This is a genomic window from Candidatus Enterococcus ikei (assembly GCF_017316105.1).
Taxonomy (GTDB): domain Bacteria; phylum Bacillota; class Bacilli; order Lactobacillales; family Enterococcaceae; genus Enterococcus_L; species Enterococcus_L ikei.
On the sequence record NZ_JAFLWD010000042.1, the window covers coordinates 1 to 57,671 of the forward strand.

Sequence of the window (57,671 nt, forward strand, 5' to 3'; positions counted from 1 at the left end):
GTTTTTCACACACTCTTTTTTTGGGGTTAAGATCTGAATAAGAATAATTATCCATTCTCATATTTCTTGATCAGTTTTTTTGCTTTGGTTCCCATCACCGTATAGTATATAGCGCTAAACATAAAAAACATCATTGGCATTATCTGTAGTAAGAAAAAGAATGTTTGCATAAGAATCATTCCAAATAGTTGTAGGCCAGTATATTCCCAAAGACTTGGGGTTAAATACCAAGAAGAAATATTTTCAAAAGAAGGCTGAACGATAAAAAAGTATACAATCATTAGTCCCATCAATAACATAGCTTGATTATATAACCGCTTATAGCGTTCATTACTTGATGAAGTATCTGAAAATATATCTAAGTCTTGATTTTCACTATTTAACGGTAAAAAAAATTGAAAACCACTATGTTTAGTGCCGCTGATATGCTGCCAACCACTATCTTCAAATAAGGTTAGATAAGCCATATAATCAGCCTTCTTTTTGAATAGTTGATAATCAATTCTATAATTCAGAACTTTTGAGGCTGTCTTTTCAAATGTATAGATTCCCCATGCATTATATTTTACTAATGCCCAGCCTTCGTTTGCCATTTCATTTAAGTAGTGTTCTTCATTTTTTATATCAATAAATAATTTGAACTTTTTCATTTGGTCCTCCTATAATAATTGATCAGCAAGTGCTACTAATTCTTTTAGTCGTTTGACTTCAAGTTTTAAAACATCTTTGCCAGTATTTGTTAATTGATATACCCGCCGTCGCTTATCTTCTCCAGGGACCTCACAAATCAATTTTTGTTTTAATAAATTTTCTGTTGCACCATACATTGTGCCTGCCGCAATACGTACTCGACCATTACTTATTTCTTCGACTTTTTGCATGATGGCATATCCATGTGAAGGTTCAATCAGTGATAGCATAATATAAAAAGTTGTTTCAGTTAGAGGCAAGATTTTCTTAATATCCATTTATCATACACCTTTATATCGTTATTTTTATACAGGTTAACTGTATAGTTTGATTATATATCGTTGAACTGTATAAGTCAATTCTTTATTCAGATGATTTTTGCATATAACTATTATTTATGATAAACAAAATGAAAATTACTGAAAAAAAGTTCAAGAGACCCAACTTACAAATTTATCCTTAAAATGCATTTTAAGCCTTTTTTAATCCTCAGAATATTTTTTGTCGATTAGATTCAAAATTGCTTAGAAACGAAATTAAATGGATAAATTTGTTTTTTGACGTAAAAAAGAGTATAATATTAGAGTAAAAGTGAAAACAAAAAAAGAGGGATGCATTTTGAAAAAGACGATTGTTTTAGAAACTGATTACATGACACTAGGTCAAGTCTTAAAAGAAGTCGACGTTATCAGTAGTGGCGGTGCTGCCAAATGGTACTTAGCTGAGAATAGTGTTTTCGTGGATGGGGAATTAGAGAATCGCCGCGGCAGAAAATTATATGCTGGTATGATGCTCGAGATACCTGAAGAAGGTACTTTTTTTATGGTCAAAAAAGGCGAGGCAGTCGATGAGACTGAATGAAATCGAGGTACAGCATTATCGAAATTATGATGGGCTGACCTTAGATTTTCCTAAAACATTAAATATTTTTCTGGGAGAAAACGCGCAAGGCAAAACGAATCTTTTGGAAAGTATTTATGTTCTGGCAATGACCCGCAGTCACAGAACTAGTAATGAAAAAGAACTAGTCCACTGGGATGATGATTCTGCAAGAATCAGTGGAGTTATTGAAAAAAAGACCGGCACCGTACCTTTAGAGATCATTATCTCCAATAAAGGACGCAAGACTAAGGTCAATCATATTGAACAAAAACGTTTGAGTTCATACATCGGTCAATTAAATGTCATTTTATTTGCGCCGGAAGATTTATCTTTAGTCAAAGGCTCACCACAGCTAAGGCGCAAATTTATTGATATGGAACTAGGCCAAGTCAATCCGATTTATTTATATGATTTGGTTCAATACCAATCTGTCTTAAAACAGCGGAATCAATATTTAAAACAATTAGCTGAAAAAAAACAGTCAGATCTTGTTTACTTAGATATTTTAACAGAACAATTGGCAGAATTTGGCGGAAAAGTCTTGTTTGCTCGTTTAGAATTTATTAAAAAACTAGAGCATTGGGCGAACTTACTGCATAAGAAAATCAGCCATGAAAAAGAAGAATTAGCGATCGATTATTTTTCAAGTATCCCATTAGATAAAGACGATTTTTCACTGGAAGAGATCCAAAAGCAACTGCTGCAGAGCCTTTTAGATAGCAGAAAACGTGAACTGTTTAAGGCAAATACCTTTTTAGGTCCTCATCGAGATGATCTGATTTTTAATGTAAACGGACAAAACGTCCAAACATATGGATCGCAAGGTCAACAAAGAACCACAGCTCTTAGCGTGAAGCTTGCGGAAATTGATTTAATGTATTCAGAAACAGGAGAATATCCTGTGTTGTTATTAGATGATGTCATGAGTGAGTTAGATAATGAACGACAATTGCACCTGCTAGAAACGATTGAAGGAAAGGTTCAGACTTTTTTAACAACGACAAGTTTGGATCATTTAAACAATAAATTAACTGTTGAACCAGATATATTTTACGTTCATCAGGGAGAGATAGAGAGGGAAGCATCTATATGACAGAAGAAGAAAAAAACATGAAAGAACGTGCACAAGAATATGATGCCAGTCAGATTCAGGTATTAGAAGGTCTTGAAGCAGTTCGTAAACGTCCTGGTATGTACATAGGATCGACGAGTTCGGAAGGTTTGCATCACTTAGTTTGGGAGATCGTTGATAATTCGATCGATGAGGCTTTGGCAGGCTTTGCATCAAGTATCCAAGTAGTAATTGAAGAAGATAACAGTATTACAGTTGTCGATGATGGTCGTGGAATCCCAGTTGGTATTCAAGCTAAAACAGGTCGCCCGGCTGTTGAAACGGTCTTTACAGTACTTCATGCTGGAGGAAAATTCGGCGGTGGCGGATATAAAGTTTCCGGTGGACTTCATGGAGTAGGTTCCTCTGTTGTTAATGCGTTATCAACAACATTAGATGTAAAAGTCTACAAAGAAGGAAAAATTTACTTCCAAGAGTTCCATCAAGGTGCCGTCAAAGATGATCTAAAAGTGATTGGCGATACAGACCGTCATGGTACAACGGTTCACTTTGTTCCAGATCCAGAAATTTTTACTGAAACAACAATTTTTAATTTTGATAAATTAGCAACGCGTGTTAGAGAATTAGCTTTCTTGAACAAAGGGTTAAAAATTTCTATTGAAGATAAACGTGAAGAAAAACCTGTCTTGAAAGAGTATCACTACGAAGGCGGAATCAAGAGTTACGTAGAACATTTGAATGCGAATAAAGATGTGTTATTCCCTGAACCTGTTTTCATTGAAGGAGAACAACAAGACATCATCGTTGAAGTATCTATGCAATACACAGATGGCTACCATACCAACTTACTAAGTTTCGCCAACAACATCCATACGTATGAAGGCGGAACACATGAATCAGGTTTTAAAACGTCATTGACGCGTGTCATCAATGATTACGCTCGTAAACAAAAGATCATGAAAGAAAATGACGAAAACTTAACAGGGGAAGATGTTCGTGAAGGATTAACAGCAGTTATTTCTATCAAGCATCCAGAGCCTCAATTTGAAGGACAAACGAAAACAAAACTAGGAAATTCAGAAGTTCGTACGGTTACTGACCGTCTATTTTCTGAGTATTTCAATAAATTTTTGATGGAAAACCCAACTGTTGGGAAACAAATCGTAGAAAAAGGTCTACTTGCTTCAAAAGCCCGTATGGCCGCTAAAAGAGCGCGTGAAGTGACTCGTCGTAAAGGTGCTCTTGAAATCAGTAATTTACCAGGTAAATTAGCCGATTGTTCAAGTAAAGATCCTGAAAAATGCGAAATCTTCATCGTCGAAGGAGATTCAGCCGGCGGTTCAGCAAAACAAGGACGTAGCCGTGAATTCCAAGCGATTTTACCAATTCGTGGGAAGATCCTAAACGTTGAAAAAGCCAGCATGGATAAAATTTTAGCGAACGAAGAAATTCGTTCACTATTTACAGCAATGGGAACAGGCTTTGGTGCTGATTTTGATGTATCAAAAGCTCGTTACCACAAACTTGTGATCATGACCGATGCCGATGTCGATGGCGCGCATATTCGTACACTATTATTGACATTGTTCTATCGTTTCATGCGTCCAGTCGTTGAAGCAGGGTATGTTTATATCGCTCAACCACCTTTATACGGCGTTAAACAAGGGAAAAATATCACTTATGTTCAACCAGGAAAAAATGCTGAAGAAAAATTAGCTCAGATTTTAGAATCCTTACCAGCAAGTCCAAAACCAAGCGTTCAGCGTTATAAAGGTCTTGGGGAAATGGATGACCATCAATTATGGGAAACAACGATGGATCCTGAAAGACGTTTAATGTCACGAGTTAGTGTAGATGATGCAATCGAAGCCGATCAAATTTTTGAAATGTTGATGGGAGATCGCGTTGAACCACGCCGAGCATTTATTGAAGAAAATGCCCATTACGTGAAAAATCTAGATATTTAATTAAGAAGGAGATAGATTCATGAGTGAAGAAATGAAAGAGAACATTCAAGACGTCAATCTGACCAGTGAAATGAAAGAATCCTTCATTGATTATGCGATGAGTGTTATTGTAGCTCGCGCATTGCCAGATGTTCGTGATGGGTTAAAACCCGTTCACCGCCGTATTTTATACGGGATGAATGAGTTAGGCGTAACACCTGATAAACCACATAAGAAATCGGCGCGTGTTGTAGGGGATGTAATGGGTAAGTATCACCCACATGGTGACTCATCTATTTACGAAGCAATGGTTCGTATGGCGCAACCGTTTAGTTACCGTAGCATGTTAGTTGATGGACACGGAAACTTCGGTTCTGTCGATGGAGATGGCGCTGCCGCAATGCGTTATACCGAAGCAAGAATGAGTAAGATAGCTTTGGAAATGTTGCGTGATATCAATAAAGATACAGTAGATTTCCATGGTAACTATGATGATTCTGAACAAGAACCAGATGTATTACCAGCACGTTTTCCTAACTTATTAGTCAACGGAACAACAGGGATCGCTGTCGGAATGGCAACAAATATTCCGCCGCATAACTTAGCAGAAGTGATTGAAGCAACTAGCTTGCTGATGGAAAATCCAGATGTTACAACCAATGAGTTGATGGAAGTTTTACCTGGACCTGATTTCCCAACAGGTGGGTTAGTGATGGGTAAATCTGGTATCCGTCGAGCTTACGAAACAGGCAGAGGCTCAATTACAGTTCGTGCAAAAGTAGACATTACAGAAATGCCGAACGGCAAAGAACGAATTTTAGTGTCTGAATTACCATATATGGTCAACAAAGCTCGCTTGATCGAACGAATTTCAGAATTACACCGTGAAAAACGAATCGAAGGAATCACTGATTTACGTGATGAATCTTCTCGTGAAGGAATGCGTATCGTGATTGATGTTCGTCGTGACGTTAGTGCTTCAGTTATTTTAAATAATTTATATAAAATGACCTCTTTGCAGACTTCTTTTGGATTCAATATGTTAGCGATCGAAAAAGGTGTGCCGAAAATTTTAAGCTTGAAACAAATTCTTGAAAACTACGTTGAACACCAAAAAGTCGTGATTACACGTCGTACAGAATTTGACAAGAAAAAAGCAGAAGCCCGCGCACACATTTTAGAAGGTTTGCGTATCGCTTTAGATCACATTGATGAGATCATCTCAATCATCAGAAATTCAAGAGCAGACGATGAAGCAAAAGCTTCTTTGATCGAACGTTTTGAGTTTTCTGATCGTCAAGCGCAAGCAATATTAGATATGCGCTTACGTAGTTTAACAGGTTTGCAGCGAGATAAAGTCGAAAACGAATACCAAGAACTATTGAAATTCATTGCTGATATGAATGACATTTTAGCTAGACCAGAACGTGTCGTTGAAATCATTAAAACTGAATTAGGCGATATTCGTGATAAATATGGCGACGCTCGCCGTACGGAATTATTAGTTGGTGAAGTTCTAAGTCTAGAAGACGAAGACTTGATCGAAGAAGCTGAAGTTGTTATTACACTAACAAACAATGGCTATATCAAACGTGTAGCTAATAGCGAATTTAGAGCACAGCGCCGTGGCGGACGTGGTGTTCAGGGAATGGGTGTTCATGATGATGATTTCGTGAAAAACCTAGTTTCTTGTTCAACCCATGATACGTTATTATTCTTTACGAATAATGGAAAAGTATACCGTGCCAAAGGTTATGAAATCCCTGAATACGGCAGAACGGCTAAAGGAATCCCTGTGATCAACATGCTAGGTATCGACTCTAGTGAGAAGATCCAAGCGATCATCGCTGTTGAAGGACAAGCAGAAGAAGGACATTATCTATTCTTTACGACTCGTAAAGGTACTGTTAAACGTACAGCAGTTAAGGCATTCTCTAACATTAGAAGTAATGGTTTGATTGCGATTGGTCTAAAAGAAGATGATGAGTTAGTCAATGTTGTCTTAACTAATGGTGAACAAAACATGATCATCGGAACGCATAACGGTTATTCTGTAACATTTGCAGAAACAGCCGTCCGTGATATGGGTCGTACAGCATCAGGTGTGCGTGGTATTCGTCTAAGAGAAGATGATTACGTCGTAGGAGCCTCTTTATTGGACGCTGACACGGAAGTACTAGTGTTGACGGAAAATGGTTACGGTAAGCGGACAAAAGCCTCTGAGTACCCTGTGAAGGGCCGTGGCGGTAAAGGAATCAAGACAGCCAACATTACAGCGAAAAATGGTCCGTTAGCAGGACTTACAACTGTTCGTGGCGATGAAGATATTCTGGTGATCACCAATAAAGGTGTTATCATTCGTTTCAATGTAGATTCAGTTTCTCAAACAGGTCGTGCTACATTAGGTGTTCGCTTGATGAGAATGGAAGAAGATGCAAAAGTTGTAACGATGGCAGTTGTTGAGCCGGAGCCAGATGAAATCGTTGAAGAAGTTGAAGGTGTAGAAGAAGTAGTTATTGAGACTGAAACACCAGACACAGATACGAAGACAGAAGAATAAAACAAATAACCCCCGTTTCAGTCTATTTTAGACCGAAGCGGGGGTTTAAAGTATATACAATTTTTAGGTAAAGCGTTGAACGCCAAGAAATAAGTAGGAATTTCTGAATATATAAATTGAGTTAAGCAGTGTGCTGTTTTTGACAACCGTCATTCTAAATTCAGAAGAATATTTTTTAATTAAATGTCTTTTTTTGATAATTATAAAAAATAAAATTATTAAAAAAAGAAATAAAAACATTTTTGTCTAATTATTTTTTAATATCCGTTGAATATGACCTAATGCTGTGTTAACGTAGTTGTTGTTGCCTTTCATAAAGAAAATTGAAAATAATAAAACAGAGGAGGATCAAGGTTTTTTTTGAAAATGAGAATTAGATTAGTTTTTTAATCGTTTAGAACATAGCAGAAGCTGAATACATAACAAATAGATTGACTATTTTTAGAATTATCAGGAAGTATAATATAAGTTCTTATTAAGTAAGTAAAAATTATTACTAACAGTTTCGTTTGAAATGGGAATTAAAACATGAAAAAAATATTATTTAAAGCAAGTACACTACTATTTTTGGTCAGCTTAGTATATCCAACATACGCTAGCGCATCAGAACTTCCGGAAGACACTTTCAAGGACTTTGACATAAGTTTGCAAGAGCCAAGTCATCTTGGAAAAATCACTACAGATGAGTTAAATAGTTCTTCAGAGATAGTAGAGGACAACTTAGGCGTGAGTGAGACTCTTAATGTATTTGTAGATGCAAAAGACGCTTGCGTTGTAGGAAAAGGAACAGTAATCGATGAGGTATTTATTAAGGAAAAAGTGATCGATCAAATAATAATATCTGGTACTGAGATAGCAAAAGATCAGATAGATATTACTATTTCAAGTCAGCTATTCTCTACAGCTGACGAACAGCATATTACTTATTCTTTGTCTGGAAAATTTACGCGTAGTTTATTGATCAGTGAGGATTTTTCTGTTCAAAGAGATCTGAAAGTAACATTTGAAGATGCTAAACTAACAGCAAAACCAAATCCAGTAACAACGATTTTAGGTACTAAGGACAATGAATATGATTTGTATACTTTTATCAAAGATGTGAAGTTAGGTGAACAAAATCTAATAGAAGATGACTATTCAGTTTTGCTCAAAGATACTGTACCTACTGATACAACTGGTCAAAAAAAAGTGAACGTTCAGGTAATATTAAACGCAGACAAGTCAAAAATGACAGAAGTACAAGTTCCTGTAAACGTTCGTTGGGGTAATAGTATCGCCATTAGTGGTGAATGGACAGGAACTGATGCCCGAAGAATTGTGTCCGTATTGACTCTTCAAAAAGGTCCAAGTTTATCTCTGGAGCCTGGTCAAGGAGCCAGTAGTTTGGATTTTGGTTCGTTGCCGACATTTGATAGCCCAATTTTTTCAACAGTATCATTTTATCATGCCGATGATTTAGGCATCTTAAATTTAAATTTATCCCCTAATCGTCAATTTTCTTTAAAATCCAAAGATACGCCTATACAGATTAAAGAAGCGTGGAATATTGAAATTGGTGAACGGGCGGATATTGCGATAGGTGATATTATTCAGGTCTGGCATGGACGAAAAACTGGAGAAAAGTACGAAAGAGCTTGGCTATATTTTGTTGGAAATGAGAATTTTTTAGATGAGACTAGCGGTCTAAACGATGTTTATTATGAAGTGACCGAAGAAGGATTAAAATTGATACATTTGAATACTTTGTCAACCACTGAAATTAGTGTGCCAATCTATACAAGCGAAAGTTATTTAGATGAACATATTGATGAAATGATTGACTCAAAGGGCCTTTCGACTATCTCGAAAAAATTTATATCCTATCCTGATACCACCAGTTTTGGGAAAAAAGAAGCTGTAATCAGAGTAGAACAAACAATTAGTTCAGGGAAAAAAGTTCAGTATGATTATTCAGTTCCTGTAATTGTAGAAGAAGGAGAGCTGAATTTATCTGTTCCACAAGTACTTACCTTTGATGATTTTACTCTTTGTTCACAAAAGCAGCTTGTTGGCAGGAATAATGAAAAAAATGATCTTTTAGGGTTAACGATAGAAGATAGTCGAGGAGCAGGCGTACAAGGCAATTATGCTTTAAGCTTGGCTATGGATGATGACAGTTTACTAAGTCGATACGTCGTGTATAAAGACGCAAATGATGATCAGGAACAGTTTTTAAATCATTCAGCGATTCCTATTTTTAATTCTACTCTGGAAGATAATCCTAATGCACCTTCTGAAACAGCACCATTACGCACTTGGGACTCAAAAAAAGGATTATTTTTAAGTATACCAGCCGATGAACCATTGAAAGCTCAAACATATACAGGAACGCTTAAATGGACGTTAACTGCTGGACCTTAAATGACACAATAAAATGAAATGATCAATTTAACAAAATTCAATTTATTAGAAAGCTGCAATAAAATTATAGAAAAATTTTACTATCATAAGTGAAATAAAAAGGAGAATATTATATGAAACGAGTAATAATTAGTGGGTTAGTAACAGGAATGTTGTTAGGAGCAGTTCAGGTAGCAATGCCAGCACAGGCAGATGTATTAGAAGGTGAAACAGTTGCTAAAACAACTGTAGAAGGCGGTGAATTGTTGATTTCTGCTACGGATGAAATCAATTTTGGTACCCTTAAATTAGATAATACAGCATCGAAAACAATAAAAAAACCTGGTGAAATCACTGTTACTGACTATAGAGGGAATTACGTAGGTTGGGATGTAACAATAGCGAAAGCAACTGTTGCAACTTGGGATGATGCGATGACGATTGATATTTCTAGTGTTACTAATGCAGTAAATACAGCATCACAACCCTTTGCTTCACAAGCAAAAGCAGAAAGTTATGCATTAGTACAAGATAAATCTTTTGAAGCAACATTAAATGTTCCAAATAGTGTCAAAGCAGCAACTTACAACACAACACTAACATGGACATTAACAAGCGGTCCAGAAGGTAATTAAATAGCTAAAAGAGGCTAAGGCAAATGTCTTAGCCTCTAAATCTGAAAAACAAATTATACGTAAAGATAAAGCGAAAAAAGAGCGTTGATGACATGTGTTTTTGGTAAAAGGGTTGTTTTGAAGCGAACCTCTTTTACTGCTCTTTTTTCTTATTATTTGAATAAATAGCAAAGGAATTTACAAATATGAAAAAAATATCAATTATATTGTTTCTAGGTGTGTCTTCAATTGTATTGAGTCTAAGTCCAATTCTTGTTCATGCAGAAAAAAGTATCGATTTTACAGTCAAACCTCAGATGACGCGTAGTCAAATTGGTGATAATAATAGTTATTTTAACCTCCGTACCTCCTCAGAAAAAAAAGAAGAACTCCCGATAAAAATTACGAATCATGCAAATAAAACGTCAGAGTACATAGTCAGTGTCAATTCAGCAACAACGAATATGAATGGAATCATCGATTACAGTCAGCCAAATGTAAAACAGATCGAAACAAAACATCAATTTTCGGATTTAGTCGAAAAACGAGAACAGACGATTTCTATTGCAAGTGGAGAAGAAAAAATTGTTTACATAGCATTAACGACACCAAAAAGCTCTTTTGACGGTGTGATTCTAGGCGGTATCATGGTCGCTAAAAAGCAAGATGATCAAGAAAATTCAAAAAAAATGATCAAAAATGAGTTTCAATATGCCATTGCTGTTCAACTTTCGGAAAACGATAAAGAAATCACGCCGAAATTGGAAGGTGATGCTGTTCAATTAACACAAATCAATAAAAGAAATGCCATACAAATGATTGTGAAAAACCCTCAACCCAAAGTAATGAAACAAGTTGAAGGAACATTTACCATTACAAAAAAAGGCCAAAATACTGCAATTGTTCAAGAAAAACGAAGTAGCATGAGTTTTGCTCCAAATAGTGAATTTCCTTTATTTACTATGTTGAATGATAAATTTAAACCAGGTGAATATACGTATACACTAAAACTAGTGAATGCTGACGGAGCGTGGACGTTTAGTAAAGATTTTTCAATTGATCAAAAAAAAGCCAGCCAGTTGAATAAAAAATCTGTAGATAAAGCGCCGGAACGTTCTGCATGGATGTATATTATCGTGACTATGGGAATTGTAATTTTAATCCTCGTAGTAGCATTGGGGTATACCTTATGGAAATTTCAAAAAACCAAAAAAGAACAATTAAAATAAAGAAGAAAAGCTTCCACTAAAAGTGACCGAGACAAAACACTTCGAGTTTTATTAACGTCACCCAAAATATAAATAAACGGTGTGAAAAAGTCAGATTCTTCGGCAATTTCCTAAAAACCGCACAATGCATAAAACGCATTGTGCGGTTTTTAGTCTAATTGCTCGAACCTAAACGACTTTTGTCACAGCCTTTTTGATTGAACAGTTAAACAGCAGAAGAGGATAATTTGAATGTGCGACTGAAAAAAGTCATATAGCTAGAATTTAACAGAAAAATATAAATTCAAAAAAAATAAAAATATCGTTTTATTTGTTTTGAGAAAAAGTATGTTTATAATAAAGAGTAATAAGATGTGAGAGGTAAAAATTATGATACAAGAAAAATTATTACTGTCTAAAACTTTTTCAAAACAATTAAATATTGGAACAGCTTTATCAAGTTTTATCGAAAATATCCTCGAAATCTTTGGGGAAAAGACAACTGTTTTTGAACGGAGACCGATAACCTTTTCAGAATATCTTTATGTTGAGATGATCACATTTTCAAATGGTTTTCAGATCAGAACAAGCTTAAAAAGAAATCCTGAAACGTTTGAAATAGATGCTTTTGCATACTCTGAACCCAATCATGTGTATTTATCAAATCTAACTTCAGAAGAATTAAATTTAATGTATTTACTTGTCAAAAAAGAAAGAGAAAAAATTATGAATCAAAAATATTCAGAAGTGAACCAAAAAGAACTGGAGGTAATGTCATCGTTACTGATGAATTTAAAAGTTATCACAGGTGAAATAATCTAGCTAAACGCTGAAAGATTAGGTCAATCAGACGATTTTTAGATGTTAAAAACGCACGAACAAAAAAAGCTCGTGCGTTTCTTTATTTTTCTATGTTTCGACTTATCAAAGTACAACGTCCAACAGCTGTTAGTTCGCCAGCTTCATTAAAAATTTTTCCTTCCCAAACTTGGATCGCTTGTCCCACACGATTTGATGTCGCAATCGTAGTGATTACGCCATTAGGCACGCTTTTTAAGTGATTGATTTGAAGGTCGATACCAACTGCATAAGAATGCTCATCTAACTGTTCATTAGCACCTAAACTACAGGCTGTTTCAATTAAAATCCCATTCATTCCTCCATGTAAAATCCCGTAAGGTTGCTTATGGAAATCTTCTATTTTCATTGTTAAAACAACTTTTTCTTTAGATAGTTCAGTAGTTTCGATGTTTAAATAGTCTAATAAGTGCACGAAAATCAATCCTTTCTTTTTTATAAAAATCATAGTCGGACTACATCGGAAAGCGGTTCTTAGTAATGATAGTAACCAAGTTATTGGTTGAGAACAAGAAATTTCGAGAATTTTTATGATTTTACTAAAATTAATTTAAAAATAACTATTTTATGCATGAAGCTAAAGCTAGTTTTATGATTATATAGTATAATTTCTATTTATATTATAAAGAAAGCTGAGGGATTTTAAATGGGCTGTTTAGGAAATATTATTTGGTTTATTTTCGGCGGATTTTTTGGAGGTTTGACTTGGCTTTTAGCTGGTGTTTTGTGGTGTATTACCATTATTGGAATTCCTATTGGGTTACAATGTTTTAAGCTTGCGGGCTTAAGTTTTTGGCCATTTGGTAAAAGAGTTGTGTATAGTAGCAGTACGACTTCGTTTTTAGTAAATATCCTTTGGCTGATTTTCAGTGGTTTTTGGTTAGCGGTAGGTCATTGTATTAGCGGAATTATTTTATGTGTGACGATTATTGGGATTCCGTTTGGGATGCAGTCATTTAAATTAGCTAAGTTGGCATTGATGCCGTTTGGTGCACAGGTAGTGCCTTCGAACAGTGTTTATATGGAGTAAGGATAAAAAATAGGAGTAGTTGAGCTGAATCATGGCATAGCTACCCCTATTTTTTATTATATATTTCTTTGAACTAGTTCTCCGACTTGTTTTGCTACGGTTGTTGTATCACTGCTGATTTCTTCTAAAACAAAAGATTCAAGGATGCCCATCACGGCGATCCCTAAAAATTTTAAAAGAATTGCCTGATCGATATTTTTGTTGCAATTAGATAGGGGAATGATTTTTTTCTCTAATTCTCCAATTGTAAAATCAAGTAATTTTTCTCGAAAAGACAGTGTACTTTTACTTTTAAAAAGAGCTTGAAAAAAAGCTTTGTGTTCATTGAAATAGTTGAACCAGATAATTGTTCCTTCGATTAATTTTTTCTCTTTTTTTTGATCACAAATAACCCTTAGTTTGGATAAATGCTCATCTACGATTTGGTCTAATAGATCATACTTATCTAAGTAGTGCAGGTAAAAGGTTTTTCTAGCAATATTTGCTTGTTCAGCAAGATCTTTTACGGTTATTTCATCGAATCCATTTTGAATCAATAAGGTTAGAAACGATATCTGTATGGCTTGTTTTGATTTTAAAATTCTTCGATCGACTTTGCTCATATATATTCTCCAATTCTACACATTGTATGTAGAGGTGTGTAGTAATTTACGTTTTTCTTTTTTTGGTTATTGAAAATCGTTTCACCCTATTTTATTATACGTGAGTGTAATAATTCTCTCAAGAGAAAAAATGAAGGTGGTTATCATGATGAAGGTTGAAAAACAAAATGTAAAATTTGATGCAAGAGGATTAAAGCTGGCCGGGATTTTAAATACTCCGAAAGGGTTAGACAAAGATAAAAAGTATCCTGCGATTGTTTGTGTTCATCCAGGCAGTAGTTGTAAAAATCAAACAGCAGGGATTTATGCTGAAAAGATAGCAGAACTTGGATTTGTAACGATTGTCTTTGATGCTTCTTATCAAGGTGAAAGTGAAGGAGAGCCGCGTTATATCGAAGAACCAGCTGCAAGAGTAGATGATATTCGTTTTGCTGTAGATTATTTGAATACGATTGATTATGTAGATGACAACCGTATTGGTATATTAGGTGTTTGTGCTGGGGGCGGCTATGCGGTTAATGCAGCAATGACAGAACGTCGGATTAAAGCGGTCGGAACTGTTGTAGGAGCCAATATTGGTCGGGTAAATCGTGAAAGTAACGGCGATGCAGTGGGTGTAATCAAAGCCTTAGAAGCAATTGGACAACAACGTACAGTAGAAGCACAAGGCGGAGAACCTTTTATTGCGAATTGGATTCCTAATAGTCAGGAGGAAAGAGAAGCTGCTGGAATAACAGATATTGATATTGTTGAAGCAGTAGATTACTATACAACGCCTCGTGGACAACATTCTTGTTCTCCGAATAAAGTGAGATATATTAGTTTCGGTTCAGTGATTGGGTTTGATGCGTTTCATATGGTAGAAAAATTATTGACACAGCCGTTGCAAATTATTGTTGGTAGTGTAGAAGGGGCGTTTGGTTCGAAGCGAGATGGACATGAATTGTTTGAGCGTGCAGCTTCTGAGAAGAAGGATTTATATGTGATTGAGGGTGCTAGTCATTATGATTTGTATGATCAGGTTGAGCCAGTTGGTTTGGCTGTGAAGAGATTGGGTACTTTTTATCAAGATAATCTTTGATTGATGAAAATGTTAGTCTCTTTTTAATTGACTAATAAACCAAATTAAAGATAGTTAGAATTGTGGTACAAATACTGTAATGAAGCATATCAAGCATAAAAATATAACCCCCCACGTGGCCAATTCGTGGGGGGGCTTTTTTGCTAAATGTTACTTGGGTTAAATAAAGCTATAACTACAACTGTATCAAACCATAAAATACCCTCTTCCAGTCGCAAAACTGTAAGAAAAGGCGATACAATAAATAACTGAATTTCCACGTCATTTTTCGTAACTCCCTAGTACTATTTCATCAGGCTTTAAACCGTCTATCATTCTAAAATTTGTATATTTGTGTATAATAGAAGCATTGAAAACTAATTTAATTAACAAGTTAGCTTCACGGGCTAGCCTTTCGAGAAAAAAATAAAGTTTGAATAAGGTAAAAAGAGCCTCATTCAATTTTTCCTATTTTCATGTCAGAGCTAAATGGCTTGTTCCGCTTTTAAACTATCTAGCTGTACAAATCAATCCTTAGGAAAATAGATAAATTGTCAGTGAAACTAAAAGCGTTTCAATGTCAATTTCCTAATTTTCTACAGGATTACCCGATTTTTTCCGCTTTTAGTACTATCTAGCTGCACAAATCAATCCTTAGGAAAATAGATAAATTGTCAGTGAAACTAAAAGCGTTTCAATGTCAATTTCCTAATTTTCTACAGGATTACTCGATTTGTTCCGCTTTTAAAATTATAAGGAGGTTTCCTCATGAGAAACTGGACAACGATCAAAGAATACGAAGAAATTTTATTTGAACAAGAAGGCAAAGTAGCGAAAATCACCATTAATCGCCCGCAAGTACACAATGCCTTTACACCAAAAACAGTTATGGAAATGATTGATGCTTTCAATATCAGCCGTGATAAACAAGATGTCGGCGTAATTATTTTAACTGGTGCAGGGGATAAAGCGTTTTGTTCCGGCGGAGACCAAAAAGTTCGTGGACATGGCGGATACGTAGGGGAAGATAGTGTTCCTCGTTTAAATGTATTAGATTTACAACGCTTGATTCGTGTGATTCCAAAACCTATTATCGCAATGGTTAAAGGCTATTCGATCGGCGGCGGAAATGTACTTCAACTTGTTTGTGATTTGACAATTGCAGCGGATAACGCTAAATTCGGTCAAACTGGACCAAATGTTGGAAGTTTCGATGGTGGTTACGGATCAGGTTATTTAGCACGTGTGGTCGGTCATAAAAAAGCCAAAGAAGTTTGGTTCCTATGCAAACAATATTCAGCGGAAGAAGCGTTGGATATGGGGTGGATCAATACGGTCGTACCTTTAGCTGAAGTTGAAGATGTTACGATGGAATGGGCAGAAGAAATGTTGAAGAAAAGCCCGCTTGCTTTACGTATGATCAAAGCCTCTCTAAATGCTGACACAGATGGTTTAGCTGGAATTCAGCAACTAGCAGGAGATGCAACATTACTTTATTACACAATGGATGAAGCCAAAGAAGGACGCGATTCGTTCAAAGAAAAACGTGATCCTGATTTCGACCAATTCCCTAAATTTCCATAAAATAAAAGGGTGAAAAAACATGAGTAGTTGGCTGCAAAAACAAGTGAATGAAAGACCAAATCATCCTGCTTTTTATTGGCAGGATGAAGCATGGTCATTTGCTGAAGTTGCTCAAGAGGTCAAACAATGGGTAGCAGAATTTTCTTCAAAGATTCCTAAGGCGGAAAAACGAATTGGCGTATTTAGCCGTAATTCAAAAGAAATGTATTTTTCGATCTTAGCTTTATGGGAGCTAAACAAAGAGCTCGTTTTATTAAATACACATTTAAGTTTGCAAGAGCTCCACTACCAATTGACTGATGCTTCGGTCAATCTGGTAGTGGTTTCTACTGAAAGTTTGCCGTTTATCGCTGAATTGAAACCAGTAACCATCGTTGAAATGAGACGTTCAAGTAGCGTTGAAACAAGTTTGATTGAAAGTGAATCTATCTATCAATTAGAAGACGCAGCTTCGATCATGTATACATCAGGCACGACAGGTAATCCTAAAGGAGTGGTGCAGTGCTTTAGGAATCATCGTGCCAGCGCATTAGCTACACAAGAAAATATGGCTATTACAGCGGATGATTGCTGGCTTTGTTCAGTCCCATTATTTCATATTAGTGGGTTGTCGATCATCATTCGCCAATTAGTGTTGGGGTGCAGTTTCCGTTTATATAATAAATTTGATGCAAAAACGGTGACAAACGATCTAGTCGAAGGTCGGGGAACCGTGATTTCTGTTGTGGCAGTTATGCTACAAGAATTACTAGAGAATTATCCCAAGACGGGTTACAGCTCAAATTTCAAAGCAATGTTGCTTGGTGGTGGACCAATTTCTCCAAAAGCACTGGAAAAATGTGAAAGCTTCGGTATACCTGTAATCCAATCATACGGAATGACCGAAACATGTTCTCAAGTCGTGGCACTAAGCTTTGAAGATGCAGCGAATAAAATTGGTTCTGCTGGTAAACCATTGATGGGAATGGCGATCAAAATCATTGATGATAAAGATAAACAGTTACAGCCAAACGAAGTCGGAGAGATTTTACTAAAAGGGGAGAATGTCGTTCGCCGGTATTTGAATGGTGAGCAATGGCAAACGGTAAAATGGACTGCAGACGGCTGGTTTAAAACAGGAGATATGGGGTACCTAGATGAAGATGGGTATCTGTATTTAGTCAGCCGTTTAAGTGAGTTGATCATTTCAGGTGGTGAAAATATTTACCCTACAGAAATCGAGCATGTCCTACAAGAATTTTCTGGCGTGAAAGAAGTTGCTGTAGTTGGTGAAGTCAATGAAAAATGGGGGGCTGTTCCTGTAGCCTATATTGTTGGAGAACCGACGATTACAGTAGAAAAAATAAATACATTTGCTACAAACTATTTAGCAAAATATAAACTGCCTAAACGAATTTACTTATGCCATTCACTACCCAAAACAGCTAGTGGAAAATTAGCAAAACACCGCTTAACAACAAGAGAAAGGGAGGCTTTTTTATGCAAATGAGCATTCCTAAAGAATTAGAACAAGCATATGAAAAGGGGTATCGCCAATTTAGTTGGGTCAAAGAAATAAATGAAAATCCAGATTCTTTGCGTACTTCCTTTGAGAAGGGGAAAATTGCCTTTAAAGGTGAGCGTTTTTATTGGCAAACCCCTGAAAATAACTTTACATTGGTTGGTTTCGGCAAAGAAACCAAGTTGACATACGATCAGGCTTCATTTGAACAAGTAGACGCATTTATTTTAGAAGAAAAAATTTATCAAAATCAATTCATCACAGGAACAGGCGCTATTTTATTTGGTGGATTTGCATTTGACGGCAAACATGCTGAGCAAAATGACTGGGGAAGTATGGAACAAGGGCTGTTTTATTTACCAACCTTTTTACTTACAGAAACTGAAGGCAAACTATATTTTACGATTAATTTCAGTGCAGAAAGCAAAGAAACATTGCAGCAGAAATGGCGAGATCTAACATTACAATTTGCAGAAGTAATGGAGACTCAAATAATAGAAGAAAAAGATACTGCACAAATAAAAGCAGAAGAAATTGCTGTTTCTGAATGGATGAGACTTGTTGATGAAACTGTAGCAAAACTACGAGAAGCAGGACCTTTAGAGAAAGTCGTTTTGGCTAGACGAATGGAAGTGGAAAGTGACCGTTCATTTCAAGCAGATGCTATTTTAAAAAATCTCCAACAACAACAAACCAATACATACTTTTTTGTTTTGGAATCGGAGGAACATGTTTTTATCGGTGCTACCCCAGAGCGTTTATTAAAGGCATCTGCAAAGACTTTTTCAACGGCGAGCATTGCTGGATCTGTTTCACGTGGAACAACTGAAATCGAAGATGAAGCATTAGGAAATTATTTGCTAAATGATATGAAAAATAAGCAGGAGCATAAAATCGTTGTAGATAGAATCATCAAGGAATTAGAAAAGATGACAGGGACTTCGATTCAGGCTCAAACACCACAACTATTAAAAAATCGCGATATTCAGCATTTATACTTGCCAATCGAAGGCCAACGGCAAAAAGAGTATCGTTTCTTGAAAGGAATAAAAGAACTGCATCCAACGCCTGCATTGGGCGGAGAACCAAAAGAGTTAGCTTTAAAATGGCTCAAAGAACATGAAAAATTAGATCGAGGATTGTACGGTGCGCCAATTGGCTGGATCGCTATCAATGAAGATGTTGGCGAATTTGCAGTTGGGATTCGATCAGCTATATTTTCTGGGAAGGTCGGCTACTTATATGCTGGATGTGGTATTGTGAAAGATTCTCAAGCAGAGCAAGAAAGAATTGAGACAAAAATTAAGTTTCAACCGATGTTAAGAGGAATAGGCGGGGATGAGCATGACAAATCAAAGTGAAATGACAGACTATTTACAAACCTTTGTTGAAGGGATGATCAGCAGTGGAGTAGTCCAAGCTGTAATTAGTCCAGGCTCGCGTTCTACGCCGCTAGCATTATTATTACATCGGCAAGAAAAAATCGAGACATTTATTGAAGTTGATGAGCGTTCTGCAGCTTTTTTTGCCCTTGGATTAAGTAAAGCTAGTCAAAAACCAGTCGCATTATTATGTACATCAGGAACAGCCGCAGCAAATTACTATCCAGCGATTTGTGAAGCCAACGCAAGTCACATTCCATTGATTATTTTGACAACGGACCGACCACATGAATTAAGGCAAGTTGGTGCACCACAAGCAATGGATCAATTCCATTTGTTTCAAAGTCATGTAAAAGAATTTATAGAAATGGCGATCCCAGAAGGAACTAAGGCGATGCTGGACTATGCTTACTGGCAAGGAATGCGCGCGACTGATACCGCTTGTCAAACACCCAAAGGCCCCGTTCATTTTAATTTTCCGTTGCGAGAACCTTTATTACCTGATTTAAATCGACCATTGATTGCAGAAAGAACAACTGAAATATTCGCAGGTAAAAAGCAATTGCCAGAAGAACAATTAATCAAATGTGTTGATGCATGGCAAGGTAAAAAAGGTGTTTTAGTGGTAGGTGGCAGTCACACAATAGAAGAAGCGGAAATATTTGTTGCATTAGCAGAAACATTAAATTGGCCGATTATTAGTGATCCACTAGCAAATATCACTTCGTGTGGTAAAAATAGTCCATTGATCATGAGTTATGCTGATTTGTTTATTCAAGAAGTTGAAATGCATCAACGCCCAGAAATCATCGTTCGCTTTGGGATGTTGCCTATTTCAAAAAATACGATGTTTTGGCTCCAGTCTTTTAGTGAGACCGAAACAATCATTTACTTTGTCGATGAAACTGGAGAATGGCAAGATCAATTAAAACAAACTCAAGTTGCTATCCAAGCAGAAGAACAAATTTTTGCTCAGGTAATTACTGATAAGATTACAGCAAAAACATCGAATTCATGGAGCAATCAATGGATCGAGTGGCAAGAAACAACGGAACAACAATTGAAAGAACTTGAAGAAATGAATACATTAAATGAAACATCTGCAAGTGTTCTTGTGCATAAAAAGATGGCGCCTAATGGTCAATTGTTTGTTTCAAATAGCAATGCGATTCGCTTTATAGATCGATTTTCCGCACACGAAGATAGTCACTATCAGTTATTTGGTAATCGTGGTATCAACGGAATTGATGGTATTGTTTCAACTGCGTTAGGAATGTGCGCAACAAAACCTGACGCTCAGAATGTGTTATTGATTGGTGATTTAGCTATGTATCATGATATGAATGGTTTGTTGCTAGCTAAACGATATAACTTACCATTGACGATTGTTTTATTGAACAATAATGGTGGTGGTATTTTTTCTTTTCTTTCACAACGCCAATTAGAAGCTGAAGATTTTGAACCGATATTTGGCACGCCGATCGATTTGGATTTTTCGTTAGTTGCTCAATTATACGATGCAGAATATGTAAAAGCAGAGAGTTTAGAGCAGTTAGCGCTATTATTGGAAGCAACACAGAAGTACCCTAAATTTCAATTAATTGAAGTTGTTGGTGATCGTCAGGAAAATGTATTGCTGTATGAAAAAGTCATTGCAGGATTGAAAGAAAAGTTAGGATTAAGGAAAAATAAATGAAATCAAACATAAATGGCGTGAATTATTATTATGAGTGGCTTTCAGCCTATGAAGCAGATCGACATACATTGGTTTGCTTTCATGGGTTTACGGGTACTAGTCAAACATTTGCTCCAGTTTTCCAACAGGAAAGTGATATCAATATTTTAGCGATTGATTTGATCGGTCACGGTCAAACAGATTGTTACGTGCATCCTTATCGTTATCAGATGGAATGTTTATGTCAAGATATTGCGTTATTGACAGAACAATTGGGGTTAGCTGAGTTTGCATTATTAGGCTATTCAATGGGGGCTAGAGCAGCTTTGGGATTCGCTTGTCTATTTCCTCGTAAAGTTACCCAACTGATCTTAGAGAGCGGTTCTCCTGGCTTACAAAACATGTCAGAACGAGTTGCAAGGCAACGAGCAGATGAGCATTTAGCTGAGTTTATTATGAGACACCCAATTGAAGACTTTGTTGCTAGATGGGAAAGCCTGTCACTTTTTGATAGTCAAAAACAATTACCTCCCCAAGTGCAAGAAACCATTCGGCAAGAACGCTTATCACAGCGACCTTTTGGGCTTGTATGTAGTCTCTGGTTTATGGGAACCGGAGTCCAGCCTAGTTTTTGGCAAAAATTGACAGATATAAAAGTTCCTACTTTATTGATTGTAGGAGAAATAGATCTTAAATTTCAACAAATCGCCAAAAGAATGAAAGAAACACAACCAACTCTAACTATCGAAGTCGTAAGCGATGCAGGTCATTGCGTTCATTTAGAAAAACCACGTACATTTGAAGAAACCGTTCATGCATTTTTGTCTAGTACGATGAGGTAGTCTCTTGAAAAAAGCTAAGGTTAACCAGACACACAAAATGTCTAGAAGGAGGAGATATTGTTGAACATTCATCGCATTGATCGTTATCGTGTTCGACTGCCGCTAAGGATTCCTTTTGAAACAAGTTACGGTCGTTTAACAGAGAAAGCATTTGATATTTTGTTAGTGACTGATGAGTTAGGAAACCAAGGCATAGGAGAACTAGTTCCTTTTGAACAGCCAGATTACATAGAAGAAACAATCGATACCGCACGAATTATTATCGACAAACATTTGATTCCTTTACTGAAAGAGGCAGAAATTCATCATCCTAAAGAAGTATCTATTCTTTTTGCTGAAGTGAAAGGAAATCAGATGGCGAAATCTAGCCTTGAAACAGCAATCTGGGATCTATATGCTAAACGGAATGGAAAAAGCTTAAAAACGTATTTTAAAGATACTAGAGTACAAATTCCAGTTGGGGTAAGTGTTGGTATTCAGACTGACCTAACTAAATTACTGGATCAGATTACCCAATACGTAGCGCAAGGATATCAAAGGGTGAAATTAAAAATTCGTCCAGGCTATGATTTAAAACCAATTGAAGCGATTCGGAAAAAATTTCCCGATTTACCTTTAATGGTGGATGCTAATTCTGCCTATACCATTAAAGATATTTCTTGGTTGAAACAGTTAGATGCCTATGATTTAGTGATGATTGAACAACCATTTGCCGCGAATGATTTTTTAGACCATGCACAGTTGCAAAAAGAAATGAAAACGAGTATTTGTTTGGATGAAAATATTCGAACACTTAAAGATTGTGAGTTAGCATTTTCTTTGGGTAGCTGTCGAAGTATCAATTTAAAAATTCCTAGAGTAGGCGGGATCACAGAAGCTATGAAAATCGTCGATTTCTGTAAAGAAAATGAACGACTTGTGTGGCTAGGCGGAATGTTTGAATCTGGTGTGGGAAGGGCTTTAAATCTACAGTTTGCATCTCAAAAAATTTTCACCTTTCCAGGAGATATTTCAGCCTCTGATCGTTATTATTACGAGGATATTCTTACAGAACCTTTTGAAATACAAAATGGTGAAATTTTTGTGCCGGATGAATTGGGGATTGGGGTTTCGTTATCGCAAAAAAACTTAATGAAGTACGGAGTTTTTGAAACAATATTTATTAAATAAAAAATAAAACAGAGGGGAACGTCATCGATGGATGATTTTCCTCTCTGTTTTATTTTTTTGCTGTAAACTATTCTTTTTCTTTCAAAGCTTTTTCAATTTGTAATCGTTGAACTTTCATTGTAGCTGTACGAGGAATTTCGTCCCAAGCCATAATAATTGGTTTGTTTAAATGTGGTAAATCAGTCACTTGCTCCCACCAAGCGTCCCAATCCATTCCTTGTTTTGGATCAACCGCTAAAATTGGCTGAGGAGAATTATCTTTAGCTCTAACAATGATCACTTCTTGAAGAAAATCTAGCGCATCAAGCAAATGATCTTCAATCGCTAAGTTACTATCGATTTTCTCAATTAAATCTACTTGACGATCTTTTAGGAATAAATGACCATTTTCATCCATAAAACCGTAGTCACCGCTGTCCCACCATGGACCAAAAACAGTAGCTTGGAATCTATCATCTTCTTTATAATAAGTAAGTGCGCGTCCTTTAGATAAAAAATGAATATGTCCATCTGTCATAGCAGGTAAAACGTTACCTTCTTTATCTGCAATCCGAGCTTCAGTCAAACCTTCTAGACCAACCCCCATATCACGCGCATCAGATGTTTTAAGCGATTCTAAGGTATGAGCTTTTAATATCATTGGGCCACATTCGCTTTGACCGTAAACTTGAAGGAAGATCGGTTCATTTTTTTCAGAAGCCTTTAAGAAACTTCCCATCGTTGCATTATTTATTGCATCAAAGGTAGAGTGGTAATAGCGTACACTGGCGAAAGCTTCAGGCTGTTTTTTTGCTAGTGACGTCCACTGAACAAAATTATTTGGATGAGTTTCAAGAGCGATCGGCTTGTGCGCGATAAGCATTTTTGAAATAGAATCACTATTCGAGATTGATAAAGGCATCATAGGAAAACCCATTGCCATCAATGAAGAGATTCCAATATTAAAGCGAGAATGAACAGGCGAAATATGAAATCCAACCAGTTTTTTCTCAGCGATTTTTGTAAAAATCGTTTTTTGCCACTTTGTACGCCAGCCCATTGAGTTAGCAGAGTGACAAATTAATTTAGGAATGCCAGTTGTTCCAGAAGTATGTGTCATATAAGCAATAGCATCCGTAGGAAGTTTCACTTGTGGAACTTCGTTGATTGGAGCCTGTAAAAGCTTTGTAACCGAAATTTGCTTCTCTGGAGAACTGTTTTTTACGTTTGCAATCTTATCGGCTGTTTCATCATCAAAAAGAATAAACGGATTTTCCAAACGATCAACAAAAACTTCAATTGTTTCAGCTGGAAAATGATAAGAAATCATTGCTGGAACAGCACCTAAATAAGAAGCCGCAACAGCTAATAAATACGTATCGAATTTTGAGCTTTTGAAAATAATAATTTTGTCTTCAGCTTTCACACCTATACTAGCCAGTTGATAAGCACGATTTAAAATTGCCTCATGACTTAATTGATAGGTATAATTGGTTCCAAGTTCAGGAAAAGCTGGCAAGCTTTCATCGTGAATAATGGCAGTTTCTGGGGCATTACGTGTAGCCTCAAGATAATTCGTATACAAGTTGAGCGGTTGATATTCTAACAATTGATTCAATGTAACAGCATCCTTTCAAACTACTTTTAGAGTATTAAGCTATTTGTGCAATATCGAACAAAGATAGTATAACATGAAAAATAAATAACCTAAATTAATAGTAAAAAAAATGAAAAAATTCAAATTATACGTATATTAAAGTAAGACACGAGAGTCAGAAATGGTTGTTAAAAAAAATGATCAAAATTTGTGAAGAATGCTTGATTTTATCAGCTTTAAGCTGTATAATGAAACCTTGTGAGTAGTCTATAAATTTTAGATAACTCTCCTTGCTCTTAGCAATCTAAGAGCCTAAAGTCCATAGGGAGGTGAAAATCAATGAGTCAAGCTACGAATTACGAAATTATGTACATTATTAGTCCGAACATTGATGAAGAAGCAAAAACTGCTTTAGTGGAACGTTTCGATACAATCTTGAAAGATAACGGAGCAGAAGTTATCGAATCAAAAGATTGGGAAAAACGCCGCTTAGCATATGAAATGAACGGATTCCGTGAAGGCATCTATCATATCGTTAAAGTATCTTCTCCATCAACTGCAGGAGCAATCAATGAATTTGATCGTCTTGCTAAAATCAATGACAGTATTATCCGTCACATGATTATCAAGGAAGAAGTATAATCCAAATGTTTCACGTGAAACATCGGAATTGACGAAAGGAGATGTTTAAATGATTAACAACGTTGTATTAGTTGGAAGACTAACAAAAGATCCCGATTTACGATATACATCTAGTGGTTCGGCGGTTGCGACGTTTACTTTAGCGGTAAACCGTAACTTTACGAATGCAAATGGAAATCGTGAAGCCGATTTTATTAACTGTGTGATTTGGCGTAAACCTGCTGAAACGATGGCAAACTATGCGCGTAAAGGTACATTATTAGGCGTAACTGGTCGTATTCAAACTAGAAATTACGAGAATCAACAAGGCCAACGTGTATACGTGACCGAAGTTGTCTGCGAGAATTTCCAGTTGCTAGAGTCTCGTTCTGCTTCAGAACAAAGACAGACAACAGATGGATCAGATTCAACACCAACTTATAATGCTGGTGGCGGAAGTTTCCAACAACCACAGAACAATAATTTTTCAGGACAAAACAATTTTAATCAATCATCCTCTCAGTCTAGCAATAACGGTATGCCTGATTTTGATAGAGATTCTGATCCATTTGGTGGAACAGGTTCTACTATTGACATTTCAGATGATGATTTACCATTCTAAACGAATTTGATAGGAGGGAATAAGAATGGCACAACAAAGAAGAGGCGGACGTAAACGCCGTAAAGTTGATTATATTGCAGCAAACCATATTGAATATATTGACTATAAAGATATCGAATTACTAAAAAAATTCATTTCTGAACGTGGAAAAATTTTGCCACGTCGTGTAACAGGTACTGGCGCTAAGAACCAACGTAAATTAACAATTGCAATCAAACGCGCACGTATCATGGGCTTATTACCATTTGTTGGTGAAGAGCAATAATATAGATTTTACTTAAGATCAAAGAACTTAGTTCTTTGATCTTTTTTTATTTTTTAACTGATACATATCGATTTAGATGTTTCACGTGAAACATTTTGCAGTTCGCAGAAATCTGTTTTTTATGCTAAAATAAGCGTATATATGAACAATGGAGGAGTCTTTATAATGGGAAAAAATAGAATGAAACGGATTTTGGGTTCTGTATTCGTTCTCTTTTTATTAGAAGTAGTACTATTTTTCTTCATATCTAATAAATATATATTTATAGCTGGATTATTGATACTCAATCTTATATTGTTAAATCGGATATTTTATCTGATAAAAAAAATTGAGATATCTAATACAGAGAAAATTAGAGAAGCAAGTACGATTGCAGAAAAATCATTAGATTACGCTTTTAATGAAGTATCTGTTGGGATTATAAATTATGATTCTGATACGAAAGAAGCAAAGTGGCTAAATCCATTTGCAGAGAGTATCTTTAGAAAAGACGGTCAGACACTGATCAGTCCAGAATTGATACAAACATATGTATCGTTGGCAGAAAAAGGTAAAGACATATTCAAAGTCGGCGATCATGTTTATCGTTTTAATGTTGATACAAATCAAAATACGATTACCTTCAAAGATATTACGGAAGAAAGTAATTTATATCAAGAAAAGTTGGAAATGCAAACAGCAATTGGTATTGTTTCAGTAGATAATTATGATGATATTACAGATAGTATGGATGAAAAAGAAATTTCATATCTGAATAGCTTCATCACGACCATGGTTTCTGACTGGATGGATGAATACCAAGTTTTCTATAAAAGACTGAATGCAGAACGATATTTCTTCATTGCACAGTTAGAAGATATAAAAAAGATGATGGACACAAAATTTCAAATTCTAGATAAAATAAGAAAAGAATCTAGCACAAGAGAGATAGCGATTACATTGAGTATGGGTATTTCTTATGGTGGAGACACATTAAGTCAAACTGGTAACACTGCCCAAACCAATTTAGATACAGCGTTGGTTAGAGGTGGCGATCAAGTTGTCGTGAAAGAAGCCAAAGACAATGCGAAACCTATCTTTTATGGTGGAAGAACAGCATCAGTTGCAAAAAGAACGCGTGTTCGCTCTCGCGCAATGAGTACTGCTATTCAAGGGATTTTATCAGAGTCTTCAGATGTTTATATCATGGGACATCGTTATCCTGACATGGATGCTATCGGTTCAGCATTTGGAATGGCTCGTTTAGCTAAATTTCATAGTAAAGAAGCTTGGGTTGTTTTAGAGAAACAAGAAAGTATACCTGATGTTGAGCGAGTAATGGCTGAGCTGGAAAAATACCCCGAATTAGCCAAACAAATCATCACACCAAAAGAAGCGATGAAAAGAAAAACAGATAGCAGTTTATTGATAATGGTTGACTACCATAAACCATCACTTTCAATCTCACAAGAGTTATATGAACAGTTTGATAAAGTCGTGATTATTGATCACCATCGACGTGGTGATGAGTTTCCAGTTAAACCATTACTTTCATATATCGAGTCTTCTGCCTCATCGGCTTCAGAGTTAGTGACAGAATTGATCGAGTATCAAAGTAATACACAAAAACAATTAGACAAACTTGAAGCAACTTTACTCCTTGCAGGGATCGTCGTTGATACCAAAAGTTTCAGCGTTCGTACGACAGCCCGCACATTTGATGTAGCTAGTTATTTAAGAACTTGTAGTGCGGATTCATCTTTAGTACAATACTTATTAAGCTCAGATTTAACTAGTTATCTGGAAATGAATAGTTTGATCGCAAAAAGTGAGTACGTTACGCCGGATACAGTGATTGTGACTGGTAGTGAAGAGAAAGAATATGATAGTGTGACTGCAGCTAAAACTGCCGATACCTTATTATCAATGGTAGGTATCAATGCCGCATTTGTTATAACCAAACGTACAGACAAACAGATAGGTATTAGTGCTAGAAGCAATGGTTCGATAAACGTCCAGCTGATTATGGAAAATTTGGGCGGAGGTGGTCATTTTACCAATGCTGCGGTACAATTGTCTAATATGACAGTGTCTGAGGTAAAAGAACAGTTGCTAAAAGTGATTCATCAAAATATAGATGTTATGTATGATCCAGCTCCATAAGCTAGTCTTTCGGAAATGAGCTAAAATCTGTTTGTGACAAGGAACGCACAAATCATATTTGCTTATTTTACTTTCAATGATAAACAAGCTTATTACGCTGTTAAAATAAGGAGGAATAATAGTATGAAAGTTATTTTTTTACAAGATGTTAAAGGTAAAGGAAAAAAAGGGGAAGTAAAAGAAGTACCAACAGGATACGCACAAAATTTTCTAATTAAAAATGGATATGCACAAGAAGCTAATAAAGGTAGCATCAGCGCTCTTGCTGGGCAAAAGAAAGCCCAAGATAAACATGAAGCAGAAATTTTAGCAGAAGCGAAAAAAATGCAAGAGTTCTTAGAAAAAGAAGAGACTGTTGTAGAGCTTAAAGCAAAGGCAGGAGAGGACGGACGTCTCTTTGGGTCTATTCCTTCAAAACAGATAGCAGAAGCCTTAAACAAACAATATAAGGTTAAATTAGACAAACGTAAGCTTGAACTATCTCAACCGATTCGTTCATTAGGGTTTACAAAAGTTCCAGTGAAATTACACCATGAAGTAACAGCAACAATCAAAGTTCATGTTGTTGAAGAATAATCAGTAGAAGAGGTTGCTTCTGCTCCCGCAGTTTATCAGGATTTTAGTTGGCTGGGATGTGACTCGAAGAGTTATGTCCCAGTTTCATTTTGCTTACGTTGATACGGAAATGACACATGATTGTCAGTGTACATTTTCGCTATTTCTTGTTAAAATAGAAAGACTGAACCGGTCTGAACAAACGGTGAGAATAAAGCAAACGAAGGACGTTGATTTAGATATATGAAGTGAACGTTTTAAGTAGTGAATTGTTTTGATCTCAAAGATATAGGAGAGAAAAAAATGAATGAAGTATGGCAAGATCGAGTACCGCCCCAAAGTATGGAAGCAGAGCAGGCCGTTTTAGGGTCGGTTTTTTTAGATGCTGAGGTTATTATCGATGCTTTAGAATACATAGAACCAAAAGATTTTTATCGCCGTAATCATCAATTGATTTTTCAGACTATGCTTACCTTGAATGATCGGAATGAAGCAATTGATGTTATTACGATCAAAGATCGTTTGGAGCAGGAAAATTTACTAGAAGATGTGGGTGGTTTAAGCTATCTATCTGATCTAGCTTTAGCTGTGCCGACTGCAGCTAACATTGTTTATTATGCAAAAATCGTTGAACAAAAATCATTATTACGTAACTTGATTCAAACAGCTACAGAAATTGTTACTAAAGGGTTTGAACAAGGTGAAGATGTTGAAACAATATTAGATGATGCAGAACGCAGCATTTTAGAAGTTTCAGAAAAAAGAAACCGAAGCGGCTTCCTGTCAATTGCGGATGTCTTGAATACATCCATTGCAAATATTGACCAATTATACCAAAATGATGAAGAAATTACAGGCTTGCCTACGGGATACCCAGCACTAGATAAAATGACCGCTGGACTTCAAGCAGAAGAATTAATTATTTTAGCAGCTCGTCCTGCAGTAGGGAAAACAGCCTTTGCTCTAAATATTGCTCAAAATATCGGGACTAAAACAGATCGTTCTGTTGCTATTTTCAGTTTGGAAATGGGTGCAGAGTCACTAGTTAATCGGATGCTTTGTGCGGAAGGCTCAATTGAGGCAGGACATTTACGAACAGGTCAACTATCAGAAGAAGAATGGCAAAATCTGATCATTGCGATGGGGAGTTTATCGAGAGCACAAATTTATATCGATGATACGCCCGGTATTAAAATCACAGAAATCCGTGCAAAATGCCGGAAACTCGCACAAGAACGAGGAAATCTTGGGTTGATTTTGATCGATTACCTACAACTGATCGAGGGAACGGGTCGTGAAAGCCGCCAACAAGAAGTATCTGAAATTTCTCGTCAATTAAAAAAATTGGCAAAAGAATTAAAAGTTCCTGTTATCGCCTTATCTCAATTATCTCGTGGGGTGGAACAGCGTCAGGATAAACGTCCTGTGCTAAGTGACATTCGTGAGTCTGGATCTATTGAGCAAGATGCTGATATTGTTGCTTTCTTATATCGTGACGATTATTATGATCGTGGCGAAGATGGAGAAGACGGCGATCGCGAAGCACCTGAAATCGATAACGTGATCGAAGTAATTATTGAGAAAAATAGAAGTGGGGCCCGAGGGACTGTTGAATTGTTATTTATCAAAGAATTTAATAAGTTCGCGTCCTTATCCCAAAGGCCAGATGACTTTTAAAAATTAAATAAAAAACAGCCCCTAAACCAATATTTATGCTGGTCTAGAGCTGTTTTTTTACACTACCATAATTCTGCTATCATCAAAAATCCTGGGATCCAGGCAGTCACAATCCCTTCGAAAATTGCTAAATAAAAAACGAATTTTCCAATTGGAAGTGCTAAAACATTCTGTAAAAATCCAGAAAACCATAGAATACCCCAAAGTATCCAGATAATGGCAAAACGCCAATCACCACTAGCATAAGCCAGATAGGAGCAAGGGATCGCATTCACAGCGACGAATAAACCAAAAATACCATATGCTCGCCAATCCAAATCAAAAAGATAGATAAACCCCATCAATAGATTCGTACAAGCAAATAAAAAACCAGTACCAGCAGAAAAATAATCTCCCCGCAATAAAAAAGTTGTATTAACTATAAATGTTACGCTTCCTGTAAAAAAGTTTATAAATGCAGCAGATTTACCATCTACCCCAGCCAGTCCGCAATAGCCGTTACTAATCAATGTGATACCAACAAATAATAATACAACACCTAACAAAATAAAAACCCTCCTATTTAAAATGAATTGCGTATTATATTTTACGCTAGTTTCTTATAAAAAGTAATCTAAAATTTGTTATTTTGGAATAAAATGAGTTCAAAAAATAAGATCAATTGATTTCCATGTATAGAACGCATAATCAACCTTCGCTTTTTTATTCATTGTTTTTTCATTTAACAATAAATGTTCGTGTTTTGCCTTTCTTTTATTTTTTTTAAATGATAATATTCGATTTTTCCTTGAAAGCGTTCTGCTTTACTGGTACAATGAATCAGGACAAAATAATTTAGAACGAGGTGTTCGAATGTCATCAGTTGTAGTAGTTGGAACGCAGTGGGGCGATGAAGGAAAAGGAAAGATCACGGATTTTTTAAGTGAGAATGCTGAGGTCATCGCACGCTATCAAGGCGGAGATAATGCAGGTCATACCATTAAATTTGATGGTGTCACTTATAAACTACACTTGATTCCTTCTGGTATCTTTTATAAAGACAAGATCAGTGTGATCGGAAATGGCGTTGTGGTCAATCCAAAATCTTTAGTAAAAGAACTAGCATATTTAAAAGAAAATAATGTAACCACAGATAATTTACGTATTTCAGACAGAGCTCATGTGATTTTACCTTACCACATCCAATTGGATCAATTACAAGAAGATGCTAAAGGCGAAAATAAAATCGGTACAACAATCAAAGGAATCGGTCCAGCATACATGGATAAAGCAGCTCGTGTTGGTATTCGTGTAGCTGATTTATTAGACAAAGAAATCTTTGAAGAACGTTTAAAAATCAATTTAGAAGAAAAAAATCGTCAATTTGTCAAAATGTTCGATAGTGAACCAATTGCATTTGAAGATATTTTCGAAGAATATTATGAATATGGTCAACAAATCAAACAATACGTAACAGACACTTCTGTTATCTTAAATGATGCACTTGATGCTGGTAAACGTGTCTTATTTGAAGGCGCACAAGGCGTTATGTTGGATATCGATCAAGGAACCTATCCGTTTGTTACGTCATCAAATCCAGTTGCTGGAGGTGTTACGATCGGAAGTGGTGTTGGTCCTTCAAAAATTAACAAAGTCGTCGGTGTTTGTAAAGCTTATACATCACGTGTTGGTGATGGTCCATTCCCTACAGAATTGTTTGATGAAACAGGAGAAACGATTCGCAGAGTTGGGAAAGAATACGGAACAACAACAGGTCGTCCACGTCGTGTTGGTTGGTTTGATACCGTTGTAATGCGTCATTCTAAACGTGTATCAGGAATCACAAATCTATCATTGAATTCAATCGACGTGCTAAGTGGCTTAGATACTGTAAAAATTTGTACAGCATATGAATTAGATGGTGAATTGATTTATCATTACCCAGCGAGCTTGAAAGAATTAAGCCGTTGTAAACCAGTCTACGAAGAGTTGCCAGGCTGGTCTGAAGACATTACAGGATGTAAAACATTAGCTGATCTTCCTGCGAATGCAAGAAACTATGTACACCGTATCTCTGAGTTAGTCGGCGTGCGTATTTCAACATTCTCAGTAGGTCCAGACCGTAACCAAACAAATGTATTAGAAAGCGTTTGGGCACAAATTTAAAGTATAGAAAAAACGAGAGACAACCAAAAACTGTCTCTCGTTTTTTTATTCATTTTTTTCTATTATTCGTTCTTTTTTGATAGCACGTTCGTCTAATAAAGCATGAGTATCCATTGATTATGTGTTAAAATGGAACAATAGTTAGGGGAGATTTAAAATGACGTTTAAATTAATGACAGATTCTTGTTGTGATTTACCATATACATATTTAGAAGCAAATGATGTTGATTTTATTAGTATGACGATTCAATTAAATGGAGAAGAATTAGTCGATGATTTAGGGAAAACTTTTGATTATGACTGGTTTTTAAAAGAAATAAAAACTGGTGGTATGCCAACGACTTCTCAAGTAAATGTAGGCAGGTATATTGAATTTTTTAGACCATTTGTAGAAAAAAAGATTCCAATACTGTATTTAGCTTTTTCTTCTGGTTTAAGCGGCTCTTATCAAAGTGGAATGCAGGCTGTTGATATGCTAAAAGAAGAATATAACGATGCAGAAATTTATGTTATTGATACGAAAGCTGCCAGTTTAGGCGAAGGCTTATTAGTCAGTGAAGTGATCCAATTAAAAGAAGCAGGCCATTCTTTAGAGGATATTTTATTATGGCTATCTGAAAATAAAATGACTGTTCGATCATGGGTAACTGTGGATGATTTAAAACATTTAGAACGAGGCGGTAGAATCTCTAAAGCTGCAGCAGCAATCGGTGGATTAATGAATGTTAAGCCAATTATTGTGGTAGATGAACTAGGAAAACTACACAATATCGGCAAAGTTCGCGGTCGTGGCAAAGCATTGAAGAAACTAGCTGAAGAAACTGTTCAAGGAATGGTGGAGCCTTTAAATCAAACCGTATTTATTGCATATGCTGGTGATTTAGAAAGTGCTGAGAAGGTCAAAAACTTGATTGAAGAAAAAATTAAAGTCAAAGAAATTCGTCTCCATCCACTAGGTCCAACGATCACTAGCCATACAGGGAATGGGTGTATTGCGGTGTTTTCGAGAGGGAAGAAAAGATAGGCGTAGTAACTATTGTTACATTAATAGAATGAAAAATCATTATATATAAACAGGTGTCATCTAAACTTTTTTGAAAGTAAAACTTTCGAAAAGCTCTAGATGACACCTATTTTTTTGTCGAAATTTTTCAGAAGAATAGATCAGTGAAAGTATTCTGGGAGAATATTGACAGCAATTTAAAAGAAAAAGAAGAGAAAAATACAGTAAGCTTATTTTGTGGAACAATAAAAAAACTTAATTAAACATTATCCATAAATTAATTTATAAAAAGGGTAATAAAAAAAGCTAACAATAGTAAGGATTTGGTGTTAATCTTGTTAGCAAAAAAATTATTAAAGTGGGAGGTAAGTATATGTTTAAAATAACAACGATTGAGGAGTTTTGGGAAGTAATAGATAGCATAAGAATAGAAAGGGAGTTGAATTGGTTAGAAGTCGCTGGATGTAACGCGAAATTAGCAGCCAGTAAAGAGTGGAACCCGACATTAAAATGTATTCTTCAAATGCAAAAGACACTAGATATAAACCTTGTTAATACAGTCGCTTATGAATTAATTGAATCCGATAGTTTAATCACCAAAGATCCAGAATCGCCAAAGAAAATGGATCTGATCTATCAATGGATTCAATCAGATGATTGGATGGAAGATGAAGCAACAGTTCAAAAAGTACAAGAATTGGCAACGACAATTATTTAATAAAAACAATGTATGTTCTTAGCTTTTTACTAGAAAAACAATAGTTAAAAAAAGGAGTTCGCTAGATTGGTTGGAAATAGCGATTGTTAGATAATTAAAGGGAGGCAATAAGATGAGAAAATCAACATTTAACTACATTAAGGATGTTTTGGCAGATTATCCAAGAATCGAGGAGTACATCAAACAACGGGAAGAAGAACTAAGATATCCCTACCGCGAGGATGACTTAAACTCTGGAATCAAAGGAAATAGAGCAGGATACAATGCTCAAGATAGTTTAATGATCACTATTGAACAAGATCGAAGACTAGCTGCATTAGAACGAAATAAACGTGTTATTTCTAATCTATTGGATGAGTGTTGTGAAGATACTAAAATAATTGTCCAAGAGCTGTATATGAGAAGAGTGCCGAAATATACGATTCAAGGTTTAATCACAAATAGCTTAATCTTTGTTGGGAGAACGAAAGCTTTTGAATTAAGGGATAGTTTCTTTTTGGAAGTAGCCAAGGATTTAAATTTAAATATCTAAACTATGAACGATAGCCGGATTTTTTTTATGGATTTCTATCCTAAAATGATAGTATCAAGCAACATCGGTAGATGAAAAAAGAGAGTAAAAAATTGTTTCTTTCGTCTATCTATTGTTGCTTTGCTCCAAAGCGATTGTTCCTAAATCTGGACGATGTCCGAATTTTTGAACGGAACATTCATTATAAGATGATAGTATCAAAAAAATAGTCGTGACAGCAGGAACAGCTGAATATAGCGATTTTTTGATACATAGACTTTTGCTCCTAAGAAAAGGGAACAGATTTTCTTGGTAAAAAAGAATGCGGACGATATCTGGATTTTCAGAAACAACATTCATTATAAGATATTACTATCGAAACCTAGTTATTAGAGCACTGACTGACGGAAGCTCAAAAATAATATAAATAATCAACTTCCAGTCAAATGTGCTGTGAAAACAAAGGACCATCGTAGTTTTTTATCATTAGGAACGTTCTGACAATTCCGGCAGATGGATTTTTTATAACAATCGGAGTATTGAATATTCTGATAAAAGTTCATCTACGTTTATATAGATCAAGATGTGACGATCGCACATCTAAAAGAGATTTGTATATGACGCTTAAAGTAAGGTACGAAGTAGTTTTATCAGTAAAGTTATCACAAGTAAGAGAGTAAAAAGGTGAGGAATGCCAGTGAGCAAGTATTTTAAATTAATTGATGCAATTGACACAATAACTACATTAAATGTTGCGAGCCAACAAAATGGTAGGACAACGTATAGCCACGTTCGTTTAAAACCTGGTGAAAAATATGAATTAGGCAATGACGAAGTATTTATCAACTCTTTACAACATATTCAAATTGAAAGAGCGTATTCCCTGCAGCTAGTGAATGAATTGACAGCTTTAGGCATTGACTATACAGAAAATTTTTGTAAATCTTGCGGCGGCCGTATCAAAAAAGTCTCTTATTCTGTTGTAGAAATTATTGATGAATAAGGCTAATGTGCTAAAAAAGAGGCAATAACTGGAGGCTGAAAGATGAAAATCCAATTTCTAGGAATCAAAAATCAAGTAAAAAAATCTGGCTGTTCATCTTGTGGTAGCAGACAAGTGTCAAAGCATACATTTCAGCGTGAAGCACGAATGGTTTTACCAAGTGGGCAAACAAAAACGTTTTATGCAGGTGAAATGTATGAAGTGAAGGAACAAGATGGGCACTTTTTGATCGAGCAGACCTATAGTTTGAATGGACAAACTGTACAAATGTTTAAAGCAGGATAGAAGCTGATCGGGCTAAATGGCTCACTATGCTTTTAAAATTAGGAGGAAAGAAAATGGCTAAAGAGAAAAAAACAAAAGAAGTTGCTAAGAAAGATACTGTAGATTTACAAGTATTTATTCAGAGAAAATTACAAGTATTGAATCAAAAAAATGGTGGAAGATATGAGCGCGACGCAACACGTGTCGTTCAAAATAATCAATAATAGGGGGAATTTTAAATGACAAGATGTAGTAATGATACATTGATTTCTAAAATTGGGATGAAATCTTTAAATAAATTAATGGAAGTTGACTTTGCCGTATTAACGGATATTGACAGCTGTGTGAAGGTAAATACAAAAAATTATATTGACTATAACGGAACAAGTGCAGTTTACAATGTTTACAGTACACCCGAAGATATGTTCAATTGTTTAGCAGAAGGCTGCAAAAATTCAGGAACATTAACTGTTATGAATGCTGCTGGATCAGTAGCGGGTGCTTCTTTTGGAGTCAATGCGGATGCAACAGAATTTGCGGCAGGAGTGATTACTTACTATGTTCATTTCCCTGCAGCAGGAACTTATGGAGTAGAGACGACTATTTCTGATATTGCGGATCAAAATCAATCTGATTCAGATATTTATCAAAAACAAGTTACTGTAAAAGAAGCAGGTTTCCATCCAGTAGTTATTGATTTGTCTAAACTTCCAGAAGCTGGCAGTGGTTTAGGTTGGGCAGCGAGCGAGAATGGGATCATCATTCATGTAGATGTAACACCAGAAAGTTCAATTATTTCGACAATTGGTTTTTCTTCGATTTATGTTTATAACAGCATTGAAGATTTTGAAGTCAATGATGTTGTTAAAATTGGCTGTATTGATGAATTTGCAGGAGAATTAACCGTTGATCCAGTTGAAGCAAGCTGTTTCGGTGCAGGCTACGATGCAACAAGTATTGCAATCGAAAGAACATTGACTGGTAAGAGCGCAACTGCGAATTACTGGAAATTGAACCCATTAATGTCTAAAGGAACATTGACAAGCGGCTGGCTTATTCAAACAGCAGAAAAAGCAGTTTCTGCTACTACAATTGATGGCGTGGACTACGGTTATGTTCAACTTGCGGATATGAATATGGATGAATGTGCCTTTACATCAGCTGCAATTGCTGATAGCTGTAACGTAACAGAATCGTTATTGAACCGTGTAAATACACCAGCAATCGTTGAAATCAATGAAAAACAATTTATCGTTTTAGCAGATGGAAAAATCTTATTCCATAAATCATTAGTAGGTAAAGATCTAGTGATCAGCTATCCGAAAAAAGTTGATGTTGAGCACTTTGTTGGAAATGAAGACGTATTGGATGCTCGTCGTGTGCGTATGTCATTTACACAAGAACAAACAGATGGTGTGAAACAAAACTATGTGTATAACAATGTCTTGATCACTTCATTCCCAGGAACAGTGAACAACGAAGAAACTACATTTGAATTTACGATTTCAGTACAACGCGATAAAAACGGTAACTTCTTTGAAATGTACCGTGTAGCAGAATAATAAAAATCATTTAGCTTTGCGGGCTAGCTCTTCGGAAAAAAGATAAAAATTGAATGAGGCAAAAAGCACCTCAGTTAATTTTTTCTCTTTTTCTGCCGGAGCTGAACGAGCCCGCTACGCTTTTATCATTATCTAGCTTCACGAGCTAGCACCTCAGAAAAAAGATAAAATATGAGTGAGACAAAAAGCGCCTCAATCATATTTTCCTATTTTTCAGTCGATGCTGAACGAGCTCGTTCAGCTTTAAAACTTATCTAGCTACATGAGCCAGTTTCTCGGAAAAAAGATAAAAAATAATTATGGCAAAAAGAGCCATCCTTATTTTTTCCTATTTTTCGTCGAAGCTAAGCAGTTCATTACGCTTTTAAAATTATCTAGCTTTAAGAGCTAGCCTTTCGGGAAAAAGATAAAATCTGATTGTGACCAAAAGCGTCACCCTCATATTTTCCTATTTTCCAGTCAAGGCTGAACGAGCTCTTTCAGCTTTTAAAATTAGGAGGAACAGAGATGGAAGAAAAAGGCATGAAAGCCGCTGATTTTTTAGCGATCAGCAATAATTTGAAAAAAACGAATGAAAATGATACACCTTTTGCAGTGGTAAAAGATCAAGAGGTGTCAGTGATCGGTGATGCAAATAAAACCGAAGTGAAAAAGGCTAACTACAGCGTGAGATTCCGTGTCCCTCAAACTCATTTTGAGCAAAAACCAGAAGGCGCTAAAGAAGTTGGATCTTATTATGTTTTCAGCGTTGAATTCGGAGATGTGACAATTACACCACGTTCAGATTTAAGAATTGTTGATGCAATCATGAAAATTATCCCATTTTTCAATAAGTTGAAAGAAAATGGCGATATGGAAGACTTTAGTAAAGAAGAATTGCTGTCTGTTTTTGTCGGTGCAGGAGATGAGATTCACTTAGCCATTTACAACTTAGTCGCAACGTTCTTAGGAATCGATGATCAAATGGGCGAGTATATGCTGCCATTCTCTGTCATCGAAAACCTAAATAAAATCATGGAGAATCATCCAGAAGTCTTCAATGAAGCAGATGTTTTTTTCGGCTAATTTACAGACAAGCTTGTGAAAATGAGACTTCAGTGGAGAAGGAATCGGAAACATTTTTTGCGAATTTGAATATTTATACCTATATGGCTCATTATGTAGCTAAAGTATTAAAGCAGCGTCCGAATCTTATTTTAGATGGTTGGGGTGTTGCTGAATTATTGGTGGCTTACGGGCAATATGCGAATGAAGAAAGTTACAGTAATTTTCTGGAATGGAAATCACTTGGTAATGAGACGAAACGAAAAGTTAAAAAGCCAAAAGAGTATGCGGTCTTGTTTTATACGAATGATGATTTGGCGGATTAGTAGCGATAATTTTAGATATATAGAACTCCCCTATCCTTAAGGTTTTGTACTAAACGGATAAGGGAGTTTTTTATGGAAATAGATTTGTTGACTTTTGTTAATTCCATTAAATTATGAACGATATACGAACTTTCAAAGCTGAATTCTGTTATAGAATGATATTATCAGAAAATGGTTAAAATTTTGGTTTTTAGAAGGTAATGTGAATAACAATTTTTTTTATTTCTCATTATTTTGCTGGTTATAAACTGCCCCTATTTGCTCAAGATATTTTTATTTATATATAGAACGCTGGGATAAGTTTAATCAACTTTAGTAAATTCAATAGAGACACCGTTAGTCTTGATTGTATCGCCGTTGTGTAGTACAACTCCAGGAATATCTTCTATATAAAGATCTGGATTACCGTCTTTATGCTGTTTGTTGTATTTTTCTAAACCTGTAGGCGAAGCCATGTATTGTCTAAAAATAGACTTATCATCAGATGTTCTAGCACTAACGGCTCCATATCCATCACTTACAGCTTTTAAATCATATGTTCCAGACGATAGATCACCATCATCACCCACAGTAAGTATACCAGAAAGGACTTTGGCCGTACTATTATTTGTAGTCGGTAACGAAGAACTAGAAGTTATAGTTTGCTTAGTAGAAGATTGAGTTGGGCTAGTAGAACTGCCACAAGCAGATAATAATACAATTGGAATTACCGATAAAAAAATTTTTTTCATTTTAAAACACTCCTTATTTTATATCGTAATTACACTACAATAAGTAGGCTATATTATAACATAGAGTTTTAAACAATACTACGTCAATTCAATATAATAAAAATAACTCGACGAAATAAAAAGTAAGAGAATGTAACTCTAAGAAATAAATCAAAAAGGGCTTTATTTTGAAACCTTTATCAGCGGAATGGAACTACCGTTACTCTGTGTTTTATAAAATTAGAAAGGAGGCAAAAAAGTGGCAATAGAAAAGATAGGGATAAACATAAAAAGCAATGCAAAAGGCATTGAAAAGCAACTATCTCAATTTTACTCTAAAATAAAACAGTTGAAAAATGACAAATCTAATTTTCAACCCAATATTGAAAAAATTGAAAAGGTATTAAATCAGGTGAAAAGTTTCAGTGTTATAGGTGATACTGCCAAATCAATTCAAAAAGGAGCAGATGCTATTGAAAGTATAAGTGATAAAGTTCCTGAAGTGACAGGAGGTGGTTCAGGAGTACTAGCTACAGGAATTGATACAGTTAGTGAAATTGTTCAGTTGCTAGGAAGTACGGCAGAAGCGATGGAACAAATTAATAATAAAGTTCCTTCAAATTTAGGAAAATTACTTCCAAAATTACTTTACATGGGTGTTGCAATAACAGGAATGGGTATTCTTGTTGGAATTGTTGGTAAATTAGCAGAAAAATCTTCTGGCACAGCAAGTGCGGGTCTTGAAACCGTTGGAGGAATCACAAAGCTTTTAGGAGAAGCAGCAGAAGCGTTGAAGCAGATTGATGATAAAGTACCCTCAAATTTAGAGAATTTAGCTCCTAAACTACTTAACATGGGAATAGCAATAGTTGGAATGGGTATTCTTGTTGGCATTGCAGGTAAACTTGCAGATAAAAATCCTGTAGCGGCTCTAGTTGGGCTGGGATCAATATGGGCAATAACAGAATTATTGATGAAAGCAGCAGAAGCGTTAAAACAAATTAATGATAAAGTTCCTGGAAACCTAGAGAAGGTAACTGCTAAAATGATTAGTATTGGAATAGCTATTGGTGGAATGGGTATTATAGTTGCTGCAGTAGGAACGTTAGTATCAACTGGTGTAGGAGCGTTAATTGCAGGAGCTGGTCTGGCAACAGTTTATTTAGTAGCTTCAGAACTCATGCATGTTTCTGAAGCTATTAGTCAGCTTGATAAAAAAGTACCAACTAATATTGATAAAGTAAAGCAGAAGATAAAAGTTATAGCTGAAGTAATTAAAGAGTTTAGTTCTTTAGGTAGTCCGATAACACTAATAAAGAATGTTTTTGGATCATTGAATACTAAAGTAGTATCTAGTACTATCAAAGTATTTATTGATATTGCCAAAGATTTTGATCTGCTTAATAAAATGAACATTCAATCTGATGTTATTAAAAAGAAAATTCAAAATATTCAAGAAGCATTAGATATGATTAAAGGTAGCAGTATTACTGAAATGCTTGGAAGCGTCTTTAAATCTGCTGATAGTAATGCCTTGTCTGGTACAGTAGATAGTTTTGTAGCCATAGCATTAGATTTTGAAGTGTTGCAAGGTATTCCAATTAATGCTGAGGCTGTGAGTCAAAAGCTAATGAGTATTCAAAAAGTTTTGACTGTTTTTGATGGAGTAGGGCTAAGGGAGATATTTGAAAGCTTTACAGAAGCGATTAATACATCAATACTATCTGGTATAGTTACTCAGATGGTGGATATCGCTAATTCATTATCAACGTTACAAGGAATCCCTCTGGATACTGAGTCAATCAGAATAAAAATAGAAAGTATCAAAGAAATTCTAAAAGTTTTTAAAGGAGCGAGTTTAAAAGATTTATTTGATCATGGGTTAGAGGCTATTGATACAAAAATGTTGATAATATTGATTGATCAGCTTAAAACTGTAACTACAAAATTAAAAGAATTTGATGTCGAATCACTAGATGAAGCAAGTACTACTGCTATTTATGAAAAAATTGAAAATCTTAAAGATATTCTTGCATTATTTGATGGTGCAACATTAGAAAAATTGGTTGATAGCATAATTCAAAATTTTGATACTAAAATTGTAACTGACACCATTGATGCTTTAAAGCAAACTGCGATAAAACTAAAAGAGTTAAGCGAAGTTACGGAAGATCTAGATTTTGAAGCAGTAGGCACAATTATTACAGATCTTCAAGATGTTTTAGATAATTTAGATGGAACAACATTTGAAGAATTACTAAATAATATTATTAAATCAGAAGATTTAAAAGTAGCTGCTACTTCAATACAAAAAGTTGTAGAAATGGCAGAAAATTTATCGCAATTACAAAAACTTAAATTTACGTATTCAAGCATTGAAAAAAAAATCACAGACGTTCAAAAAGCAATTGAGTTACTAGATTCAGATAAAGGTATATTTGCAGGTTTGATGGGTATATTTAACGGTAAAATTGATGAGTCTACTTTAAAAACAGCAGCAGCTAGTATGCAACAGGTTGTAGTGATAGCTAAAAATTTAGCTATTTTACAGGAAATTCCTTTAGATGGAGATAGAATATCGGAAAAAATCGGGTATGTGAACGCAGCTATTGAAAAAATGGGGAAAGCAAACCTTTTAGATTTATTTGGTCAAATGCTAAAAATAACTGAGTTGACTGAAGTTAAAAATTCTGTAGATGCAATGATTCCATTAATGGAGTCGTTGAATAGTCTAGTAAAAGATGAATTCAATGATGTTATGATCAATGATCGTATTTCGAAACTTAATTTTATTATCAAAAATTTAGGTAGTGGTAGTCTTAAAACTATTTTTGAAAAAATGTTGAAGGCTGAAGAATTGTCACAGATCAAAGCAGCTATTGATATCCTTATACAAATTATAAGTAGTTTTGGCAATCTCAACATTACTGCTGAAAACGTAGATTTTCAGGCTGTAAGCACAACAATTACAAATGTTGCAAACGCGGTAGGCCAAATCAATAATCTTGAGAATGATACTGATGGAATTAACCAAATTAACGCTTTACTTCAATCATTCAATATGTTGATAACAATGTTACAAGGGCTGGAAGGGCAATTTTTACCAATTGGAACAAGTTATGGTCAACAAATTCTTCAAGGGTTTAATGGTGTAGCGGTTCCTACAAAAATAGTAGAGCAAATCAAGCAGCTTATTACCGATCTTCAAGCGAAATACAGTACATTTACAGAAATCGGCAAAATCTATGGAAATAATCTAAAAACAGGTTTTGCAGAGGGCGTAGTAAATATGATTTCATCACTAACAGATGCAATTAACAAGCTTACAACCGAAGAATCTAAAGCACAATTTTCAGTACCTCTTAACACACTAGGAAATACACTAGGTACGTCTTTAATTGACGGTTTCAAAGAAGGTATCAGAGGAATGGCTACGGCGATTAACGAAGAGCTTAATAACGTTAAAACAGCGACAACTAAATCACAAGGTGGCGAAGTCGAGTTCCATGCCTCTGGTGGTTTAGCTGGTATTTTCAAAAAGAAAGGTACCGATACTGTACCAGCCATGCTAACACCGGGTGAATTCGTTCAGCGTAGAGCAGCTGTTAGTACCTTTGGGCTTGATTTTATGAATAAAGTAAACAATCTTGATGTTCGTGGAGCATTTAGCGCATTGACAGGTAGATTTAATACTCAGTCAATGTTTATTCCAGCTGTTTCAACTGTTGTCAATAACGTTAACCATACAACAAATAATGCTAATAGAGTAACACAAAATGTAGTTGGGGGAAATGCTGATTATATTATGAAACGTGCTAGTCGATATTTAAGATAAATCACTAGAAAAATATAGCAATTGAAAAAAATTATTCTCTAGATAATATATGTTAAACTATTAATAGTTATATTTATCACATTAGGAGTAAAATAATGAAAAAAATATCATTAGTATTATTGGTATTAGGTTTATCTCTAAGTCTCGCAGGATGTAGTTCTAGTACTAGTACAAACACTGAGGAAAAATCAGTCGATGTACCTTCAATAGAACAAACGACAGAAGATACATCAGTTAGGGAAAATGAAAAAATGAACCAAATGGAGGAGGATTTAGAAGAAAAAGGTATTAAAATTAATCATTATGATGAGTTTTTATATTTTGAGAGAGAAAGGTATGGATTATGATTACTTTGAAATGACCGTTATATTCGTTGAAGAAGAAGCCGAAATTTACCAAATTAGACTTACACTAAAGGGAAATATCGATGGTAAAAATAAAGATGATTTAATTTATAAAGTAAATAAAGGTAGAATAGTCGAATCATCTGGAGATAACACTGATATTGATGCGTTGGCAGAAGTGCTGAAAAGTATAGATTGTACAGATAAAGAATTAGTAGAATTTGCTGAGTGGTACTACAACAATAAATAAAACGATAATTAAGAACAAGAGCTAGACTAAGCTTTTGTTCTTTTTCCATCTCTGAAAAAGCATACTCCAAATAAATAAACTATGATAAACTGAAATAGTTATATTTATTACATTAGGAGGAAAATAATGAAAAAAATAGTTTTATCATTACTAGTAGTGGGTGTATCCATGAGTCTTGTAGGTTGTGACTCTAACAAAAGTTCAGAGGAAAAATCAACAGATTCTTCTATAGAACAAACAACAGAAGATACAGAATCAAAAGAAGCTGAAAAGATGAGCCAGATGGAAGAAGATCTAGAAGAAAAAGGTGTTACAATTAAGCAGTATAAAAATATTATGTATTTTACCAGAGAAAAAGGAATAGACTACGATTATTTCAATATGGTGTTCACATTCAGCTCTAAAGTAGATGAAATTCTGCATGTTAGACTAACATTAAAAGGAAACGTTGACGGAAAAGATAAAGATGATTTAGTTTATAGAGTAAATAAGGATAGACTGGTAGAATCATCTGGAGATAATACAGATATTGATGCTCTAGCTGAAATTCTAAAAAGTTTGGATTATTCTGATAAAGAATTAGTCGAGTTTGCTTGGTGGTACTACAACAATAAATAAAACTATTCTTAGAACAGGGACCTAACTAGGCTCTTGTTCTTTTTCTATCTCTGAAAAAGTATACTCCAAAGAAATAAACTATGATAAACTAAAATATTTATATTTATTACATTAGGAGGGAAATAATGAAGAAAATAGCACTAGGGTTATTGGTACTAAGTTTATCTTTGGTTTTTGCAGGGTGCGGATCAAGTAAAGAAAAGTCAGTAAATTCATCGTCTACGGAACAAACTACGGAAAATACATCGGTTAAAAAAGATAAAAAGATGAAAGAAATACAGGAAGATTTAGAAGAAAAAGCTGTAGAAATTAACCAATACAGTGAGATTCTATCGTTTACTAGAGAGAAAGGAATAGACTATGATTATTTTGAACTAGATTTTGTAATTAGTAATAAAACCAATGAAGTTCTCGAATCATCTCTTGTTCTTAAAGGGAATGTAGACGGTGAGAAAAAAGAGACATTGCACTATGATGTGAGCAAAGGAAGGTTAGTAGAGTCATCATATTCAAATACCGATATTAATGCTTTAGCCGAAGTCCTCAAAAGTCTAGATTATTCTGATAAAGAAATTCTAGATTTTGCTCAATGGTACTACCAAAAAAATAAATAAAATAATAAAAAAGAACAAGAGCTAAATAAAGCTCTTGTTCTTTTTTATACACCTAATCAAACCAAAGAAAGGAGAAACCATGACAATATTAAACAGAAAGTACATCCAATTCAACGACCTCGTAATCGATAATTACGAAATGCTGCAATCAGCAGATCTTAGCGGCGGCTTCAAAACAGGCACAACAGAATACAGCTTCGGTCATGGAAGCTACGCCAATTTTAAAGCCAAACAGCAGTTTTCCATGGAGCAATCACTAAGCATGACGCTAAAACTCGACACAAGAAAATTGAGTGGTGATCAAAAGAAATTTTATAAAGACTATGTTTTTATGAACATTGTCAAAGCAGGAAAATTATGGGCTATTGAAGGCGAACAGCTATTATGGACGAATGCCTTCATCAAAGATTTCAGTGAATCCTATTCAACAGAACGACATGTTGTCAATATTGATATCGACTTTGTATTATACGAAGGGATTTGGCATAAAGCAGATACAAAAAAAGTTTTCCTAAAACCATATGTAGCTTGTAATTTTATGGAATGTTTAGATTTTCAGGAAGTCGACGAGTGTCAAGATTGTTGTATTTCTTGCAGTCAAACGAAACATGAATCCTGTCCAAAATGTGTCTGTGAATGTGAATTTCTAACTGGTGAAAATTCACTTTGTGAACTGAAAAAAGAAGTTGCTAGCGCTTTTTATAGCCAATGTGGTGATACCTATCAAATCATTTATAACTGCGAGGCAGGGAAAAAGATTTGGTCTGAAGAGAAAATGCTAGGACATAAAATCTGTAAGGCAGAGCCGTGTAAAGACATTATTGCAGGGCAGTTTTATAGTGACACGATCCTGGACAGTGATAAGGTCACGATCACCATGATTGGAGCAATGAAAGATCCAGTCATTACCTTAAATGGCAACAAGATGCAGATTTTAGGTGAATATAACGGCCAGCTGACATTGACGGCTAACGGTGAGATTTATTATTTAGAAGATAAGTGCTGTTCAGAAAAGGCGATCAACATCAATCAGCTTGTCATACCAATGGGCAATACATTTGGTTTCACTGTCCATCATGGAACAAATGGCATCATTGTAGAAACCAATAACTGTTGCGAAATGACTTGCGTGTATGTCAAAGTCGACAGATTAACGATTTAAAAAAAAGGAGATGGATTAAATGTCTGATTATTGTTCAGCATGTGGAGCATTGAAAGAATATGCTCCCAATTTTATGATTAACGGAATTACAGATAAAGAATGTAAAAGTTTACAAAATGATACAGGATTAAACTCAGATTTAAAAGTACTACACAACAATTGTGAAGATTTAAATGATTTACTTGACTGCTTATTAGGAGCTCATCAAGACAAGTTACCAGCAGTTGCTTCTTGCGATTGGAAAGAGTATACGGATGAATTGATGACAAATTTACAAAATATGCAAAAGGCTATGATTTGCAGTGAATGTGGACAATGGAAAAAAATCCACGATTTAGAAGAAAAAGTGAATGAACTTTGTATGATCAGTAACCAGTTAGTTAAACAGCAAACGGATCATTATGATTTTCCGAAACATTATCATTTAGTGAATAATGGTGCACATCACCCAGATCGGCATGCAGGAATAAATTATAAACGTATTGATACAAAGAATTGTGATGGGACGCAAGTTACTATAGAATGGATTGCTCCAACTATTGTTGGCTACAATGTTACCAACCTGAGTTCAGGGGATGTTATAGCTAGTGTCGATAAAAAGACTGCTCAAAGCTGGGGTATCACAGAAAATATCTGGTATCAATTAACCGTGTATTCTGCTTCTTTTTCAGCAGGATATTTTTTAGGAAATGGAACTTTTGGGAGATTCTTATTGGATGTGTCCCCAGAAAGACCAAATACACTTGAGCTGATCTATTTGGGAGCAAGCTATCCCAATACTCAAAACTTGTCAACGTCATTATCACAAGATAATCCAGCACTGAGAACATTTGTAACAGAATACTAAAAAAGGAATGAAACATATTAAATACAAGATGGTTAAAAGAGAGGATGAAACAAAATGACAGATTGCCAAGCGTGCGAAAAATTAAAAGTAGACAACCCCGAATTTGTTTTAAATGGAATCACAGATAAAGAGTGTAAAAGCTTGAAGAAAAATACAGGATTGAATCCTAAATTACCAGTTTTGCATAATAACTGTGAGGATTTAAACGATATGAACGACTGCTTATTAGGGTATTTGGGCGAAGAACTTCCAGCCGTTGATATGTGTGATATCAAGGAATTTATTCAGGATTTTCTGAATAACCAACGACTGATGAACAAAGCCTTGATTTGCTCAGATTGTGGTCAATGGGATTTGATCGAAAAAATGTTAGATGCCTTGTTGAAGATCATTGAAAAACTAAAAGAAATCGGAGTTTGGGAAGGCGGCCTTGAAGGTGGCTTTATTCCTGGGAAAGGGATCGCCGGTGGGAATATCAACTTGTTTGGTGGTTCTCCTGATGGGGCTCACTATATCCGAACAAATAATAAATCAACAGAAAATGATTTAGCTGGCGGAATCAATGTGGCTTTATTGAAACAGTTAAAAGCAGAGTTGAAGGAAGAACTAAAAGCAGAATTAAAAGAGGGTGAATAAGTATGGCAGAAAAAAATTTTGCTCCAATACGTGGTAGTTGGGGACATGATCCAGGGGTTCCTGGTGATGTCTATCTTGCAGGTGCACCAACAGCTGCAGCATTTAACGCAATGCCGGGTAATCCGCCGGGCTTTCCTAAAGCAAGTGGATACGGAGAAGGCGTTACTGCTGAAAATGTCAGTGGTAATCTGTATCGATTACGTCTTTCACTCGTAGCTTACGGAACAAAAGCTGCAACAGGAGTTTATACACCTTATGTTTATGCAGGAAATTTAGCAACAGAATATGACTGGCAATTGATAGTTGCCAAAACATCAGCTAAGACAGAAAATCCAGAAAGTGCGCCATATACACATGCGTTTACGGAAACGTTGAAAAAGAGATATTACGGCACGCAACCGTTATATGCAATGACAGGTTGGAATAATGCACATTCTCAAAATAGCTCTGGAGGAACTTGGTACAACGAGGTAACGAAGAATACCTTTGATGCTACTGATATCACTTGGCTAAAAATAACAATATATGGGGATGATACGTTTCCTCTTGCCTATAGTTACATCAGATTTGCGGATATCATCGATGATTACCGCCCAATGGCGATTAGAAAAAAAGGTACATGGAAATCATTAGATAATAAAGGTGGCTTTTGGCAGATTCGTAAGTCAGGTAAATGGGTCGATGTTCCTAAAACATTATTTAATGACGACGGTAAACCTAATAAAAGCGCAAATCAAATCCGCAAAAACGGAACATGGAAAGCACAAAGTAAGATAGGAGGCTGAGTTTATGTCAAGCATTGAAACAGCAATCAATTGGATGGATCAGCGCAAAGGAAAAGCGACCTATAGCCAACCAGCTAGATTAGGTCCAAATAGTTATGACTGTAGTTCAGCCGTTTATTATGCCTTGATTGCCGCAGGTGTATTTTCTGTTGGTACGATGGGAAATACAGATACTCTGTTCGGGCATTTGGAAGGAGCAGGTTGGCAGCAAGTAAGTAATCCGCAACGAGGAGATGTTTTTATATGGGGGATAAGAGGCGCTTCAGGAGGAGATGAAGGACATGCTGGACTATTCGTTGATAGTACCAGTATTATTCATTGTAATTCCTTTGCAAATGGAATATCAGTCGATAATCATGCCTCCAGACGTAGCTATAATGGAAATCCGCCGACTACTTTTTATCGTAATCCCAAAGGTTCTAGTGGTGGTTCGACACCTGAGCCAGAAATAACGTCAGAAGAAGAGCGTAGAGCTTGGTCGATTGCCCAATTATTGAATAAATCTGGTTATAATATGATTTCAATTGCTGGCTTATTGGGAAATATCGATGTTGAAACAGGCGGATCAATGAATCCTGATACGGATCAAACCCATGGAGGTCCAGCGTATGGACTAGTTCAGTGGGATGGTTCCGCATATCCATTAGTAGGTAGTCCAACCTCTAGTGGTCGAGAATACGTCCAGCGTTTGCTGGCTCATGCAGGTATTAACGGAAATTACACAAGTGTTGAGGTGCAAACCAGATTAATCGATTGGTGTATGTTCAATGGACAATGGATTGGTGTTGTTGAACCAAAATCTGTAGAAGGATTTAAGAATGCCTCTGATGTGGAACAAGCAACAGTGGCTTTTCTCAAAAATTTTGAACGGGCTGGTACAGAACATTTACAAAGAAGACTCGATGCGGCTAAACGCTGGCATACTTTTTTAAATAAATTACCTTCTGATCTAGGTGAATTAGAGACCTTTGAAACGATGACGAATGTGGGCTCTTTAGACTTTTTAGGGATCAAAGAAGGAGAAATTCATGCTTCTGGTTGGCATTTCAGTTCAGATAAAGGGGATCAATATATTGTTTTTATCAATGCTGAAACAGATCAAGAATTAGGTCGTGTTAAAACCGTTCCTATTGACCGCCCAGACGTCAAAGAAGCATATCCTAAGGTAATCGGTGTTGAAAAATCTGGTTTTGAGGCTAAGATTAAAGTACCAAATGGAACAGCTGTTTATATCAAAGGAATCCGCACGAATGAATCAGCTAATGATGAACTGATTTTTGACCAAATCATCATCTTTGAACAGGCTTTTGATGTTGAGATCGATCCTTATGCAAAAAGTAATACAAAATTCTTTTTTGAAATTTTAGAAAACGGAAAAGTCATCAAACGCGGCACTAAAATTCTGAATACTCTCAGCTGGAGCAACGAATTGATGTATGTCCCAACTACTCAACTCAATTTACCGATTGAATACACTGAATGGATCAACGGACGTGAAGAAATAAAGCTGTATATTAACAGAAAAGTCTTTCACGGTATTGTGACTGGCTACACGTTAGATAAGGAGAATGAGACGTTATCTGTCGACTTAGCCCATGTAGTTTCTGAGTGGGAATATCGGCAAGTTTCCACTAATCTAGCTGCGAAAAATCGAACAGTCAATGATATTTATAGTACCTTAGATTTCCGTTATCCAGGTTGGAATGTGAATTATCGGCAGGATTCAGCTATGCGTGTGATCGATTATGTATATAGTCGGCAAAACAAGCTGGAAGGATTAACAAAAACCTGTGAATTGACACCAGATCTTTTCTGGCGAGTTGGCTTTCACTTTGGTCGCGCACTAGAAATTGGTTCTTTCGGAGAAAAGAAATCGTATATCTTTTCAACAAAACCTAGCGGTAAGCAAAATATTCGAATCATTGCTGAGCCGACAATCACTCATAATTTTGATCATGTTGTGAATATTGCAACGGTTTACGGTGAAAAATCTGATTCTGGGATGTCTAGTATGAGCCTTAGAGAAATCTATGAAAATAAGGCTAGTCAAAATCCTAAATTTCCAGTGGTGATTTTGAGAAAAGGAATCAATAACGAACGAGGATATGATTATATTCAATTTTCGAAGTTGGCACCTAATGGAAATATAGAGTATTCCGTAATCGATACTGAGAGTATTGCATTGGAATCTGCCAAGGTGATCGAAGGAGCATTTTCATTCAATGATTTAGCCCCGTTCAATACAAATGACAAAGAAATTACTGATGAAGACCGTGCCAAAGCAGCTAAAACAGCTTATGATGCCGCGGTGAAAAAATTAAAACAGTCCAGACGTACCTACCAAATCGAGCTGACTGTAGAAGAGTTGCCAGAAGACATCAATGTGGGGGATAAAGTTCGACTATTATATGACAATCAGTTGTTGATGGTTGAAGAGTGTTCCAATTACATGAAAAAGATCCTTAAGCTGGATGATTGGTTTTATATTACTAGTATTAATTATGCAATCGATCAAAGTGGTGTCGAGCAAAATAGTGTTGTTTTGGAGAAATTTTTAAAAGTAGACAGGGAGAGTGGTCAATAATGAAAATGACGTATGATTCAGCATTAAATAAAATGGCCGAACGAATCGCTGATCGAACGGTTGAAAGTCGGCAAGACCAACTTCAAAGAAGAAATCAAGTGGTGGATATTTATGGGATGGAATTTACACGGCAGGGTGATACGAATCACCCTGCTGTTTTTTATATCTCTGTTAGTCCAGATCTGATTTATTATGAACGATTTGAATTTAAGATTATCATCCAGCCATTTGCTATGCCGATCGGCGGTAACGGCTCAACAGGCTCGACAGCTGTTCAAGTGAACGGGACAGGTTTAGGTATTAATCAAAATAACGTAAGCCCTAATCCACATAATCATACAACGGTACCACATACTCACTCATTAGATGCTGGGGTATCTTTATTTACCAGCAGTGTTTCTGATTTTGAAATTTGGATCGAAGGAATCGATGTGACACCGTATTTAAAAGCGCAATATAATGGCTCCTGGATCAATGGTGAAGGCGTATTTCCAATGAAAGGATTATCCAACTATGATCTTCTTAAAGCTACTGGTTTGATGCCTAATTGGCAGCGTGGAGCAATACTGACACCAGGCTATAAAAAAGTGGAGCTGAAAGGAACAGGAGTGTTCAATGCAACATTAGTAAACTACTTGAAATACTCCCATGTAAACAGGTGATGATATGAATAAACACGATGAACAAGCACAAAAAATGCAAAAACATTTACTAAATCATCCTAAAGACTACCAAACTGTGATCAGTCTTTTTAAAGCAGAAAGTGATTCAATCGCATATGAACAACAAAAAAGTAAAAATTCCATGTTGCGGGAAATCGCAAAACATAAGAAAGCTGGTGATGAAAATGGAAAATAAACATTCAACGGATGGCATTGCTGAAGATTTGATCAGAAGTTTTGTTCAAATAGCGAGTGCTGAAATGCATGCTAAAACACTATTAGAAAAACGAGTATCGGAATTGGAAAATGGTTTGATCGATCTTGAAACAGAATTGGAGTCACAGCTACAAAAAATTACGGAATATAAAGAAGAAATCACTGTCCTTGCAAAAGTGCGACGTGCAGATATGCTGTATCTTTTTGAGTTATATGGAAGTTCTGGGGATAAAGAAAAATGGTGTACGGTCAAACATCTCGCTATTGCGATGATGACAGCTTTTGAAGCTTGGCAAGCTAGCGACAGTGATGAAGATTTGTTATCAGCAGCCTTAGCCAAAAATAAATTATTTATTAAAGCTCTAACACAATTTTTAGGTGTAGAGGTAACAGAATGCGCTGCATGTTTTGCAGACATTATTAAAGGAGGAGAAAATAATGACGAAACCAAAAATTTGTAATGATAATGAAAAACAGCCCGCGGTCCCAGAATTTTGTGATTTTGGCTTTTGGGAGGTACCAGTTAATAGCTTATCTGAAATAAAAGAGGCTAATCGAGACCATGCGTATATTTTGCCAGATAATAGTGTTTGGGTATTGTCTCATGATGGTAAAAAGTTTATCCAGCTAAATCTAGGTGGTACGGGAGGAAATCAACCAACGCTGTTAGAAAATAGCGATGGGTTGATAGCGGTGAATGGTAGTGGAACTAATAACCTTTCAGTTGATCTTAATTTACCAGAAGTAGGGGAAGCTCTCGGGATAAATGAAATCAGTGAATCCATCGCTAAACATGTTAATAACGCGGAGATGCATGTTACCTCTGCTGAAAAAAACAGATGGGAAAAGAAACAAGAAAAATTAACAGCTGGCAAAAATATCAGCATTGAAAAAAATGTCATTTCGGCAATCGGCGGCAAAAGTTATGGGTTTCATATAGTAGAAAATTCAGAGGATAGCATTATTCAATTGGTTATGGATGGGAATTATGAACAAGAAGGTCTGAAAGCTCAATTTAACACAACATCGAGGATTATTATGCCAGACGTTAACTATAATGAGGAAACAGGTCAGACCATATTAGAGTTTCATTTTGGGGATAATCCACTCGAATTTGCTAAAATAGAAGTTTTTAATAATGAGAGAGAGACTATTTATACTAAGAATATTATTATCCCAGATCTAACGGTTACATCACCTAATGATTTCGCATATATTAAAGGATCAGATATTGATGGAGTTAACATTATTGAATATATTCGAGAGTTAAGTAAGGGTGTCAACAGCAATGGAAAACCAACACAGATAACAAATACAGATGGCTATCTAGAGGTCAGTGGCAGTGGTACACATGCTGTTACTACTAATTTAAATACAGAAAACATAGTTGAATTAGTCAAAGAGAAGATCGATATTCCCGTTGTAAAACCAGACGGAAAAACGATTACGATGGACAAAAATGGCGTACTGACTTCAGTATTTCCAGAAGCTCCTTTAGACGGCAACACGTATATTCGTCAGAATGGTAAATGGGTCAAAAACTTTTCGTATCCTAACGTATATTATGAACTGGATAGCCTAACAAACAATCAACTTGAATTTAATATAGCGGTCAAAGATAATGTTCAAAATTACAAAGTTATATTTGCTGATACAAAAGTTCCGTTGTCTCAACAGGATACAAGTATTAGTGGAAAGATATTATTTGATCGAACAAGTACGGAAAAAAGTAAAACAAGCGTACAATTTTATTATATAAAAAATGGCGTGAATGAATTATTTTACACAGTAGACCTTAAACCATTATTTAAGTTGCTAGCTCCCCAAGTGAGTGATTCTTCTAAGTATGTAGATAGATCAGAAGCAGTTACATTTGAAGAAACTGAATATTTTGCTATTGAAGATAAAAATATCATCAAGCAAGATAAAACAGTATTTTTTAGCGTGAATTTAAGTAGTATCAAACCATTTATATTTTCAAAAAATGACAAATTCAAAGTTGGAAAAGTGTCAGATCCAGAGCTGTTTCCAATGTCTAGAATGGCTGTTAACATGGTGACAGAGAATACAAGATCATCGATTTATGCCAATACAGCAATCATCATCGAAACAAATGGTGATATTATGCTAGTTAATACTTCAGATGTTTCTATTGGTTCTGCATTCAACTTCAGAGTAGGAAATACTCATTTTATTAATATGACATATGTAACACTATAAAAATTGAAAAGATGGTGAGTTATGAAATTTTTAGGATTTACGATTGCAGAAATTGCAGCATTGCTTGCTATCTCAGGTTCTTTTAGCGCTTGGATCATATGGATAGCCAAAAAAGCCTATGAAGCAATCAAAAATAATATCTCAGATCCGATGAAACACAATCTTGATGGCTTATCTGAAGCGATCACTAATCTATCAAGAAACGTAGCCGAAGAAACCAAGTTGCTGCATGAACGCTATTCTGAAGTGGTTGATCGTTTAGACGACCATGAAGGAAAAATCGGTGAGATCGAAGATACCGTCATCAAGCATGATGAACGAATCAAAACCTTATTTAGAAAGGGGCAATAAAAAATGAAACAAATATCCTCAGATACAATTGCTAGAACGATCATTTTAGTTTTGGCATTACTAAATCAAATTTTAGCGATAACGGGAAAAGGCACACTTGATATTGTAGAAGATACAATTTATCAAGCTGTGTCTTTGATTTTTACAATCGTTTCAACAGGGATGACCTGGTGGAAAAATAACAGTTTTACTCATGCTGCGATAAAAGCAGACGATCTTTTGAAGGAGTTGAAAAAGGATGGGTAATTTAGACAAGATGATTCAATGGATGTCTGAAAGAAAAGGGAGAGTCACTTATTCAATGAATGCTAGATTAGGACCAAATAGTTATGATTGTTCTAGTGCAGTTTATTTTGCTTTAATTAGTGGCAGTTTCATACCAGCACAGACAATGGGGAACACAGATACGCTGTTTTCACATCTTGAAAAATCAGGTTGGAGAAAGATTCAACCTGATGCAACGGGCAATTATCCAGCTAAAAGAGGAGATATCTTTATTTGGGGCAATCAAGGCTCATCTGGAGGTGCAGCGGGACATACAGGGATTTTTGTAGACAATCAAGATGCAATTATTCATTGTAACTATGGCTATAATGGTATAACGATCAATGATCATGATACTATCTGGAAATTAAATGGCTGTCCTGCTATCACAATTTATCGTTATGGCACTAATGAAGCTAATAACCCAGTTTCAAAACCACACCCTCAAGAGCAACGACCAGGATTAATTACAATGTACGGCGCATTTTATCCGGATAGACGATTAGCAGTTAGCCAGGACACCAATCCAGATGATAAAGCTAGTCCTGCTCTGGACTACTATTTACGTGGTATGAGAATCAATTATGATGGCTATATTCATAGTAATGGGTATGTCTGGATTAGCTATACTAATAATCAAGGAACTCGTCGTTATGTTGCAGTTGGTCCTGATGATGGAAAAACGAATACAACTTGGGGAACTGGGTTTTTTAACTAAGAAATAGAAAAATAGGTCTTAAGACTGATTACAAAAATATTACACTCGGATTACAATTAGTTTACAAAAAGAAATTTATAAAATCGAAAACGTCATAGATATCTTAAGTAGTTGGTAATTATGCATAGAATTATGATATGAGAAAGTACTAAAAGGTTTTCACTTTTTCGATTAATATAGGTTAGAAAAAATAAACAATTAGGGGGATAGGGAGATGGTTAAAAACTTAAATGAATATATTGACTTTTCTAATAAGATAAATCAATATATCTCGAGGATTATGATTGATAATGGGATTAATTTTGAAGAATATAGTTATTCACAGGTTTGGGAGTCAGTTCAATCTCTAGGAGTAGTAATCCGAGGGTTTAATTTTGAAGGGATTGCAAGTAAACAAATTTCTGGAATGCTTGTTCAAGATAACTTGGAAACAACAATTGTGTATAATCAACGTTTAGATGATAAAAATAAAAATTTCGCAATTAGTCGTGAAATAATTCACTATTTATTTCATAGAGATGAAATAAATAATATGTTTGTAGATATGCAAAAGAAAGTAGACCATTCTTATTACAAAGATCTATGCGAATTTCAAGCTGATATTGGTGCATCAGCTATCTTGATTCCAGATTGTGTGCTTATCCATTTTCTGAAAAAAGGTTGGAATCTCACTCAACTATCTGACCATTTTGGGATTTCTGAAAGTAAACTTTATGTTCGTTTGATTCAAATGATGCAGTCGAATCTAGGAATGTCTATTACAGCATCTAAAAAGCTTGCACATGATATCCAGTTTGGATTTTATGGTAGAGGAAAAGCTGCTGGGCATGCACTTGCTGCTGATTTAGAGTGTTGCTTAAAGGAAGCAGATCTAATTCCAATTTTTTAACGCAGGAAAAAACTAAGAAACTAAAATAACAATGTTGATAGAATCAAAAACAACTGATACATCTCACAAATAAAAAATCTATAAAGTAGCTGAGAAATAGTTCTCCAAGTTCTACTTTATAGATTTAATTATATTGTTTAATTAAGGCTAATACTCACCAGAAAACAATTCATCCAATTGTTTTTGAACATCTTTATTTTCCAAGAATTCATCATACGTTGTATCCGCACGATCGACAACACCTTTGTCAGAAACAGCGATGATGCGATTTGCTAATGTTTGAATAAATTGGTGGTCATGTGATGCAAATAAAATTGCGCCAGTAAATGCCATTAGTCCATCATTCAACGCAGTGATTGATTCTAGATCCAGGTGATTCGTTGGATCATCTAAAACAAGTACATTTGATTTAGAAAGCATTAATTTAGATAACATTACACGAACTTTTTCGCCCCCAGAAAGCACGTTAACTGATTTCAGCACGTCTTCTCCAGAGAATAACATTCTTCCTAAGAATCCACGTAAGAACGTATTATCATCTTCTTCTTTACTTGCAAATTGACGTAACCAATCTAAAATTGTTAAATCAGTATCAAAGTCTTTGCTGTTATCTTTTGGTAAGTAAGCTTGAGTAGTCGTAACACCCCAACGTACGCTACCTGTATCAGGCGTGATTTCACCCATGATTACTTTAAATAACGTCGTTGTAACGATATCATTGTCTGCAATAAAAGCTACTTTATCAACATTATTTAAAGAGAAAGAAATATTATCTAAAATTTTCTTACCATCGATCGTTACAGAAACATTTTCCACGTGGAGTAAATCATTTCCGATTTCTCTATCTGGAGTAAATCCAACAAATGGGTAGCGACGT

At 35.6% G+C, this 57,671-nt stretch carries 58 protein-coding genes (1 of these 58 running past the window's edge); 50 read left to right on the forward strand and 8 right to left on the reverse strand.

Translation table 11 applies throughout. The annotated features are described in order from the left end of the window. Positions 1-47: 47 nt before the first annotated feature. Both JZO69_RS14675 and JZO69_RS14680 read right to left on the reverse strand, forming a co-directional pair. The gene (locus JZO69_RS14675; protein WP_207113582.1) at positions 48-650 is read right to left on the reverse strand and encodes a DUF2812 domain-containing protein; all 603 of its coding nucleotides are present in this window, start codon (positions 648-650) and stop codon (positions 48-50) included. Positions 651-659: 9 nt separating this feature from the next. Next, complete coding sequence (locus JZO69_RS14680; RefSeq protein ID WP_010770271.1) at positions 660-968, reverse strand: PadR family transcriptional regulator; 309 nt, start codon at positions 966-968, stop codon at positions 660-662. 340 nt (positions 969-1,308) lie between these two features. On the opposite strand from JZO69_RS14680, the gene yaaA reads away from it, so the two are divergent. The 8 genes from yaaA (at position 1,309) to JZO69_RS14720 (ending at position 12,173) form a co-directional block, all read left to right on the forward strand. Further along, a complete protein-coding gene (gene yaaA, locus JZO69_RS14685; protein ID WP_010770272.1) occupies positions 1,309-1,551 on the forward strand; it encodes a S4 domain-containing protein YaaA in 243 nt (80 codons plus the stop codon). Further along, positions 1,538-2,665, forward strand: coding sequence for a DNA replication/repair protein RecF (gene recF, locus JZO69_RS14690; protein ID WP_207113583.1), 1,128 nt, complete (start codon positions 1,538-1,540; stop codon positions 2,663-2,665). The genes yaaA and recF overlap by 14 nt, the downstream gene beginning before the upstream one ends. After that, complete coding sequence (gyrB, locus tag JZO69_RS14695; RefSeq protein WP_207113584.1) at positions 2,662-4,611, forward strand: DNA topoisomerase (ATP-hydrolyzing) subunit B; 1,950 nt, start codon at positions 2,662-2,664, stop codon at positions 4,609-4,611. The genes recF and gyrB overlap by 4 nt, the downstream gene beginning before the upstream one ends. Before the next feature lie 19 nt (positions 4,612-4,630). After that, positions 4,631-7,150, forward strand: coding sequence for a DNA gyrase subunit A (gene gyrA / locus JZO69_RS14700; protein WP_207113585.1), 2,520 nt, complete (start codon positions 4,631-4,633; stop codon positions 7,148-7,150). 528 nt (positions 7,151-7,678) lie between these two features. Next, positions 7,679-9,550, forward strand: coding sequence for a hypothetical protein (locus JZO69_RS14705; protein WP_207113586.1), 1,872 nt, complete (start codon positions 7,679-7,681; stop codon positions 9,548-9,550). Between the two features lie 113 nt (positions 9,551-9,663). Further along, positions 9,664-10,164 carry a WxL domain-containing protein gene (locus tag JZO69_RS14710; protein WP_207113587.1) on the forward strand — a complete coding sequence of 167 codons (501 nt, stop codon included), beginning with the start codon at positions 9,664-9,666 and terminating at the stop codon, positions 10,162-10,164. Between the two features lie 185 nt (positions 10,165-10,349). Further along, positions 10,350-11,372 carry a WxLIP family cell surface protein gene (locus JZO69_RS14715; protein ID WP_207113588.1) on the forward strand — a complete coding sequence of 341 codons (1,023 nt, stop codon included), beginning with the start codon at positions 10,350-10,352 and terminating at the stop codon, positions 11,370-11,372. A 369-nt stretch (positions 11,373-11,741) separates the two neighbouring features. After that, positions 11,742-12,173, forward strand: a complete 432-nt coding sequence (locus JZO69_RS14720) for a hypothetical protein (RefSeq protein ID WP_207113589.1) — start codon at positions 11,742-11,744, stop codon at positions 12,171-12,173. A 79-nt stretch (positions 12,174-12,252) separates the two neighbouring features. On the opposite strand, the gene JZO69_RS14725 is transcribed toward JZO69_RS14720, so the two are convergent. Then, the gene (locus tag JZO69_RS14725) at positions 12,253-12,624 is read right to left on the reverse strand and encodes a PaaI family thioesterase (protein WP_347401598.1); all 372 of its coding nucleotides are present in this window, start codon (positions 12,622-12,624) and stop codon (positions 12,253-12,255) included. Between the two features lie 231 nt (positions 12,625-12,855). Here JZO69_RS14725 and JZO69_RS14730 point away from each other — a divergent pair, with 231 nt between their 5' ends. Then, positions 12,856-13,239 carry a YccF domain-containing protein gene (locus tag JZO69_RS14730; RefSeq protein ID WP_207113591.1) on the forward strand — a complete coding sequence of 128 codons (384 nt, stop codon included), beginning with the start codon at positions 12,856-12,858 and terminating at the stop codon, positions 13,237-13,239. Between the two features lie 56 nt (positions 13,240-13,295). On the opposite strand, the gene JZO69_RS14735 is transcribed toward JZO69_RS14730, so the two are convergent. After that, positions 13,296-13,841, reverse strand: coding sequence for a TetR/AcrR family transcriptional regulator (locus JZO69_RS14735; RefSeq protein WP_207113592.1), 546 nt, complete (start codon positions 13,839-13,841; stop codon positions 13,296-13,298). 148 nt (positions 13,842-13,989) lie between these two features. Between JZO69_RS14735 and JZO69_RS14740 the strand changes: the two genes are divergently transcribed. The 7 genes from JZO69_RS14740 to menC all read left to right on the forward strand — a co-directional run bounded on the left by JZO69_RS14740 (position 13,990) and on the right by menC (position 23,055). Continuing rightward, positions 13,990-14,922, forward strand: a complete 933-nt coding sequence (locus JZO69_RS14740) for an alpha/beta hydrolase (protein ID WP_207113593.1) — start codon at positions 13,990-13,992, stop codon at positions 14,920-14,922. Between the two features lie 747 nt (positions 14,923-15,669). Next, positions 15,670-16,485, forward strand: a complete 816-nt coding sequence (gene menB, locus JZO69_RS14745; protein WP_207113594.1) for a 1,4-dihydroxy-2-naphthoyl-CoA synthase — start codon at positions 15,670-15,672, stop codon at positions 16,483-16,485. 19 nt (positions 16,486-16,504) lie between these two features. Continuing rightward, positions 16,505-17,974, forward strand: coding sequence for an o-succinylbenzoate--CoA ligase (locus JZO69_RS14750; RefSeq protein ID WP_207113595.1), 1,470 nt, complete (start codon positions 16,505-16,507; stop codon positions 17,972-17,974). Further along, positions 17,971-19,347 carry an isochorismate synthase gene (locus tag JZO69_RS14755; RefSeq protein WP_207113625.1) on the forward strand — a complete coding sequence of 459 codons (1,377 nt, stop codon included), beginning with the start codon at positions 17,971-17,973 and terminating at the stop codon, positions 19,345-19,347. Before JZO69_RS14750 ends, JZO69_RS14755 begins: the two co-directional genes overlap by 4 nt. After that, complete coding sequence (menD, locus tag JZO69_RS14760) at positions 19,331-21,064, forward strand: 2-succinyl-5-enolpyruvyl-6-hydroxy-3-cyclohexene-1-carboxylic-acid synthase (RefSeq protein WP_207113596.1); 1,734 nt, start codon at positions 19,331-19,333, stop codon at positions 21,062-21,064. The genes JZO69_RS14755 and menD overlap by 17 nt, the downstream gene beginning before the upstream one ends. Beyond that, on the forward strand, positions 21,061-21,885 hold the full coding sequence (menH, locus tag JZO69_RS14765; RefSeq protein WP_207113597.1) for a 2-succinyl-6-hydroxy-2,4-cyclohexadiene-1-carboxylate synthase: 825 nt from the start codon (positions 21,061-21,063) through the stop codon (positions 21,883-21,885). Before menD ends, menH begins: the two co-directional genes overlap by 4 nt. Before the next feature lie 60 nt (positions 21,886-21,945). Then, positions 21,946-23,055 carry an o-succinylbenzoate synthase gene (gene menC / locus JZO69_RS14770; RefSeq protein WP_207113598.1) on the forward strand — a complete coding sequence of 370 codons (1,110 nt, stop codon included), beginning with the start codon at positions 21,946-21,948 and terminating at the stop codon, positions 23,053-23,055. Positions 23,056-23,122: 67 nt separating this feature from the next. Here the strand turns inward: menC and JZO69_RS14775 are convergent, their stop codons facing one another. Continuing rightward, positions 23,123-24,652, reverse strand: a complete 1,530-nt coding sequence (locus tag JZO69_RS14775) for an AMP-binding protein (RefSeq protein ID WP_207113599.1) — start codon at positions 24,650-24,652, stop codon at positions 23,123-23,125. A 318-nt stretch (positions 24,653-24,970) separates the two neighbouring features. Between JZO69_RS14775 and rpsF the strand changes: the two genes are divergently transcribed. The 6 genes from rpsF to dnaB all read left to right on the forward strand — a co-directional run bounded on the left by rpsF (position 24,971) and on the right by dnaB (position 30,513). Next, complete coding sequence (gene rpsF / locus JZO69_RS14780; RefSeq protein ID WP_025870563.1) at positions 24,971-25,273, forward strand: 30S ribosomal protein S6; 303 nt, start codon at positions 24,971-24,973, stop codon at positions 25,271-25,273. A 49-nt stretch (positions 25,274-25,322) separates the two neighbouring features. Next, the gene (ssb, locus tag JZO69_RS14785; RefSeq protein WP_207113600.1) at positions 25,323-25,874 is read left to right on the forward strand and encodes a single-stranded DNA-binding protein; all 552 of its coding nucleotides are present in this window, start codon (positions 25,323-25,325) and stop codon (positions 25,872-25,874) included. A gap of 25 nt (positions 25,875-25,899) precedes the next feature. Beyond that, entirely contained in the window at positions 25,900-26,139 is a 240-nt protein-coding gene (gene rpsR / locus JZO69_RS14790) for a 30S ribosomal protein S18 (RefSeq protein ID WP_010762117.1), read from the forward strand. Positions 26,140-26,304: 165 nt separating this feature from the next. After that, a complete protein-coding gene (locus JZO69_RS14795) occupies positions 26,305-28,281 on the forward strand; it encodes a DHH family phosphoesterase (RefSeq protein WP_207113601.1) in 1,977 nt (658 codons plus the stop codon). Between the two features lie 123 nt (positions 28,282-28,404). Beyond that, on the forward strand, positions 28,405-28,857 hold the full coding sequence (gene rplI, locus JZO69_RS14800; protein ID WP_069653499.1) for a 50S ribosomal protein L9: 453 nt from the start codon (positions 28,405-28,407) through the stop codon (positions 28,855-28,857). 282 nt (positions 28,858-29,139) lie between these two features. Beyond that, complete coding sequence (gene dnaB / locus JZO69_RS14805; RefSeq protein ID WP_207113602.1) at positions 29,140-30,513, forward strand: replicative DNA helicase; 1,374 nt, start codon at positions 29,140-29,142, stop codon at positions 30,511-30,513. Positions 30,514-30,575: 62 nt separating this feature from the next. Here dnaB and JZO69_RS14810 read toward each other — a convergent pair whose 3' ends face one another. Continuing rightward, positions 30,576-31,058, reverse strand: a complete 483-nt coding sequence (locus JZO69_RS14810) for an AmiS/UreI family transporter (RefSeq protein WP_207113603.1) — start codon at positions 31,056-31,058, stop codon at positions 30,576-30,578. A gap of 307 nt (positions 31,059-31,365) precedes the next feature. Here JZO69_RS14810 and JZO69_RS14815 point away from each other — a divergent pair, with 307 nt between their 5' ends. The 10 genes from JZO69_RS14815 to JZO69_RS14860 all read left to right on the forward strand — a co-directional run bounded on the left by JZO69_RS14815 (position 31,366) and on the right by JZO69_RS14860 (position 39,089). Continuing rightward, positions 31,366-32,658: an adenylosuccinate synthase gene (locus JZO69_RS14815; RefSeq protein ID WP_207113604.1), complete on the forward strand. Its 1,293-nt coding sequence runs from the start codon at positions 31,366-31,368 to the stop codon at positions 32,656-32,658. Between the two features lie 157 nt (positions 32,659-32,815). After that, positions 32,816-33,682: a DegV family protein gene (locus JZO69_RS14820; RefSeq protein ID WP_207113605.1), complete on the forward strand. Its 867-nt coding sequence runs from the start codon at positions 32,816-32,818 to the stop codon at positions 33,680-33,682. A gap of 352 nt (positions 33,683-34,034) precedes the next feature. Continuing rightward, positions 34,035-34,379 carry a hypothetical protein gene (locus JZO69_RS14825; RefSeq protein WP_242586880.1) on the forward strand — a complete coding sequence of 115 codons (345 nt, stop codon included), beginning with the start codon at positions 34,035-34,037 and terminating at the stop codon, positions 34,377-34,379. A 112-nt stretch (positions 34,380-34,491) separates the two neighbouring features. After that, positions 34,492-34,911 carry a DUF722 domain-containing protein gene (locus tag JZO69_RS14830; protein ID WP_010770298.1) on the forward strand — a complete coding sequence of 140 codons (420 nt, stop codon included), beginning with the start codon at positions 34,492-34,494 and terminating at the stop codon, positions 34,909-34,911. A 670-nt stretch (positions 34,912-35,581) separates the two neighbouring features. After that, complete coding sequence (locus JZO69_RS14835; RefSeq protein ID WP_242586882.1) at positions 35,582-35,893, forward strand: hypothetical protein; 312 nt, start codon at positions 35,582-35,584, stop codon at positions 35,891-35,893. Between the two features lie 42 nt (positions 35,894-35,935). After that, the gene (locus JZO69_RS14840; RefSeq protein ID WP_207113607.1) at positions 35,936-36,178 is read left to right on the forward strand and encodes a hypothetical protein; all 243 of its coding nucleotides are present in this window, start codon (positions 35,936-35,938) and stop codon (positions 36,176-36,178) included. Positions 36,179-36,231: 53 nt separating this feature from the next. After that, positions 36,232-36,381, forward strand: coding sequence for a hypothetical protein (locus JZO69_RS14845; protein WP_010770301.1), 150 nt, complete (start codon positions 36,232-36,234; stop codon positions 36,379-36,381). A 15-nt stretch (positions 36,382-36,396) separates the two neighbouring features. Next, complete coding sequence (locus tag JZO69_RS14850) at positions 36,397-37,719, forward strand: hypothetical protein (RefSeq protein ID WP_207113608.1); 1,323 nt, start codon at positions 36,397-36,399, stop codon at positions 37,717-37,719. 507 nt (positions 37,720-38,226) lie between these two features. After that, on the forward strand, positions 38,227-38,784 hold the full coding sequence (locus JZO69_RS14855) for a hypothetical protein (protein ID WP_010770303.1): 558 nt from the start codon (positions 38,227-38,229) through the stop codon (positions 38,782-38,784). Positions 38,785-38,816: 32 nt separating this feature from the next. Continuing rightward, positions 38,817-39,089, forward strand: coding sequence for a hypothetical protein (locus JZO69_RS14860; protein WP_256924807.1), 273 nt, complete (start codon positions 38,817-38,819; stop codon positions 39,087-39,089). A 302-nt stretch (positions 39,090-39,391) separates the two neighbouring features. Here the strand turns inward: JZO69_RS14860 and JZO69_RS14865 are convergent, their stop codons facing one another. Next, positions 39,392-39,820 (reverse strand): hypothetical protein, encoded by a 429-nt coding sequence (locus JZO69_RS14865; protein WP_207113609.1) that lies wholly within the window; start codon positions 39,818-39,820, stop codon positions 39,392-39,394. A 238-nt stretch (positions 39,821-40,058) separates the two neighbouring features. Here JZO69_RS14865 and JZO69_RS14870 point away from each other — a divergent pair, with 238 nt between their 5' ends. The 18 genes from JZO69_RS14870 (at position 40,059) to JZO69_RS14950 (ending at position 56,794) form a co-directional block, all read left to right on the forward strand. Beyond that, a complete protein-coding gene (locus JZO69_RS14870; protein WP_207113610.1) occupies positions 40,059-43,634 on the forward strand; it encodes a hypothetical protein in 3,576 nt (1,191 codons plus the stop codon). A gap of 95 nt (positions 43,635-43,729) precedes the next feature. After that, entirely contained in the window at positions 43,730-43,981 is a 252-nt protein-coding gene (locus tag JZO69_RS16685; protein WP_242586884.1) for a hypothetical protein, read from the forward strand. Continuing rightward, the gene (locus tag JZO69_RS16690; protein ID WP_242586886.1) at positions 43,971-44,228 is read left to right on the forward strand and encodes a hypothetical protein; all 258 of its coding nucleotides are present in this window, start codon (positions 43,971-43,973) and stop codon (positions 44,226-44,228) included. Before JZO69_RS16685 ends, JZO69_RS16690 begins: the two co-directional genes overlap by 11 nt. A 126-nt stretch (positions 44,229-44,354) precedes the next feature. Beyond that, positions 44,355-44,846, forward strand: a complete 492-nt coding sequence (locus tag JZO69_RS14880) for a hypothetical protein (protein WP_207113611.1) — start codon at positions 44,355-44,357, stop codon at positions 44,844-44,846. A 125-nt stretch (positions 44,847-44,971) separates the two neighbouring features. Further along, positions 44,972-45,460: a hypothetical protein gene (locus JZO69_RS14885; RefSeq protein WP_207113612.1), complete on the forward strand. Its 489-nt coding sequence runs from the start codon at positions 44,972-44,974 to the stop codon at positions 45,458-45,460. Positions 45,461-45,539: 79 nt separating this feature from the next. Next, positions 45,540-46,622, forward strand: coding sequence for a hypothetical protein (locus tag JZO69_RS14890; protein WP_207113613.1), 1,083 nt, complete (start codon positions 45,540-45,542; stop codon positions 46,620-46,622). Between the two features lie 19 nt (positions 46,623-46,641). Beyond that, a complete protein-coding gene (locus JZO69_RS16695) occupies positions 46,642-47,469 on the forward strand; it encodes a hypothetical protein (protein ID WP_242586888.1) in 828 nt (275 codons plus the stop codon). A 54-nt stretch (positions 47,470-47,523) separates the two neighbouring features. Next, positions 47,524-48,105, forward strand: a complete 582-nt coding sequence (locus JZO69_RS14900; RefSeq protein ID WP_207113614.1) for a hypothetical protein — start codon at positions 47,524-47,526, stop codon at positions 48,103-48,105. A gap of 2 nt (positions 48,106-48,107) precedes the next feature. Continuing rightward, a complete protein-coding gene (locus tag JZO69_RS14905; protein ID WP_207113615.1) occupies positions 48,108-48,890 on the forward strand; it encodes a hypothetical protein in 783 nt (260 codons plus the stop codon). A gap of 4 nt (positions 48,891-48,894) precedes the next feature. Then, positions 48,895-51,474: a phage tail tip lysozyme gene (locus tag JZO69_RS14910; RefSeq protein WP_207113616.1), complete on the forward strand. Its 2,580-nt coding sequence runs from the start codon at positions 48,895-48,897 to the stop codon at positions 51,472-51,474. After that, positions 51,474-52,136 (forward strand): hypothetical protein, encoded by a 663-nt coding sequence (locus tag JZO69_RS14915; RefSeq protein WP_242586889.1) that lies wholly within the window; start codon positions 51,474-51,476, stop codon positions 52,134-52,136. Before JZO69_RS14910 ends, JZO69_RS14915 begins: the two co-directional genes overlap by 1 nt. 4 nt (positions 52,137-52,140) lie before the next feature. Further along, positions 52,141-52,332 carry a hypothetical protein gene (locus tag JZO69_RS14920; RefSeq protein ID WP_207113617.1) on the forward strand — a complete coding sequence of 64 codons (192 nt, stop codon included), beginning with the start codon at positions 52,141-52,143 and terminating at the stop codon, positions 52,330-52,332. Further along, entirely contained in the window at positions 52,322-52,813 is a 492-nt protein-coding gene (locus JZO69_RS14925; protein WP_207113618.1) for a hypothetical protein, read from the forward strand. Before JZO69_RS14920 ends, JZO69_RS14925 begins: the two co-directional genes overlap by 11 nt. Continuing rightward, a complete protein-coding gene (locus JZO69_RS14930) occupies positions 52,791-54,572 on the forward strand; it encodes a hypothetical protein (protein WP_207113619.1) in 1,782 nt (593 codons plus the stop codon). Before JZO69_RS14925 ends, JZO69_RS14930 begins: the two co-directional genes overlap by 23 nt. Positions 54,573-54,593: 21 nt before the next feature. Further along, positions 54,594-54,923, forward strand: coding sequence for a hypothetical protein (locus JZO69_RS14935; RefSeq protein WP_207113620.1), 330 nt, complete (start codon positions 54,594-54,596; stop codon positions 54,921-54,923). A 3-nt stretch (positions 54,924-54,926) separates the two neighbouring features. Further along, on the forward strand, positions 54,927-55,169 hold the full coding sequence (locus tag JZO69_RS14940; RefSeq protein ID WP_207113621.1) for a phage holin: 243 nt from the start codon (positions 54,927-54,929) through the stop codon (positions 55,167-55,169). Further along, a complete protein-coding gene (locus JZO69_RS14945) occupies positions 55,162-55,905 on the forward strand; it encodes a peptidoglycan amidohydrolase family protein (protein WP_207113622.1) in 744 nt (247 codons plus the stop codon). Before JZO69_RS14940 ends, JZO69_RS14945 begins: the two co-directional genes overlap by 8 nt. A gap of 214 nt (positions 55,906-56,119) precedes the next feature. After that, positions 56,120-56,794: an ImmA/IrrE family metallo-endopeptidase gene (locus JZO69_RS14950; protein WP_207113623.1), complete on the forward strand. Its 675-nt coding sequence runs from the start codon at positions 56,120-56,122 to the stop codon at positions 56,792-56,794. 147 nt (positions 56,795-56,941) lie between these two features. On the opposite strand, the gene JZO69_RS14955 is transcribed toward JZO69_RS14950, so the two are convergent. Next, a protein-coding gene (locus JZO69_RS14955; protein WP_207113624.1) for an ABC-F family ATP-binding cassette domain-containing protein crosses the window boundary here: on the reverse strand, positions 56,942-57,671 show its 3' portion. Its footprint extends 902 nt past the window's final position; the window shows 730 of its 1,632 coding nt (coding positions 903-1,632); its start codon lies beyond the right edge, outside the window; the stop codon is at positions 56,942-56,944.

What these genes read in the sequence shown, in the direction of transcription:
- JZO69_RS14675 (WP_207113582.1), bottom strand. Translation starts at nt 650, where the DNA reads ATGAAAAAGTTCAAATTATTTATTGATATAAAAAATGAAGAACACTAC.
- JZO69_RS14680 (WP_010770271.1), bottom strand. Translation starts at nt 968, where the DNA reads ATGGATATTAAGAAAATCTTGCCTCTAACTGAAACAACTTTTTATATT.
- recF (WP_207113583.1), top strand. Translation starts at nt 1,538, where the DNA reads ATGAGACTGAATGAAATCGAGGTACAGCATTATCGAAATTATGATGGG.
- gyrB (WP_207113584.1), top strand. Translation starts at nt 2,662, where the DNA reads ATGACAGAAGAAGAAAAAAACATGAAAGAACGTGCACAAGAATATGAT.
- gyrA (WP_207113585.1), top strand. Translation starts at nt 4,631, where the DNA reads ATGAGTGAAGAAATGAAAGAGAACATTCAAGACGTCAATCTGACCAGT.
- JZO69_RS14705 (WP_207113586.1), top strand. Translation starts at nt 7,679, where the DNA reads ATGAAAAAAATATTATTTAAAGCAAGTACACTACTATTTTTGGTCAGC.
- JZO69_RS14710 (WP_207113587.1), top strand. Translation starts at nt 9,664, where the DNA reads ATGAAACGAGTAATAATTAGTGGGTTAGTAACAGGAATGTTGTTAGGA.
- JZO69_RS14715 (WP_207113588.1), top strand. Translation starts at nt 10,350, where the DNA reads ATGAAAAAAATATCAATTATATTGTTTCTAGGTGTGTCTTCAATTGTA.
- JZO69_RS14720 (WP_207113589.1), top strand. Translation starts at nt 11,742, where the DNA reads ATGATACAAGAAAAATTATTACTGTCTAAAACTTTTTCAAAACAATTA.
- JZO69_RS14730 (WP_207113591.1), top strand. Translation starts at nt 12,856, where the DNA reads ATGGGCTGTTTAGGAAATATTATTTGGTTTATTTTCGGCGGATTTTTT.
- JZO69_RS14735 (WP_207113592.1), bottom strand. Translation starts at nt 13,841, where the DNA reads ATGAGCAAAGTCGATCGAAGAATTTTAAAATCAAAACAAGCCATACAG.
- JZO69_RS14740 (WP_207113593.1), top strand. Translation starts at nt 13,990, where the DNA reads ATGAAGGTTGAAAAACAAAATGTAAAATTTGATGCAAGAGGATTAAAG.
- menB (WP_207113594.1), top strand. Translation starts at nt 15,670, where the DNA reads ATGAGAAACTGGACAACGATCAAAGAATACGAAGAAATTTTATTTGAA.
- JZO69_RS14750 (WP_207113595.1), top strand. Translation starts at nt 16,505, where the DNA reads ATGAGTAGTTGGCTGCAAAAACAAGTGAATGAAAGACCAAATCATCCT.
- JZO69_RS14755 (WP_207113625.1), top strand. Translation starts at nt 17,971, where the DNA reads ATGAGCATTCCTAAAGAATTAGAACAAGCATATGAAAAGGGGTATCGC.
- menD (WP_207113596.1), top strand. Translation starts at nt 19,331, where the DNA reads ATGACAAATCAAAGTGAAATGACAGACTATTTACAAACCTTTGTTGAA.
- menH (WP_207113597.1), top strand. Translation starts at nt 21,061, where the DNA reads ATGAAATCAAACATAAATGGCGTGAATTATTATTATGAGTGGCTTTCA.
- rpsF (WP_025870563.1), top strand. Translation starts at nt 24,971, where the DNA reads ATGAGTCAAGCTACGAATTACGAAATTATGTACATTATTAGTCCGAAC.
- ssb (WP_207113600.1), top strand. Translation starts at nt 25,323, where the DNA reads ATGATTAACAACGTTGTATTAGTTGGAAGACTAACAAAAGATCCCGAT.
- rpsR (WP_010762117.1), top strand. Translation starts at nt 25,900, where the DNA reads ATGGCACAACAAAGAAGAGGCGGACGTAAACGCCGTAAAGTTGATTAT.
- JZO69_RS14795 (WP_207113601.1), top strand. Translation starts at nt 26,305, where the DNA reads ATGGGAAAAAATAGAATGAAACGGATTTTGGGTTCTGTATTCGTTCTC.
- rplI (WP_069653499.1), top strand. Translation starts at nt 28,405, where the DNA reads ATGAAAGTTATTTTTTTACAAGATGTTAAAGGTAAAGGAAAAAAAGGG.
- dnaB (WP_207113602.1), top strand. Translation starts at nt 29,140, where the DNA reads ATGAATGAAGTATGGCAAGATCGAGTACCGCCCCAAAGTATGGAAGCA.
- JZO69_RS14815 (WP_207113604.1), top strand. Translation starts at nt 31,366, where the DNA reads ATGTCATCAGTTGTAGTAGTTGGAACGCAGTGGGGCGATGAAGGAAAA.
- JZO69_RS14820 (WP_207113605.1), top strand. Translation starts at nt 32,816, where the DNA reads ATGACGTTTAAATTAATGACAGATTCTTGTTGTGATTTACCATATACA.
- JZO69_RS14825 (WP_242586880.1), top strand. Translation starts at nt 34,035, where the DNA reads ATGTTTAAAATAACAACGATTGAGGAGTTTTGGGAAGTAATAGATAGC.
- JZO69_RS14830 (WP_010770298.1), top strand. Translation starts at nt 34,492, where the DNA reads ATGAGAAAATCAACATTTAACTACATTAAGGATGTTTTGGCAGATTAT.
- JZO69_RS14835 (WP_242586882.1), top strand. Translation starts at nt 35,582, where the DNA reads ATGCCAGTGAGCAAGTATTTTAAATTAATTGATGCAATTGACACAATA.
- JZO69_RS14840 (WP_207113607.1), top strand. Translation starts at nt 35,936, where the DNA reads ATGAAAATCCAATTTCTAGGAATCAAAAATCAAGTAAAAAAATCTGGC.
- JZO69_RS14845 (WP_010770301.1), top strand. Translation starts at nt 36,232, where the DNA reads ATGGCTAAAGAGAAAAAAACAAAAGAAGTTGCTAAGAAAGATACTGTA.
- JZO69_RS14850 (WP_207113608.1), top strand. Translation starts at nt 36,397, where the DNA reads ATGACAAGATGTAGTAATGATACATTGATTTCTAAAATTGGGATGAAA.
- JZO69_RS14855 (WP_010770303.1), top strand. Translation starts at nt 38,227, where the DNA reads ATGGAAGAAAAAGGCATGAAAGCCGCTGATTTTTTAGCGATCAGCAAT.
- JZO69_RS14865 (WP_207113609.1), bottom strand. Translation starts at nt 39,820, where the DNA reads ATGAAAAAAATTTTTTTATCGGTAATTCCAATTGTATTATTATCTGCT.
- JZO69_RS16685 (WP_242586884.1), top strand. Translation starts at nt 43,730, where the DNA reads ATGAAAAAAATATCATTAGTATTATTGGTATTAGGTTTATCTCTAAGT.
- JZO69_RS16690 (WP_242586886.1), top strand. Translation starts at nt 43,971, where the DNA reads ATGGATTATGATTACTTTGAAATGACCGTTATATTCGTTGAAGAAGAA.
- JZO69_RS14880 (WP_207113611.1), top strand. Translation starts at nt 44,355, where the DNA reads ATGAAAAAAATAGTTTTATCATTACTAGTAGTGGGTGTATCCATGAGT.
- JZO69_RS14885 (WP_207113612.1), top strand. Translation starts at nt 44,972, where the DNA reads ATGAAGAAAATAGCACTAGGGTTATTGGTACTAAGTTTATCTTTGGTT.
- JZO69_RS14890 (WP_207113613.1), top strand. Translation starts at nt 45,540, where the DNA reads ATGACAATATTAAACAGAAAGTACATCCAATTCAACGACCTCGTAATC.
- JZO69_RS16695 (WP_242586888.1), top strand. Translation starts at nt 46,642, where the DNA reads ATGTCTGATTATTGTTCAGCATGTGGAGCATTGAAAGAATATGCTCCC.
- JZO69_RS14900 (WP_207113614.1), top strand. Translation starts at nt 47,524, where the DNA reads ATGACAGATTGCCAAGCGTGCGAAAAATTAAAAGTAGACAACCCCGAA.
- JZO69_RS14905 (WP_207113615.1), top strand. Translation starts at nt 48,108, where the DNA reads ATGGCAGAAAAAAATTTTGCTCCAATACGTGGTAGTTGGGGACATGAT.
- JZO69_RS14910 (WP_207113616.1), top strand. Translation starts at nt 48,895, where the DNA reads ATGTCAAGCATTGAAACAGCAATCAATTGGATGGATCAGCGCAAAGGA.
- JZO69_RS14915 (WP_242586889.1), top strand. Translation starts at nt 51,474, where the DNA reads ATGAAAATGACGTATGATTCAGCATTAAATAAAATGGCCGAACGAATC.
- JZO69_RS14920 (WP_207113617.1), top strand. Translation starts at nt 52,141, where the DNA reads ATGAATAAACACGATGAACAAGCACAAAAAATGCAAAAACATTTACTA.
- JZO69_RS14925 (WP_207113618.1), top strand. Translation starts at nt 52,322, where the DNA reads ATGGAAAATAAACATTCAACGGATGGCATTGCTGAAGATTTGATCAGA.
- JZO69_RS14930 (WP_207113619.1), top strand. Translation starts at nt 52,791, where the DNA reads ATGACGAAACCAAAAATTTGTAATGATAATGAAAAACAGCCCGCGGTC.
- JZO69_RS14935 (WP_207113620.1), top strand. Translation starts at nt 54,594, where the DNA reads ATGAAATTTTTAGGATTTACGATTGCAGAAATTGCAGCATTGCTTGCT.
- JZO69_RS14940 (WP_207113621.1), top strand. Translation starts at nt 54,927, where the DNA reads ATGAAACAAATATCCTCAGATACAATTGCTAGAACGATCATTTTAGTT.
- JZO69_RS14945 (WP_207113622.1), top strand. Translation starts at nt 55,162, where the DNA reads ATGGGTAATTTAGACAAGATGATTCAATGGATGTCTGAAAGAAAAGGG.
- JZO69_RS14950 (WP_207113623.1), top strand. Translation starts at nt 56,120, where the DNA reads ATGGTTAAAAACTTAAATGAATATATTGACTTTTCTAATAAGATAAAT.